The sequence below is a fragment of the Sporolactobacillus inulinus genome (assembly GCF_006539285.1).
Classification (GTDB): Bacteria; Bacillota; Bacilli; order Bacillales; family Sporolactobacillaceae; genus Sporolactobacillus; species Sporolactobacillus inulinus.
In genome coordinates this window covers 1-51,133 of sequence record NZ_BJMS01000011.1, presented here as the reverse complement: position 1 = coordinate 51,133, position 51,133 = coordinate 1, and the positions used below count along the sequence as shown (strand labels likewise).

Sequence of the window (51,133 nt, the reverse complement as noted above, 5' to 3'; positions counted from 1 at the left end):
GGAAGACTCAGCGATGGGTCCTTTTAATTTTCTAAGTGTTGCACTTAAAGTGTAAATTCAAGTCCTTAAAAAGTTTAAGGATAAATGTCCATAAATAGATAATGATGGTAGATTATGTTATTATTTATCTGTTTAAATATCATCAATATATTTTATAAGGGGAAATCTCTTTTGAAATTTGAAAATTTGAGTCATTCAAAAGAAGAACTATTGGGTTTATTCAGGTCAGAGTGCGAGGAGATTTTTAGAAATGCAGGTAGTGATAACTCTACAATAAAGAAAATAAATTCTAAAGTTAAACAGATTACTAAAAATTTAGTTCAGCCAGTTGTTAATAACACTGAACATACTAATTTGGAACGACTTGACAAGATTTTAATGATTCACTACTGTTCATATATTGTAATGATTGAGTTCAGAAATCGTATCAGACCCTATGAATATATGGATTTTACACGAAGAATTGGCGAATTATGGGAACCGTTTTGTAAACTCTGTTGGAAATATACTTCTGAGTCAGGAATTGCTGAAGTTATTCCACCGAGTTTTGAAGAGGCAAAATTACAATTATTATCCAAATTGAATGCATTTATTGAAACGACATCTTTGACAGCCGAGGAAAAAAAGGAATTAAATAGATACTTAGATTTAATGTGGGAACTAGTAGCTTCAGGTGAGATTCAATTAAAATGTGATTTGCACTTTGAAAAAGATGGTATCAAATACAATATTGATTATAAAAGCGGATTTAATTCAAACGAAAAAGGAAATACAAATAGATTGTTAATGGTAGGTAGTATTTTTAAAAAACTCAATCCAAATTATGTGAACATAATATTAGTTAGGGCTGAAGAAAATGAAAATAATCACTATCTTCAAACCCTAAAGAATTCTAATCTATGGGATGTTTATTGTGGCCATGAAACTTACGATAAAATTGAAGAATTAGCTGGTTATCCACTTAAAGATTGGATTGAACACAACATTGATTGGAAAAACGATTTAGATAATTACACTCTTGATTATTTGGCGGAAAATAATTTAACTCAATATCTCCGCTGGTGATTCAGCAGATTCATATAAGTTTTTAAAAATCTGATTGATTTCAGTTTGAATTTCTGTATTTATAGTATTAGTTTGTTTTATATTGTTAATCATCTGCTTAACTAAGTCAAGAACATGATTAAAGTCTTTTTCAGAATCAGGAAGTACAATAGGAATTTTTTTTAAGTAATTTGCAGAATTATTTGCCGTATGGTTAATTGTTTGAATTATTGTATTTACTTCATCCGAGTTCAACAAGGCAAGGAGATAGTATAAATACTTTTCTTCTTTTGGGAATATTCCAACTACAGATTGGTCAAAGACTTGATTGTTTATCAAATTTGCCTTGACTTTACTGGATTTAACCATTGGTACAGCAATACCTTTTTTAAAATAATACTTTGAATTTTGAAAACGTGCCTTTTTGTCTGTTTTATAATGATGAACTGCTTCTTCCCCCCAGTCAATATACCATTCGTTTTTTCTGGAGTACATGTCTGCATTTCCTTTGGTTACAGGAATAAAATGTTTTTCGCTTTTGATACCATTAAGCAGGTTGTTGTATTGAAGAAAGTCGTATTCGATTAGATTTTTATCTACAATATTGCATTTTGTTGGATTTCTAACCTCTGAATTTAATGCCTTAAAATAGGCCTTGTTATTTCCAGTGTAAATGCCTGTTACACAGTATGCTAAATCTTCTAATGTTAATTGAGGATTGTTAATAAGATTTCTAGTTTTGTTATCGGCACGAATTAAAAATGCCATATCAATGGATTCGTAGACCTCTTTTTGAGATATGTTAATTATTTTGTATTTTTCAAGCCTTTCATTATTGGTTATGTCTTCAATATCGGTGACCTTTTTTAATCCGCTAATTATCCTTATAACATTTGAGAGGTTTGATTCTTCGGTAACCTTTTCAACTGTTATGATTGTAAGATTAGAGTATCCAAAATTAACACCGGGAAAAAACTTTGAGGGTATCATTAGAATTTCATGAATTTTTGTATTTAGTAATAGATATTCTCTTAGATTGTTATGCATATGAAGGTTCATAAAAGTATCAGGAATGATAAAGGTCAACTTACCGTTTTCTTTTAGTAAGGAAATGCACCGTAACAAAAATAATGTATATGTTTCTTTTACGTAGAAGCCTGGGTAGAGATTCTTTAGATTTGCACGTTTTTCGTAATCTTGCCACGCACCATATGGAGGATTCCCAATAATCCTATCATAAAAGCCGCCCATAAATACCTTCATATCAAGGTCAGTATCAAGTAAGGTGTCCGATTCGATAACGTTAACATTTTCGAAACTGCGATACTTATCACTCATAACATTCACTGCTTTGGGATTTAGGTCATAAGCAGTAATATTAGTATTAGGATGCTTCCTAAGCAAAGCGTCGATAAAAACACCATCACCAGCGGATGGTTCGAGTACTAAATGGTTTTCAGTAAAGTCCAGCTTTTTAACCATATATTTAGTTATGTACTCAGATTTAGTGTAATAAGAACTATATAAATTTTTATTAGGCACTTAAATTCTCCCTTTCTTTACTTATGAATAGCTTATGTTCATCATAAGTTAAACATAAGCCTGTGTCAATGATAGTCTTTGGTTTGTTCACCCATTTATTTGAAGACAGTTGAGTAAGTAAATATCATTTTAATTGGAGTTTAATTATAACTATTTCTCTTCTCTCTAATCAGGGTACTTTTTGAAATTCCTGTCATATTCTCCACTTCTTTATAAGAACGGTTGTCTAACAACCCTAAAGCGTGTTCTATTTGTTTCTTAGAATACTTTTTTGGCCGCCCTTCTCTAAAGTCGCCCCGCTGTTTAGCAATGGCCTTACCTTCTTGTGTGCGTTCTACAATCATATCTCGTTCAAATTCTGCAAAGGAACTCATGATATTAAAGATAAGCCGTCCTGTCGAGGTATTCTCTATGATGCCCATGTTTAGCACATGAACTTTGACCCCTTTTTCAAATAGGGTTTTTATGGTCTTTATAGCATCCCCTGTAGAACGTGCAAAGCGGTCTAGTTTGGTTATTACTAAGGTGTCACCGTCTTTAAGCATAGAAAGCAGTTTTTTAAATTCGGGGCGGTCTGTCTTTGTGCCTGTGAACTTCTCAGAATAAATCTTTTCACATCCTTCTTTCTCTAATGTCTGTAATTGTGCCTTTAAATCTTGTTGAACTGTGCTTACCCTTGCATATCCATATTTCATTATGTATAGCCCCTTTTTGTATATTATTTATGACACTAAGTAATGACACCACCCGATACCCTGATATTACAAGACTTTTAAATCGGTGTCAATACTTTTAAGTTATGATTCTCGATAGTGTACACAATTGACAGCCAGCAATAGACAAAGGCGGGGCAGGGGTTCAGCCACTACCATAATTCACTGTCAAAAAGTGACGGGGTAAACAAGGCACACAGCCCACACTGCTACACAAGCATAGCACGGGTAAAGAGAAAGGAAGAGATTCCACAGGACAGCCACAGAGGGCGGCAGAGGGACAGGCAACGGGCATGGGCAAGGGAACGGAAGAGACAGCCGCAGGACAGCACAGAGGCCGTACAGGACAGGCCACAGAGAGACTACAGCAAAGAGGCAATAAAGCAATGACTGAATAAGAGATAAAGCAATGAAAGAGAGGACAGCGGCGGCAGAGAAGGACAGAGATAGCGGCGGGAAGGTGCCGGATTGAATGAGGCTGAAGGGTATATAGGGGGGACGGGGGGTGTCTATGGGGGCGGTCTGATGGTTGCAAAATATACACCGCAGTTTCTAAACTGTTTGGTAACGCTATCATTGCATATATCCTCTAGACTTATGCCCTCAGTTGCAATGAAATGTCTATCAGCGTAGTTCTAACCCGATTCAATGCAACACAGCGGCAATATAGGGGGGCAGGAACTGCGTCAACCAAGGGTGGTTAAGGATTTCGCCATTTTAATTTGTTTGAAGTCTAAGAAAAAATTTTTGCAAAATCTTGGAAACCTGCTTTGGCACAAAAACAGAGATTTGTTAATCACAAGTAAAGGCACTGCCAACTGTGATGAAATAAGAACTAATAACAATCACTTTAATAATAAAAAGATACTGTGACAGTAATCAATAATTCTAGTAAGGAAATTAAGTATAATTTTGATAAATCTTTTTTGTACAAAAAAATAAGGCTAAGGCTTTTCACCTTAACCCTTAATAAGCCCTAGCCGCTTACACTCTTTTATTTTGTCTGCCCTTGTCACGTCTGCCAGCTGTTCACATTTCTCATCTAGGTATAACTTTTTCCGTTCACCGATAATGTACCAGTGTACTGTATTAGGAATGGTTTTCTGCCAATACACAGAACCGTCTGCAAACATAACCTTGCAATTCTTAGCATTTTCTAAGGTGTGATAAAAGATTGCCACATTGTTATTTATATTGTAATTCATACTGTATCCCGCCTTTTAGAGAGTATAAAAATAGCCCGCCAGCAATAATGCCAGCGGGTAGAGTATAGGGGAAAATCACAACATTGAGTTATCTGTCATATCTAAGCCCAAGCCTTGCCCGTGTGGCTTGTTGTTTAGCAACCTTCAATAAGTGTTCTTCTCTAATTTTTTCCTTGAGTTCTTCTGCTTCACGTAATTTCTTATTACGTTCTGCTAATGCCTTTCCCACAGCTTCAGTGTCCATATAAGAACTTGGTTTTTGTTCATAGAGAGAAAAGCCGCCACCTGACATTGGTACTATATTTTCATCTCGCCGTAGTTGGTCAACCGCTGTTCCTAATGCCATTCTTACTGTTAACGGGTAGCTTTTAATCTGTTCTAATGCCTGTGCGTCCCCGTTTGCCAATGCCCTAATAAGTTCAGGATTAAATTCCGTCATGGTTTAATTACCTCGCTTTTATGTTTTTCAATTCTTGTCAATACAATCAGTTTAAGTAACAGTATCAGGCCTACAGTGGTCATGTCCTGTAATTCCGACTTTCTTTAACATCTATCAGTTTTCTAATACTTTGGATTTCCACGCCCGTTATACGTAGCCGTTTCATGGCCAGCCTCAACTTTTCTTCATAGTAGGGTGTAAACCGTAGCTGTCTGTTTTCTAGCTTACTAATAGTGGCAGGGTCAATTTCCATAAAACAACTAAACTCATCTAGACTTTTGTTGCGGGTATGCCGAATAGGACGGATAAACCTAGCGTCTACTTCTTGCTTGTAGGGAAGTCTTTCCAATATGTTCATCCTCTCATGGATAAGATTCAAAATTATTGAGGTCAAAGGCTAAATAAAAAGGCACGGCAGGAACGCCGTACCAGTAAGGCCAGTGCTGGAAGTGGTCAAACCAACAAAGGCCGTGATTCAATATTGTGCTTTAATTCCTATATATACATAGGCGTAAAACACCCGCTTTTTACAGGCAGCACCGCCTTATAAAAATGAAACAAGTTACATTAAAAAAAAAACAAATATGTAATGTCCTTTTTCTGTCCTTATCTGCAAGTGCCTGTGTGTAGGTTCTTAGACAAACTATCAACCTCATAAATTGCAATTAGGGCGGTGACATCATGATTAGACATAATGAACATGAAGAACATGAAGAACATGCAGAACCAAAGGAAACGGTTGATGATAAAACTGTTATTGTTGAAGGGGTTGGAAAAGCAACTTCTGTTGGAGAATTGGATATGGAAAAGTTTATTGAGATTGCTATGGGGTTACCGTCTTTTTGGCGGTGACTCCATTTTTTTTGCACTTTTTTTAGAATATAATAAGGAAGGGAATAGTATATTTATGTGTAGCAATTTAGAAACCGTTAGTTTGTAGACCATTGTGGCAATCATTTCCAAATGGGCAAATTCTTCTGTACCGATATCGTTTAATAAACCGATAACACGGCTTGGTATCGTGTACCGTTGATTCAGATAGCGTAGTGCAGCGGCCAATTCGCCGTCTGCTCCACCGTATTGCTCGATAAGAAATTTGGCAACGCTAGGGTTGCAGATGCCGACACGAACCGGATACTGCAATTTCTTCTCATAATACCACACAAATTCCGCCTCCTTAGGACATTTTCACACTTGCCATGGCCAGGGCGTGTCTTTCCATTTCCATGGATAAGCGGAGAGACTGTGTCCAAAATTCTGAAGCGGACCGTAACGCGCCTCAAAGCTTTCGCGAATTTCAGCGCTTTTCTTGACCGCCGAATTGAATTGTTTCAGTGCTTCCAAATCATTGGGGTGTGTGTCTAAATACAAATTAAGTTCCACGAGTGTGAAATCGATGGCTTGAAGTGCTTTAAGATCAGGATAATAGCTCTCCGGTACTGGTGTTGAATCAGCCACATCCTCAGCCCCTTTCCTTAGTTTCGTATGGATTGGTATACGGTGTATAGAGTCCTGGCCATAACGTGCCGTGCGCGAGCGCGTCAAAGGGAGAAAATTGTTCCATCCCTTTTGGTTGAAAGCCAAGATAGAGCTGCACCGGGGTTTCATAAGAGACGGGGGTTAAAGGAGGACAGGGATCAAGCGGGCTGATGTATGGTGCAAACCATTTTCGTGAGGATGCCACGTTATTACCTCCCTTCTAAACCTTGAATTTGTTTCGACATCTTTGTATATGCGTGAACGGCTCGTACATAGACCGGATTCCGTTTACTTTTTCATTCGCCCTGACACAGATCTGCTTTCTGATACGAATAAATGAAATACCGATTTGATCGATGAATCATAATCGTGCGAATGGAGTGAGCAATTCATGGTTCCTTTTTTAGCGGCTTTACTGATTGGATCTACCGTACTTTTATTCGCTTGGATGTTTCTTGAAGGGCACTTAAATCGAGTTGTAACACTCGATCTGGAATTTGCCGATTTGCCGGATCCTTTTATTGGCAAGCATGTGTTTTTTATCTCCGACATTCATCGACGCCATATCGCTGAGTCTTGGCTGAATTCATTAAAGGAATCAATGGACTATGTGGTAATCGGAGGCGACTTGACAGAAAAAGGAGTTCCGCTTAAACGAGTTGAAGCCAACCTTCGTCTGTTGACCGCTTGCGCACCGGTATTTTTTGTTTGGGGGAACCATGATCGTGAAGCGAAGGCACAACAAATAAAGGCGCTGCTGGATCAATACGCCGTCACCATAATAGAAAATACAGCATACGTCATTGATGAGCAGGGCTATTCGCTCAACTTTTGCGGGATTGACGACCTGCTTACCGGTCAACCTGATCTTGAACGGACGCTCAACAGCTGTCGAGCCAATGCACCAATCGTGTTGTTCAGTCATAATCCGGATATTAAGTATGAATTGAACAAGAAAATGAAGATTGATTATGTTATTTCAGGGCATACACACAGCGGGCAAATAAATCTTTTCGGGTTTACGTTAAAGGAGAAAGCAGGTGTAAAAAAACTGCCATTTGGGACACTAATCATTAGCAGCGGTTACGGGACGACTAAAATTCCGCTAAGACTTGGAGCGAAGCCCGATGTGTTACTGCTCACGCTGCAGCGCAAACGACTTTGAAGAGAAGAAATGCTTGTACATTTTCAGCTTGACGTTGTATACTACACTCAAGTCCATCGTGCAAACTTTCGGAGCGCAGCAGTTTGCGTCGTGTTCGGCCTGTATTTTAGACAGGAGACACCGAAATATGCTGAGATCATATACATACAGTAAAGGTCTACAGTGATGCGCATTTGAGATCAGGCTGGACGGCAAGGGGGACATTTGCGATGCGATTGGAACGTTTAAATGCAAACAGGATTAAGGTTTTCCTGACTTTTGACGATCTTAAAGAACGAGGCATTACAAAAGAAGATATGTGGCACGACTTGCCAAGCGTTGAGAAACTCTTTCGGGATATGATGCTTGAAGCAGGTGATGAGCTGGGCTTTGAAGCATCGGGATCGATCGATGTTGAAATATTTTCCCTACCGGCACAGGGAATGGTTGTGATTGTGTCTAAAGGGATGAAGAGCAGTAATGATCAATCAGATGATGATTTCAGTGATGATGACGACTTTATCCAAATGCAGGTCACGATGGATGAAAGCCAAGATGTTCTTTATCAGTTTGAGCAGTTGGATGATGTCATTGCGCTAGCGAAGACACTATATGAGTCAGGTATTCGTACAGGAAGCCTATTTCTATTTGAGCATAAATATTATCTGCATTTCGATGAACACCATTTAGGTGATTCGTTTGACGTTGATACGTTGGTTGCAATTCTTGCGGAGTACGGCAATACATCGACCATTACAATATTTCGACTTGAAGAGTACGGGAAATGCCTGATGAAGGATCGGGCGGTTGCCGATCTATACCGCTATTTTGTTAAGACTCCGCATGCGAAGTAATGCGGAGTTTTTCATGACTTTATTGCGTGCAAGCAATGGGCAAGAAACGAATAGTTCATTCGCTCCATCTGTTTGTGTAAGGTATAATGATTATAGTAAACTTTATGCGCAAGCAGGATGCTTCATGAGTGAATTTCACATGAATTAGCTTTATGCAGCCATTCATTGCTGCCGGCGCAGAAAGGAAGATTTTGGTGTCGGTATTTCAACAAGACTTCACAAAAAAACAGGCTTGTTTTCTTGCTTCAGTACACGAAATGATTCAAGAAGCCCTCGCCGAACTAGGCTATTCTGAAGAAGTTTTTGAGCTGCTCAAAGAGCCTCAAAGAACCCTTACCGTCAGAATTCCAGTTAAAATGGATAATGGACAAGTTCGTGTGTTCACCGGTTACCGCGTGCAGCACAGCTTTTCAGTCGGTCCTACAAAAGGCGGTGTTTTGTTTCATACGGAAGTTTCGGAACCTTTATTGCATGGACTTTCTTTAATGAATAGTTTGAAAAACGGTTTACTTAATCTACCATTTGGCGGAGCAAAAGGCGGCGTACTCTGTGAGCCAAGAGAGCTCTCAGCCCGAGAGCTTGAATTGGTGAGCCGCGGCTACATACAAGCAATTCGTTCTGTAATTGGTCCATATCTTGACATTCCTGCACCCGACATATTTACAAATTCTCAAGTGATGGCTTGGATGATGGATGAGTATAGTAAAATGTGTCCTGACCAGTCGGCCGGATTCATAACCGGCAAGCCGATTGTGCTTGGTGGTTTGAAAAGTCGGGAACATGCTTCCGGACGTGGTATCGTCTTATTTATTTCAGAAGCGGCACGTAAAAAGGGAATAAACCTCAGTCACGCTACAGCGATTATTCAAGGATTTGGAGAACTCGGAGGTTATGTCGCTCAATCACTCGCCGATTCAGGAGTCACGATTACCGGCTTATCGGACGCTTATGGTGCGGTATATGATTCTGATGGGCTTGATCTAACTCATTTGATTGCCTGCAGAGACAGTTTTGGAACAATCACGAAGCTGCATGAACACTCTCTGACGAGCCAGCAGCTTCTGGAAAAGCCCTGTGATATTATGGTTTTGGCAGCGGTAGCCAATCAAATTACAGGCAGGGCGTCACAAACGATTAACAGTTCGCTCGTCGTTGAAGCGGCCGAGGATGCGGTTTCTGATGATGCTGCGGAATGGATGACCCAAAATGATATTTTGTTTCTTCCGGAAATTTTAACCAGTTCGGGAGATATGACTGCTTCATACATTGAATGGGCACAGAACAGACAGGGACTTATTTGGAGTAAACAAGAAGGCGAAATGCGAGTTCGACAGATCTTGGCCGATGCTTTTGAACGCATTCATCATATTGCTAAGGAGCGCAGCATATCCATGCGTTCGGCTGCATATCTGGCCGGAGTATATAAAATTGCTGAATCTGCACGAACACGCGGCTGGTTATAGTCTATCTATGCCACACGTTTTTCGTACCATGCTTCATTCATAAGGGGTAAAAATAACCGTCGATAAACTGTATAAATGAAATGAAGAGGTTGTCTCAAAATCCTATAACGGTGAGACGATCTCTTTTTTTGTTTCATGACACGAACTATTTGATGAAGCCGGATGTGTCGCATGCAGGTGATTCGAGGCGCCAGTTTCTCTTTTTATGAAATACATAATTTGGCTCATAGTTGGAACCATAAATGTGATTTCTGAGTTGTTGGAGATCAGAAGAATATTCAAGGAGTGTTCGATACACTCGGGGAGGATCAAATCATTGAAAAAACGACTGATTCGAGTTTTTTATGCTGCGATGCTCGCATCTGTAATGCTGTTTATTCAAACAAATGAAGCAGCAGCATTTTCAGATCGTGTCATTATGCGGGGAGATACGGGTGATGATGTGATTGAACTGCAGGCACGTCTTCAATATATCAGTTTTTATAAGGGAAAGATTGATGGGGCTTTTGGATACGGAACCTATTGGGCGCTTCGAAATTTTCAGTCTCAATTTGGTCTAAAGATCGATGGAATGGGAGGCGCTCAGACAAAACAGAAACTGGTGAAAGCTTCCCAATACGATCGGAATTTTGTGAAAAGCAATCTCAATGCAGGCAATCCGTTTACCTACTATGGAGGTATTCCGCTCAGTCAGCAAGTTCAAAAGAAAGCCAAATCACCGAGCGGATCCGCAACTACAGGCAAACAAAACCAAGGAAAATATACGATTGATAATTTGCCACAAGGCTATTCAAAATCAGACATTAACTTGATGGCTAACGCTGTCTATGGGGAGGCAAGGGGAGAACCCTATATAGGTCAAGTGGCTGTCGGATCGGTCATCGTCAATCGTGTCGCAGATCCCCGTTTTCCAAATAATATCTCTGACGTAATTTTTCAGCCAGGTGCATTCACTGCCGTTGCCGATGGCCAAATATGGCTGACACCGAATGAATCGGCAAAGAAAGCAGTCATGGATGCAATTAACGGCTGGGATCCTTCAAACGGTGCGATCTATTACTTTAATCCGGATACGGCAACCTCGGCTTGGATTTGGTCAAGACCGCAAATTGGAAAAATCGGAAAACACATTTTTTGTAAATAGGAGGTAATTTTATTGAGACGCCGGTATTGGATTGTCATATTGTCAGCAGCATGCGTTATGCTCATTATCGGTTTAGCTGTTTGGGGCTTTCAGGAACGGCAAATGAAAAAGAACGTGATGATCCATGCAGAAAATCATTATCAACAAGCCTTTCATGAACTGAACTACTATGTAGATTCATTGGAAGAATCATTAGGAACAACGCTCGCGATGCAGACGCGCGATACGATGCGTCCGCAACTTGTTGAAACATGGCGCTTAAGTGCGCTTGCTCATGCGGCAGCGAATGAACTTCCGCTCACTTTGATGCCCTTTAACCGCACCAATGAATTTTTGTCGCATGTCGGTGAATTCACCTATAACACCGGTGTAAAATCGACCAATGATCGAAAGTTAAGCGACAAAGAATATAAGAATCTTCAACAACTCTATTCTGAGTCACGAACGATTCGTGACGGATTAAGGGATGTCCAGGCAAAAGTGATGAAAGATCATTTGCGTTGGATGGACGTTGAATATGTGCTTCAAGATAAAAACCAGAATCAGGATAATCAAGTCATTGACGGGATGAAACGGATCGATAACCAAGCTACTGAATATACAGACAGCTTCAGTCCTGAAAATCCTAAAAATGTGGTCTTACAGAAGAAGAACTTAAATCCGATAAAAGGAACAGAGGTCTCCGGTAGCCAGGCGGTTTCCCACTTAAAGAAATGGACCGGGCTTTCGAATGCTCAAGTTGTTAGAGTGGCTAAAGCGGGAAAAGGTTCGAATGTGCCGGCCTATGAGATCAACATGAAAGCAAAAAAACGTTCGCTCAGTGCATCGGTGACCAAAAAAGGCGGGCATGTGATCTGGTATCTTTTTGAGCGTCCGGTAAGAAAGGAAACGCTTTCGCTTTATGAAGCATCTCAGCGATCAGGGAACTATTTGAAACAGCACGCGTTTAAAAATATGGAGCTGACAAAAAGAAACAAATATAATCACGTTGCCGTACTCACCTATGTTCTGCGGAAAGACAACATTCGTGTGTACCCGGCCTCAATTCGCATCAAAGTGGCACTCGATAATGGTGAAATCCTTGCATTTGATCAAACGGATTATCTGTTTAATAAATGCGATAATGTACCGCTGAAACCGGGAATGTCTGAAGCGGAAGTGCAAAAACAATTGAACAAGAATTTGAAAGTGCAGGAAACTGATCTTGCAGTTTTCCAGAACGCAACGCTTAAGAATGTGCTGTGTTACGAGTTCTTTGCAACACGTGGCAATGACACATATCATGTATTGCTGAATGCGGCTAATGGCAATCAAGAAAAGGTCGAATTGCTTAAAGAATAATTGACCTGCATGAGGCGCCTAAGCGTATTGCTCAATGACTTGGCTGAACGAAGCCATCTAATGTATAATAGGTGCTAGATGTGAACCATTGGCATTACCTGGCAAACCAGGTATCTCGTGTTTGACTAAGCGTTGGGGGAAACAACGATGCAAATGAAGGTCGGCAGCACACTCATACTAGAACACCGAAATAATCAGAACGAAATCAATCGCTATCGATGCAAACTTGCAGAAATTCGGGATCATATGCTTCTTATCGATTATCCTATAGATGAGAAGACGGGTCGGACATCCTTGCTGTTAAACGGAACGAATTTCATGGCTGTTTATTTAATTGACGATCACGTGTTTCGTTTTCCAACGACTCTGCTGCACCGATCAGCGGGTAAAGTACCACTGCTGGCAATGAGCTTTAGCGGAGAGGATCAAATGCAAAGCATCCAGCGGAGAAATTATGTTCGCGTTGCTTGCAACGTAGATATAGCGATTCACTCGACGGAAGGTATGTTTCGCCCTTTTACATCATTGACAAGTGATCTTGGCGGTGGCGGCGCGCTGGTTCTGCTGCCGGATAAATGCGAAGGGGTTCATGAAGACATGATGATTCGCTCGTGGCTCTCTTTGCCAAGGGCGTCCGGAAGCTATTATTACCTTGTAATTCGTTCACAAGTGACACGTATTTTCACAGATAAAAGGACGAATGGACAAAGGGCGAGCATACAATTTCTCCCTGATTCTGAAAAAGAAAGGCAGCCGATCATTCGCTACTGTTTTGAAAAGCAGCTGGAGGCAAGGAAGAAACAGATTGATCTGGAAATGCGCAGATCGTAATATGGGGACAGGAATAGTCAAGAGACAAGACGGATGGGAGTAAGCGAGGGAACATGGAGAATTTATTTCAAGTGGCAATCGATGGACCTGCAGCGGCAGGAAAAAGCACCGTTGCAAAGATTGCTGCCAAAAAATTGGGGTTTGTTTATATCGATACAGGTGCGATGTATCGATCACTGACTTTTAAAGCGCTAAGCGAAAACGTGAATTTAAACGATAGTCATCAGTTAAAGCAATTGCTTGACCGAACGGAGATTCAACTCGTTCATGACGAGTTGGGGCAAAAAGTCTATGTCGATGGCGAAGATGTTACCGAACGCATTCGCTATCCTGATGTTACAAAACAGGTTTCACTTGTATCATCTTATGAAGAAGTACGGACGGAAATGGTTGCACGTCAGAGAAAACTTGCGGAATCCTGCAGCGTTGTCATGGATGGACGAGATATCGGTACACATGTGCTTCCAAATGCCCAGGTTAAGATTTTCTTAATTGCTTCTGTTGATGAGCGGGCCGTTCGCAGGTATCGTGAAGAGGAACTTAAAGGCAGACACCCATCGATGGAATCGTTGAGGGCGGCGATTGCACTGCGAGACAAAAAGGATATGGAACGAGAAGTTTCTCCGCTGGTTAAAGCAGAAGATGCGATCGCACTCGATACAACGTCACTGAGTATTGAAGAAGTTGTGTCACAGATTCTGCATTATGTGAAGGAGAAACAATTATCTTGAACCTTTATTCAATTGGGAAGCCATTAGTTGCGCTGTACTTACGTTTCGGATTTAAAATCCAGGTGATCGGACGGGAAAATGTTCCGGATCAAGGCGGTGCACTGATTTGTTGCAATCATCTTTCTAATTTTGATCCACCTTTAGTCGGCACAGTACTTTCACGGCCACTAAGCTTTGTTGCTAAAGAGGAACTGTTCAAAATACCTTTATTCGGAGCGGTGCTTCGCCGCTTGAATGCCTTCCCGATTCGAAGAGGGACAGGCGACCGCGGTGCGATCCGTTTAGCGATGAAGCTGCTTCGCGAAGGACATGCATTGTTGATCTTTCCTGAAGGACATCGCAATTTGAAACACACTAAGATGCAACATGCCTACTCAGGCGCAGGTTTTTTTGCCTTGAAAACGAATGCGGTTGTCGTTCCCTGCGCGATTATCGGGCGTTATAAATTTCGCGGGAAAATGAAAATTGTGTTTGGCAACCCGTTAAACATGGAAGAATTAAAAGATCGGAAACTGAAGTCTTCCGAAGTAACCGCAATTATTATGAAGCATATCGAACAATTGATTGCTACTCATACAAGTTCTACTGCTTGACAAAACCGGTTAATTGTAAGAAGTTAGAACTAGGATATTTTCTCGTTTGGTTAATTAAAGGAGGTCCCGGAGAATGGTTGAAGAAGTGAATCATGATATGGCACAATTCGATGCCTTGAATGTTGGAACAGTTGTAAACGGCAAAGTAACAAAAGTGGAAGAAAAACATGCACTAGTTGATGTTGGATATAAAGTGGACGGCATTCTTCCGATCAGCGAGCTTTCCAGTCTCCATGTTGAAAAAGTTGCTGATTTGCTCAAAGAAGGCGATGAAATCAGCGTCAAAGTGACAAAGCTTGAAGACGATGAACTCGTCTTATCGAAGCGTGAAGTAGATGCAGATTTAGCATGGGACGACCTTGAAGACAAATTCAATAACAAAACAACATTCTCAGTTGAAATTGCGGATGTTGTAAAAGGCGGTTTAGTTGTCGACTTGGGCGTACGCGGCTTTATTCCTGCGTCACTTGTTGAGCGGCATTTTGTTGAAGATTTCAGCGACTACAAGGGCAAACCGCTTGATGTGAAAATTGTTGAACTTGATCGTGAAAAGCGAAAGGTCATCCTTTCACATCGTGCCGTTCTTGACGAGGTAGCTGATAAAAAGAAAACAGAAACACTCGAATCAATTCAGGAAGGTTCTGTTCTTGAGGGAACCGTGCAACGTTTGACTGATTTTGGCGTATTCGTTGATATTGGCGGCGTTGACGGTCTTGTTCATATCTCTCAGCTCGCTCATTATCACGTCGAAACCCCTTCAGAAGTCGTCGCTGAAGGAGACCATGTGAAGGTTAAAGTGCTTGCTGTCGATCCGGAAAATGAACGAATTTCTCTGTCGATTAAAGCAACACAGCCTGGTCCATGGGAAACTGCAAAATCAAAAATTAACGTTGGTGACGTGCTTGAAGGCACGGTAAAGAGGCTCGTTCCATTTGGCGCATTTGTTGAATTGCTGCCGGGTGTTGAAGGTCTCGTTCACATTTCGGAGATTTCCCACGAACATATCGGGACTCCGGAAGAGGTACTCACCGAAAATCAGAAAATCAAGGTCAAGGTTCTTGATGTGAATTTTGATGAACAACGTGTATCGTTAAGCATTAAAGCGCTCGAAGAACCACAGGAAGAAAAACAAGGAGCGCAACCGGAAGCAAATCCTGAAATCGAAGAAGCATCAACAGGATTCTCTCTTGGCGACATGATTGGCGACCAATTAAAGAAGTTAAAATAAACAGCTCGATGATTGCGGCAAAAAAGCGGAAATTGTTGGGAGCATGTACCTGTTTCCTTCTTTTTTTCGCTTTTTCTGTATCTTAGGGGGTTGCGAGCAGAATTCAAGCGGTTTAAATGACCGATCAAAGGATATAGTATGACCAAGGAGTCTTTATGAAGAACCTCTCCTGCAAAAGGAAAGGTTCCTTTATTGTGATTAAAAGGATAAAAGAGTTTTCCGTTTAATTGTGTTAAAATCAAAAGTTGTTTCTGTGTTCATGAAGTAAGGAAACCTATCACAAAAGAGAACACGAATTAGGCTCAATGTTTCATAAACGTGAACCCAATCAGCCCGATAAGTGGGGGTTCACAGGATGAGTGATTCGCAACTGCTTTCTAGGAGGAAGATTATGTCTAAACCCACGATCGCCATCGTTGGACGTCCAAACGTTGGCAAATCGACTCTTTTTAATCGGATTGTCGGCGGGCGTCTGGCCATCGTCGAGGACAAACCCGGAGTGACTCGGGACCGGTTGTACGGCAATGGGACATGGCTGACGCACGAATTCCATGTGATCGACACCGGCGGGATTGAACTTAGCGATGAGCCCTTGCTGCAACAGATGCGTGCACAGGCGGAAATTGCTGTAGATGAATCCGATGTCATTTTATTTATTGTTGATGGAAAAACGGGACTAACCGATGCGGACGAAGCGGTTGCACAGCTACTGAGGCGCTCAAGTAAGCCTGTTGTTCTTGGCGTAAATAAACTGGATCATTACAAACAAAGAAATCAGATGTATGAGTTTTATTCATTGGGGCTTGGCGACCCTTACGCTATTTCTTGCGCTCACGGTCAAGGAATCGGCGATTTGCTTGATGCAGCAGTTTCTAAATTTCCTGCCGCGGAACATGAGTCAGATGATGACGGTGCGATTCGATTCGCACTGATTGGTCGCCCAAATGTTGGAAAGTCCTCTCTTGTAAACACCATTTTGGGCAAACAGCGGGTCATCGTCAGCGATCTTGCAGGGACAACCCGTGATGCGATTGACACACCGTTCACTAGAGACGGTCAAGGCTACGTGATCATTGATACAGCGGGAATTCGCCGCCGCGGACGAGTCTACGAAAAAACAGAGAAGTACAGTGTCCTTCGTGCACAGCGCTCCATTGAAGAAGCTGATGTTGTGTTTGTGTTAATTAATGGTGAGGAAGGAATTATTGAACAGGACAAGAAAATTGCCGGATATGCGCATGATGCCGGCCGAGCACTGATCATTGTTGTAAATAAATGGGATGCGGTTAAAAAAGATGGAAAAACGATGCATCAGTTTGAAAAGAAGATTCGTGAACAATTTCAATTTATTGATTATGCACCGATCGTTTTTCTTTCCGCGCTTACCGGAAGCCGAGTGGATCAAATTTTGCCGGTCATTCAACAGGTTGCAGAAAACCACAGCTTGCGTATTCAGACAAGCTTACTTAATGATTGCATTATGGATACCGTTGCGATGACACCGCCGCCTTCCGACAAGGGAAGACGACTCAAAATCTATTATGTAACGGAGGTTGCCGTTCGGCCGCCTACCTTTGTGCTGTTTGTCAACGATCCGGAACTGTTGCATTTCTCTTATTTACGACATATTGAAAACCGGTTTCGTGACACGTTCGGTTTTGTCGGCACACCAATCAAACTTTTGTCCCGCAAGAAAAATGAGAAGTAAGAGGGGATCATTAAATCATGTGGATTGCGTTATCAACAATTGTTTCATACCTGATTGGATCAATAAGCTTTAGTTATCTGATCACGAAAAAAATAAAAAAGATCGACATTCGAAAAACCGGAAGCGGGAATGCAGGAGCTACGAACACTTTGCGCGTTCTTGGCACTGGTCCTGCTATCGGTGTTTTGCTTCTGGATGTTTTGAAAGGTGTGGTCAGCATTTTGATTGCTCAAGCGCTTGGACTTCCAGAATGGGCGGTTGCACTTTCGGGATTGGCATCGATAATCGGCCATGATTTTCCAATCTATTATGGTTTTAAAGGTGGAAAAGGCGTTGCGACAACCCTTGGTGTATTCTTTATGATTATGCCGCTTTACGCACTGATTGCCGGAGTAATCACGCTCTTAATTATCTTTGCGACACGCTTTGTATCGCTTGGTTCCTTATTTTTTCTCTTGGCAGTCCCGGTCTTAGGCTGGATCTTTCATCATTATTCAGCAGGTGCTCTGGTTGTGACTTTTCTCATCACCATTCTTGCATTCTATCAGCATCGCGCAAATATTAATCGATTGATCCATGGTAAAGAAAATAAACTCGGACAAAAGAAAGTACAGGCATAACGATTTCTTGTTCAATCGAACTGCTGAAGCGAGGAGGAACGATGATGAATAAGAAAATAGCTGTAATTGGTGCAGGCAGCTGGGGTACAGCGCTGTCGATGGTTCTTAGCGATAATGGATATAATGTCTCACTATGGAGCCACAGGAAGCAGCAGGCGGAAGAAATTCAAAAACAGCATACAAACGAGAAGTATCTCCCGGGTGTTGTTCTATCCAACTCGATCAAGGGTACCGACCGTTTAGATGAAGCACTAAAAGACGCATCGGCATTGTTGCTTGTTGTTCCCGCAAAAGCGATGCGCGACGTTCTTAAACAAATTCGTGAGAAACTGAACCACCCGCTCTTATTTATTCATGGCGTTAAAGGAATTGAACCGGGCTCGTTCAAACGGATGTCCGAAGTGATCATGGAAGAGATTCCGGAATCCTTGCGCTCAGGTATTGTTGTACTTTCCGGACCCAGCCATGCCGAAGAGGTCTCACTTAGGCACCCGACAACCGTTGCCGTTGCTTCACCAAATGCCCAAGCAGCAAAAACAGCACAGGATTTATTTTTTAACCATTATTTCCGAGTGTACACGAACGAAGATATGATTGGTGTTGAGATTGGCGGCGCATTAAAAAATATTATTGCACTGGGCGCGGGTATGCTTGATGGTCTCGGCTATGGAGATAATGCCAAAGCAGCCTTAATTACGCGTGGTTTGGCGGAAATTTCCCGGTTAGGAACCAAACTGGGTGCCTATCCATTAACGTTTATTGGTTTAACCGGAATGGGTGATTTGATCGTCACGTGTACGAGTGTGCACAGTCGTAACTGGCGTGCAGGAAATATGCTCGGGAAAGGTCAAAAACTTGACGAGGTTCTCAGATCAATGGGGATGGTCGTTGAAGGTGTCCGGACCGCAGAAGCAGCACATGCATTGGCAGAAAGGCTGAATATCGAGATGCCGATCACAACAGCAATTTATCAAGTTCTTTTTGAGGGAAAACATCCAAAGAATGCGGTTGATGAACTAATGGATCGCGACAAAAAGGATGAAATTGCACCACTGACACACAGTTTAAACGAACGAATGGAACAAAAACATTAATGGCCAAGGAACACCTCCACTATTCCCCGCATACATTATAAAGAATGCAGGGTAAAGGAGGACGCTCATTGGATTCCAATAATCCTTTTTTTGATAACGTCGAGAAGAAAACGAACGTGAAGAAAGATGAAATTTTTAAGATCGCTGATTCTGTTTCTAACGCCGATTTCAGTGATCCACAGGTTGTTAAAGCTTTAATTGCCCGAATTGGTCAGACAGCAGGGGTGCCCGTTTCTAAGGAAAAGGAAGACGCAATCGTTAAGGCGATTACTTCAGGAAACATACCGGGAAATTTTTCGTCACTGTCTAAAATTTTCAGCCCAAAGCAAAAGTAATGGGCTGACGTCAGCGGCAAACAATGCGGGATTTGCATAAAATACAGGGGCGTCAACCATTTTGCAAGAGTTTAAGGGCGTGGAAGGACTTAGTCATGCGGAGAGAAGACTTTATGGTCTTCTCTCTAATTTTTTTTGCGCAAAGTAGTCATAAAAAAGAATAGAAACAATAGCTTAATAGGGATAGGCAGCACATAGTCCAGCTGCCGGTCCAACTTTGATCACACCTTCGGAAGATCCAAATATTATTGGAATATTTAATGGACAAAGTCATATGTTTAGAACGATCACCGAGGTAATTTATTGCAGAAGGAGGAGCGGGAGGGTGCCAACTTTGGAAAAACTTGAACGAGTGGATATTTTCAAAGACATTGCTGAACGAACCGGCGGAGACATTTACTTAGGCGTTGTCGGAGCTGTCCGTACCGGAAAATCAACATTTATTAAGAAGTTCATGGAACTGGTGGTTCTGCCAAATATTGAAGATGAGGCAGATCGTGTTCGCGCTAAGGACGAATTGCCGCAAAGTGCAGCAGGCAAACAGATTATGACAACCGAGCCTAAATTTATTCCTAATCACGCAGTTAAGGTTACGGTGGAAGAAGGTCTGGATGTCAATATTCGTGTCGTTGACTGTGTCGGTTATGCGGTAAAAGGTGCAAAAGGATTTGAGGACGAAAATGGTCCGCGTATGGTGCACACACCGTGGTATGACGAACCGATTCCTTTTCAGGAAGCGGCAGAAATTGGAACGCGCAAGGTTATTCAAGAACACTCAACGCTTGGCGTCGTCATTACGACTGATGGATCCATTGGTGAAATTGGCCGAGAGGATTATGTTGATGCTGAGGAACGCATTGTAGATGAATTAAAAGAAGTCGGTAAACCGTTTATTTTAATTATCAACTCAACGCATCCCTACCATCCGGAAACCGAGGCTTTGCGAAAAGAATTATCTGAGAAATACGATATCCCATGTCTCGCTCAGAGCGTCGAGAACATGACGGAGCATGATATTAACAACATTCTTCGCGAAGCACTTTTTGAATTTCCAGTGTTGGAAGTGAATGTGAACTTGCCAAGCTGGGTTATGGTGCTCAGCGACGAACACTGGCTGCGTAAGAGCTATGAAGATGCGGTCAAAGACACCGTTAAGGATATCAAGCGACTCCGCGATGTAGATCGGGTCGTCGGCACGTTTGGCGAATACGATTTCATTGAGAATGCGCAGCTGTCCGGAATCGAAATGGGTAAAGGAACGGCAGAAATAGATTTATACGCTCCGGATAATCTCTATGATCAAGTGCTCAAAGAAGTCGTTGGTGTTGAAATCCGTGGTAAAGATCACTTGCTGCAACTGATGCAGGAATTTGCCCATGCGAAACGTGAATATGATCAAGTGGCCGATGCATTGAAGATGGTGAAGCAGACCGGTTATGGAATTGCAGCACCATCAATCAATGACATGAGCCTCGATGAACCGGAGATCATTAAGCAAGGCTCTCGTTTTGGTGTGCGGCTGAAAGCTGTCGCACCGTCCATCCATATGATTAAGGTGGATGTCGAATCCGAATTCTCCCCAATCATTGGAACAGAAAAACAGAGTGAAGAGCTCGTGCGCTACTTGATGCAAGACTTTGAAGAAGATCCGCTATCCATTTGGAATTCCGATATTTTCGGTCGTTCCTTAAACTCGATTGTTCGAGAAGGCATTTCTGCAAAATTGGCGTTGATGCCGGAAAATGCCCGGTATAAACTAAAAGAAACCTTGGAACGAATTATCAACGAAGGCTCCGGGGGACTGATTGCGATCATCCTCTAACACGCGAACGAAATCACTTGAGATCCCACCAGGGGTCTTTTTTCGTTGTAAAAAAACAACTTGGATACATCGTCATCCAAATAGACCCTGTGTGATTCAACTTTTTTCGCCTTTTTCATAGGGAGAACGATTAAAAAGCCGGTAATAGGGCAATATTTTTATAAAAGCTGTTGAATTCTTCCATTACTTCGTATATGATAAGCGTTGTTGATGTTTCATCCAGCGCAAAAGGGGAGTTAATCCCTTTTAAGGAGGTGAAAGTGTTGAATAAGACTGAATTAATTACTGCGGTTGCGGAATCTGCAGAATTGTCTAAAAAAGATGCTACAAAAGCGGTTGATTCTGTCCTGTCAACGATTGCCGATGCATTGAAAGACGGTAACAAAGTTCAATTAATCGGATTTGGCAACTTTGAAGTTCGCGAACGCTCTGCACGTAAGGGGCGCAATCCTCAAACGGGCGAAGAAATCGAAATCAGCGCTAGCAAGGTGCCGGCATTTAAACCGGGTAAAGCATTAAAAGAAGCCGTCCAATGATCTGAAAGGTTACATAGGACGTAATTGGAAGGAGCCATCCATTTTGGATGGCTCCTTTTGCGAGTAAAAGAAAGGTTATGCTCCTGCAGGCAAATGAATGCAAATACGCAGGGAGGCGGCCATAGGTGGGTCCCTGCTGATGCGAGCGTCTGTGAAGGTATCGTTCTTAAAATAAGTACAGAGCGACAGCAAAGGCCTTAGCGGGATGCAGTCGGAAGACGCTCACAAGAAGCAGACACGTTTCATTTTTTTTATTGAAAGGATTCTTAATGATCGATCAACTTTTCTTTATTTTTGTATTGGGCTATGCTAGAATTTTCTATTAGAGCAAGTAATCGTACATAGTTTTGCATTATTGAGCTTGAATCAATAGAGCCCACCATTTACGATTTCGTTTTGCGGAACATGGAATTTGGGAGGATATGTTTAGTGAACGTGGATCATGAAAAAATAGAGAAAGCTGTTCGGATGATACTTGAGGCGATAGGGGAGCAGCCGGACAGGGAAGGGCTTATTGAGACACCGAAACGCGTGGCCCGCATGTACGAAGAGATCTTTCAAGGCATACGGCAGGATCCGAGAGAATATTTGTCGAAAACGTTTCATGAAGCGCATGAAGAATTGGTATTAGTAAAAGATATCCCCTTCTATTCAATGTGTGAACATCATCTTGTTCCCTTTTTCGGCAAGGCACATGTCGGGTATATTCCAAGAGGCGGACGGGTAACCGGTCTCAGTAAACTGGCACGTGCGGTTGAAGCTGTTGCCAAAAGACCGCAGCTTCAGGAGCGATTAACTTCAGAAGTTGCAAATAGTATCGTTGAAACTCTGCGCCCTTATGGGGTGATTGTGGTAATCGAAGCCGAGCACATGTGTATGACAATGCGTGGTGTAAAAAAACCAGGGGCAAAAACAATTACTTCTGCGGTGCGTGGAATTTTTCAAAGGGATTTGAATGCGCGTGCGGAAGCGATGTCGCTTATCAATCATTAAGCAACGAAGAAAGTGAGGGATCGATGGATGGAACTGAGAAATGAAGAAGTATTAGGTGATTACTTCGTGATCAAGGCAGAAGAAGACGGTGTGAATGTTATTGGTCTGACCCGCGGAGCGGAAACGCGTTTTTTTCACACGGAGAAGCTGGATAAAGGTGAAGTCATGATCGCACAATTCACCGAGCATACTTCAGCGATTAAGGTACATGGGCAGGCAATCATTCAGACAAAACATGGGGTAATCCAGGCTGAATCGAAAGAATGATACGTTCTGCCATTTGAAAATGTTTGGCATGGGAGGCAAAGTTTTGTCGCTATTTAAAGAATTAGACTTGGTCTGTCATCAGCTTTGTCTCGAATTAAAGCATGAGTATGTACAAACGGTTCTGCCGAAACCGGACATTGATCGAGATAAGATGACGATTTACTATATGCTTTTTCGAATGAATGAGCCGCAACAAGCCGCTGGTTCCTACACGAAAAGCGTGATGGTTGCCGAAATCGGATTGAACACTCATGAAACAATGACTTGCGAGAAGCGAACGGACAAAGAACTGCTCAAGCAAAGGCAGCTAACGGTGCTGTCCGGTGATTTCTATAGTGCGCTGTACTACTATACACTTGCACGGCAATCAAATATTGAGCTTGTTAAATGGGTCGCTCAAGCAATACAGAATTTTAATGAATATAAATGTGCCTTATTTTTCCCTCACGTCCATTTTGGCTGGCAGGAGTTAATCAATGAAATAAAGAAAATTGAGAGCGCTCTAGTAGGGAAGATCGCGCACCAGCTGGGCTTTACACATGTCGTTCCGTACATTAGTGATTTTTTCTTACTTAAACGGCTCATTGCGGAACGAGATCTTAGTAATGAGGAAAAACATACGGGATACTTTTCAAAACTGCGTCTTGATGATGATGACCAGTTGGTCGAAAAATTAGATTGGGAAATAAAAAGCCAAACCGCACAACTGTCACAAGCGTTGCAACAGTCTGAGAATCAGTCCGAGCTCTTTCTCAAATTAAGGGATTATATAAACCTGCAATTGCCGCAAATGGCATAAGGGTGATCAAGAGAGGACTGAACGAAATTATGGAGCAAGAAACAAAACGCGAGAAAGTGCACCACGTCTTTCAAAAAATTTATAAGCGATATGATGCGATGAATTCGTTGATCAGTTTTAATCAACATAAAACGTGGCGTCGAAAGGCTGATGAACTTGTTGCAGCACGACCGGGTGATCATATCATTGATGTTTGCTGCGGTACCGGCGATTGGACAATGTCTCTCGCTGAAAAGGTTGGCGCAGCGGGACGCGTTGTCGGCCTTGATTTCAGCGATAACATGCTAAAAATCGCAAAAATGAAACAAGCTGCGAATCAGTTTGAACACGTGCAGCTTGTAAATGGTGATGCCATGGATCTTCCATACGAAGACGCTTCGTTTGATCGTGCGACGATTGGTTTCGGTTTGAGGAATGTTCCGGATTATTTGACTGTTCTTAAAGAAATAAATCGTGTCCTTCGTCCAGGCGGTACATTGGTGTGCCTTGAAACGTCGCAAACGAAAATACCGGTTTATCGACAACTGTACTTCATTTATTTTCGATTTATGATGCCGATTCTTGGAAAGCTGTTTGCGGGAAGTTATAAAGAGTATGCTTGGCTAAATGAATCCGCTTCAAAATTTCCAGATCAAAAGACACTTTCCAAGTTGTTCGAGCAGGCCGGTTTTGCCGACATTTCGGTTCGTTCATTAATGGGTGGCATTGCCGCTATCCATAGAGGAATAAAGGCTTGAAACCAGATCGAAACGATTAACATTCGCAGCAGTTCCACGACTTAGTGAAAGGTGAAAGAGATGACCCTGTCCAGAATATATTTGGAAAAAAAAGGCAAGCTAAAAAGCGTTGAACGCGCATTGGAATCTGTACTTACTGTAGCCAATCCACTATTGAGCGAAGCATCGCTTGATTTGCTCAAGGCAGGAGGAAAGCGCATACGCCCCCTTCTGACTCTTCTTTGTGCCGAATATGGTGATCCGAAGCGAAAGGCAGTTACAGATTCAGCAGTGATGCTGGAGCTGATTCACATGGCGTCACTTGTTCACGACGATGTCGTTGATGATTCGGACTTGAGACGCGGAAAACCGACGGTCAAAGCACAATGGAATAATCGCGTTGCGATGTTCACTGGTGATTTTATCTTTGCAAAGGCAATCGAGCTTATCTCAGATGTGGACAATCTTGACGTGCACCGCAGTATTTCGCGTGTCATTCGCGATCTTAGTCTTGGCGAAATTGATCAAATCAAAGAGCTTTATCATTGGGATCAAAATTTACGAACCTACTTAAGACGAATTAAACGGAAAACAGCGTTGCTTATGGCTCTGAGCTGTCAGCTAGGAGCACTTTCATCCGGCTGTTCATCTGAAATTGGGTTAAAGCTCTATTACTTTGGCTATTATTTGGGTATGAGTTATCAGATTACTGATGATATTCTCGATTTTATCGGTAGCAAGAAACAGCTGGGCAAACCCGCTGGCGGTGATCTGCGTAACGGAAACATTACCTTGCCAACCTATTTTGCAATAAATCGATATGGCCTGCGCAACAGCATCCGCAAAGTACTCGAGAACAAGAATCCAAGTCATGAACAATGGGACTCTGTGATTCGTTCAATCCGCGCATCAGGTGCTATTCGGGATTCAGAACAATTGAGTAATGCTTATTTGCAAAAGGGGATCAAACTCTTAGAACAGTTGCCGCAGGGGAAGGTAACGCATGCATTAAGGGTTATTGCTGATTATATTGGTACAAGAGACTATTAATTCAGTCAAACGCATGAAAGGTACACGTGTAGAGTGGACCTGAGTATTCGATTTATCATTGAATTTTTGCTTAGGAGGCTAGTGAAGATGGAACGCACATTTTTAATGATCAAACCAGATGGCGTACGTCGCGGATTAATTGGCAGTATTATCGCTCGGTTTGAAGCAAAGGGTTTTAAAATGATTGCAGGGAAGCTGATGATCATCTCGGACGAGTTGGTTAAAAAGCATTACTATGAGCATGAAGGAAAACCTTATTATCATGATTTAACGACATTTATGACTTCCGGACCCGTTTTTGCAATGGTATGGGAAGGCGAAGACATTATCAAACTTGCTCGATTCATGATGGGCTCGACCGATCCAGAAAAGGCGACTCCAGGGACTATTCGCGGTGATTACGCAACACGAATGAATCGTAATGTGATCCATGGATCGGATTCACCGGAAAATGCGTCGCGTGAAATCAATCTGTTCTTTAATGAAGATGAATGCGTTCGTCTGTAACTTGCTAAGGAGTAGAAGAAATGTCCGAAATACGTAACGAGGACTATGAAACGTTTAAACGCTTGTTTTTTAATTTGACAGGAATCGATTTATGTTTCTATAAAGAAGAACAAATGAAACGCCGCCTTAATACATTGCGCATGCGGCACGGCTTTTCATCCTTCGAAGACTTTGCGCATCATTTACGTAAAGAACGTACGTTATTGGACGAAACGCTGAGCCGAATGACGATAAATGTGACTGAATTCTTTCGGAATCGGCAGAGATGGGCTGTTTTAGAAAAAAAGATTGCCGAATTGGCTTCGCATAAAGGCACAATCACTGCATGGAGCGCAGCGTGTTCAACCGGAGAAGAAGCGTATTCTTTGGCTATTTTGATGAGCAACTATTTGCCGCAAAACCAATTCTCGATCCTTGCAACAGATATTGATGAAAAGGTCTTGGAACAGGCAAAGAACGGTATTTATCCGGAGCTGGCGATTCATGGGCTAAATGCTGACGAGCGCAGTTTTTTTATCAATAAGGGATCACAATACGAAGTACACCCACAGCTGAAACAAAGTATTCATTTTTGGAAACATGATCTGCTGCTCGATCCTTCACCGAGATCGTTTGATTTAATTGTCTGCCGCAATGTACTGATTTATTTTACCGAGGAAGGCAAACAATCGATCTATCATAAATTAGGCCAAGCGCTTAAGCCGGGAGGCATTCTATTTGTTGGCAGTACGGAACAAATTTTTAATGCTGCACGCTATCAATTGAAGGCCTCGGAAACCTTTTTTTATGAGAAACGATGAGCAGAGTTGCGGTTATTTGCAATAAAGAAGCATCGTTTATCCGGCATGGAATGCACCGCATGGACAGACAAAAAATGGTTGACAGTCGTCTCCATGTTGACTAAGATAATGTATACATAATCTTTATATTATGTTGTCGATCGGATTGCGTCACAGGGCGCGATCGGTCAAAAGTTGAGAAGAGAAAAAGAATGAGCTGAGTTTGAGTAGAGCTGAGGGTTTGCCACGCTAAAATAGCCAAGATACCCGCAGGAGCTTCTGCGGATTTTTCTTTATGATCAGCATTTTTTTGAGTTGATCACCCTCCCTTTGTACTCCACAAACTGCTCATTCCTCAAAAAAGAGGAGTGAACCGGAATGTTTCAAGAGATTTTAAAAGAATTAGTTCTAGGCAAGACCTTATCGGAAAAAGAAGCCGAAGTTGTGATGAACGACATCATGGACGGCAAAGTCAATTCAAATCAGATTTCTGCTTATTTGGCACTTTTAAGCTTGCGCGGGGAAACAGCAGATGAGCTGACTGGATCGGTTCGAGGCATGCGGGCACATGCATTGCCGCTGAAGTATAAGCATCCATTGTTGGATATTGTTGGTACCGGCGGAGACGGCATGGCCACTTTTAATCTTTCCACTGCTGCAGCAGTTGTGCTCTCATCTCTTGGAGTGAATGTCGCAAAGCATGGCAATCGTTCGGTTTCGTCAACGAGTGGTGCTGCCGATGCATTAGAAGCACTAGGGATTTCAATTCAATCCACGCCAGCATCAGCAGCAGCGTTACTTGACCAAACGCATATGTGTTTCCTTTTTGCCCCGCTCTACCATGCATCGATGCGCTATGCAATCGAACCGAGGAAATCGCTCGGCTTTCGGACAATCTTCAATCAACTAGGCCCATTAACGAATCCTGCCGGTGCTGCCTATCAATTACTTGGCGTATACAGCCGTGAATTAGCGAAACGCTATGCCGAAGTACTGGTTAAATTGAACACAAAACGTGCTTTGGTTGTGACCGGTTCGGACGGGATGGATGAGCTGACGATCACAGGGAAAACGGATGCATACCTCATCGAAAACAATCAGATCCACTCGTTCGTCCTGACTCCTGAGGATGTTGGATTAACGAGAGGCACCATTGAGGAACTCCGCGTCCATAATCCTCAGGAAAGTGCAAAGATCATTGAAACGGTATTAACCGGGGTGTCACGTAACGCCTCGGCAGTCAATGCAGTGCTTTTGAATGCAGGTGCGGGGCTGTTTACCGCAGGAAGAACAAATTCGATCGCAGAAGGCGTTCGTGAAGCGCGTGAAGCGATTCAATCCGGTCGCGCGGCCAAACAGCTTGGACTATTGCGTGCAAAGACGAAGGTGATGCTGCATGTCTGAATCTATCCTCGACCAGATCTTAATAACGAAGAAGGAAGAACTGACCCACTTTTCGCTTCCTGATCCCATGCCCCAACCTAAACTGCATTATTCATTGAAAGACGCACTATTACGGCCCAATCATCGGTTGGGGCTAATTGCTGAAGTGAAACATGCTTCTCCGTCTAAGGGCATATTTCGCACGAAGATTAGTGCAAAAAAAACTGCGACTCTCTATGCGTCCGCATGTGCAGACGCAATCAGTGTTCTTACGGATCAAAACTATTTTCATGGTTCCATTAACGACTTAATAGAAGTAAGACAAAGCGTTCAACTTCCCATTCTGCGCAAAGATTTTATTATTGATGAACGTCAAATTGAAGAGAGCGCGCGTATTGGTGCAGATGCTGTTCTCTTGATTGCTGCAGCGCTTGAACCAAGCGCATTGCATGAATTGTACTTAGCGGCAAAAGAGCGCGGACTTGAGGCGTTGGTCGAGGTGCACGATGCACAAGAACTGACATCGCTCTTAAACTGTTTTACCCCTGAAATAATCGGTGTCAACAATCGTGACCTGAGGACTTTTCAAACGAATCTGCATGTAACGGCAACGCTTGCCCCAAATATACCAAGAAACGCAGTGCTCATCAGTGAATCGGGTGTGCATCGCGCGCAAGATGTTCAGTTCCTTTTGGAGCAAGGGGCACACGCTGCACTTGTCGGCGAAGCTTTAATTTGCGCAGCAGATAAGAGACAGAAAATTTGCGATTTGTTCGGTAAGGGCGTGAATGCTAATGCCGCCCGTCCTTAAATATTGCGGCAACCACTCACTGAACGATTTGAGTGCTGTCTATGCAAGCCATGCTGATTATATCGGCTTCGTCTTCACTCACAAAAGCAAGCGTACAGTCAGCGCCGAACAGGTATCACAATGGCTAAATCAGATCGGTCAATGCAAAAGTAAGCAATTAGTCGGCGTGTTTGCGGATGACTCGCTGGAGTTTATTCAATCAGTATGCGCGCGTGTTCCGCTTGATGTTGTGCAGCTGCACGGCGGAGAATCGCTGCATCACCTGAGTGCCGTTAAAAAAATAGTTGATCAATCCGTTTGGAAAGCACTCCATCACGACGAAACAACGTTGGATCAAATGCGCCATTTTCGTGGAGCTGCCGATGGGTTTATCATCGATACAAAACGAAAAGGAACACTTGGCGGGACCGGGATACGCTTTGATTGGCACAGTATTCCGAACTATTTATCTGAAGCAAAGCGTCAGCAAGTGCCTTGCTTCATTGCAGGTGGGATCACTCCGGAAAATATAGAGGAACTCATGATGTATCAGCCGACAGGCATTGATATCGCATCAGGAATTGAACACCATTTTGGTAAAGATCAAGCGCTTATTCGCAGTTTAGAGGAAAAGGTAGGGATCAATGATGGTCAGACAAGCACAAGCCGAAAATAAATACAGAACAGATGAAAAGGGTCGATTTGCGGATTTTGGCGGGCAATACGTTCCGGAAACGCTGATGCATGCAGTTCTGGAATTGGAAAAGGGATTTAAAGACGCTATAAGCGATTCATCTTTTTTGCGTGAATATCGCCGCATTCTCCATGACTATTCGGGTCGGCCAACACCGCTTAGTTATTGTGAGCGACTAAGCAAAACACTTGGCGGCGCGCAAATCTATCTGAAACGTGAAGATTTGAATCATACCGGCGCACATAAAATCAATAATGCTGTTGGCCAAGCCTTACTGGCACGTCGAATGGGCAAGAAACAGATCATAGCAGAAACCGGCGCCGGGCAGCATGGCGTGGCTTCTGCTACGGTTGCTGCTTATTTCGGATTGCCATGCAAGGTATTCATGGGTGCAGTTGATGTCAAGCGACAGGCATTGAATGTGTTTCGAATGAAGCTGCTAGGTGCGGAAGTGATACCGGTGCATTCAGGAAATGGAACCTTAAAGGATGCGGTCAATGAGGTGCTTCGCTATTGGGCTGCGCATAGCGATGACACGGCATACATTGACGGTTCGGTTGTTGGGCCGCATCCTTATCCAATGATTGTTCGTGACTTTCAACGGATTATCGGTGATGAAGCACGTGAACAATGCCTGAAACAAACGGGACGTTTGCCAGACGCGGCGATTGCATGTGTTGGTGGCGGCAGCAATGCGATCGGCCTGTTCACAGCATTTTTAGATGACTCTGTTTCGTTGTATGGTGCGGAAGCAGCAGGCAAAGGGGTGGCCACAGGCGAACATGCCGCAACCTTAACGAAAGGAACGATCGGAATTATCCATGGGATGAAAACCTATCTGCTACAAGATGCATATGGTCAAATTAAAGAGCCTTACTCTATATCCGCAGGTTTGGATTATCCGGGTGTCGGACCGGAACACGCTTACCTTTCTGAATCGGGACGAGTAGACTATAAGGCAATTACGGACGATGAAGCAGTCGCTGCGCTGCTTCAATTATCCGAACTGGAAGGTATTCTGCCAGCGTTAGAGAGTGCCCATGGGCTCGCACTTGCCTTCAAAGTAGCAAAAACGATGCGAAGAGAACAAAGGGTGGTTGTCTGTCTATCCGGTCGCGGCGATAAGGACGTTAAAACAATCATGCACGTTTTAGCGAATCATGAAAGAAGGGGGAAGCGTTTATGACTGTTCGTATGGAGAAACACGTGACGAATGCTAAGCGTATGCTGTTTATCCCATTTATAACCGCGGGCGACCCAACGGATGAAGCAACCGTTGCGTTGGCGTTAATGCTTCAATCCCTTGGTGCCGATGCACTCGAACTTGGCATTCCATATTCAGACCCTCTGGCAGATGGACCGGTGATCCAAGCAGCATCACAAAGAGCACTGCGTCATGGAGAAAATCTAAATCAGGCAATGCATCTTGTGAAAGAAATGCGTACACAGGGGTTTGATCTCCCGGTCATTATTTTTACCTATGCCAATGTTTTGCTTCAATTTGGCATAGACCGTTTCTTTGATGAGGCGCTAGGTCATGAAGTTGACGGGCTGCTTGTCCCTGATTTGCCTTATGAAGAAAGCAAGAGCCTTGCCGATCAATGTTTGGAACACAAAATAAGCTTGATTTCACTCGTTGCTCCAACGACATCCGATGAGCGTCTCAAAAGGATCTGTGATCACGCGCAAGGCTTTATCTATTGTGTTTCCTCCCTAGGTGTTACCGGGATGCGTAAGACGTTCCATCCTGATGTTTATCCATTCCTTGAGCGCGTCAAGCAGGCGGCACAGTTACCGGTTGCAGTTGGTTTCGGCATCTCATCGCGTGATCAAGTTGCAGAACTGGAGCGTTATGCGGATGGATTTATCGTTGGAAGTGCAATTGTTGCTGAGGTTGGGCAAAGAGCGGAACAATTGGCGGATTCATCGATGCGCGCTGCAGCCATACAAGAGATTAAGGCAACGCTTGATCAGAATCTTCTTGCAGAACGGGTAAATCGTAAACCCCTCGCTTCAAATGAACACGAGTAAACAGGAGCGGATCATCGCTTGAGAAAGAAAAGACCGGGCGCTTTTTGCCCGGTTTTTTTACAGTTCAAGAAAGTATAGAATTTGCCATGTATTATAACCAATAAACAGTGTCATGGCTGAGCATCAAAGCGGAGGTGCTCAGGCGCCTGCGGGAACAGCGTGCCAGCGAGACCCCGCAGATTTCTGTTTGTCCGAGGAGGCTTCCGGATCGCCCGCGACAAGCGAGCAACCGCAGCGGCGATTCAGCATCGAAAAGACACGAGTCCATCACACATGGTTGGAGATTAAGGACCGGGCGCTTTTTGCCCGGTTTTTCTAATGTAACAAATCAAAAAGAAACGAGAGGCCCCATTCTGGATAAGGAGCATTCCTTGCAGTTCCTAAAAAAGTTGCTTATGATTGCTTAGGAAGAAAAAACATGATCGGAATCTTATTGGGAGGAATCATGATGCGTACATTAGAGACAGCACGCGCGTTATTAGGAAGCGGACAAACTGAGGAAGGGCTCGACCTGCTGCACCAGTTAGCTAAAGAACATGACGACCGGATTCAGTTTGCTGCTGCAGATCTTTATCAACAATTCGGATTTATCGATGATGCCCAAGCGGTTTATGAACGTTTGCTGAAGCGCTATCCTAATGACAGTGATTTAATTATTCAGCTTTCAGAACTGCTGATTGATAAGAATGAAGAAACAGGTGCAATTGATTATTTACAACGGATTCATACATTGGACGCCAATTATTTAAGCGCGCAAGTCATGCTGGCCGATCTGTACCAAATGGAAGGCTTGGATGAGGTTGCCGAACATAAATTGCTTCATGCACTTAAGATTTCACCCCATCAGCCCGTACTGATTCTTGCTCTTGGAGAGCTTTATTTATCGATTGGCGAAGCAAGCAAAGCGGTTGACTGCCTGATGGAAGTTAAAGATAATCCAGAGCTTGCCGATCAAAACATCCACTTGAAGCTTGCCGAAGCACTCAGCCTCAGCGGTCAATTTGAAGCGTCGCTGCAAGAATACGAATTAGGTTTCAAAAAAGAAAAAACTCTGGATGGGCTCTTTGGTTATGCGGTTACCGCATTACGTATCCATAAACATCGAAAAGCAATTAAAGCTTTAGAGACATTAAGAGCAATGGATCCCGGGTACAGTACGCTTTATAATGTGCTTGCCGAAGCGTACGAGCACGAAGGAGAACTAAAAAAAGCCATGGAATCGATCAAATTGGGAATTGAACAGGATGAATATAATGAACGTCTTTTTGAACATGCGGGCATTTTATCAGCAAAATTGAATGAAGAGGAGCAGGCGGTAGAATACTTCAAAAAATGTCTCAAGCTGAATCCGGAGAATATGGATGCACGAACACATCTTGTTGAATTAAAAGCACAGGATGAGGATTACGAAGCAGTTATTGAGCTACTCGGATCGGTTGAAACGGGCGACCCATTGCTGCACTGGTTTCTTGCCACAGCTTATAATCAAACAGACGAACTTAAAAAGGCAGCGCAGCTCTATAAAATGAGTTTGTCCGCATTCTCAGCTAATCCAGAATTTCTCCAAGAATACGGAGAATTTTTGAGAGAAACAGGCCATTTAAAAGAGGGACTTGATCTTTTAATTACGGCATCGCGTCTGAGTCCAGAAAATCAAGATCTTGCAGCATTTGTCGAACGAATTAAGCAGGATGAAAGTCAGTAAAAGGCGAATATAGATAATATGACGCTTGATGAATGCGAATGGTCGCGAGGAGGGGACGTCAGGATGGAACAGATGGTATCAAATGTGCAGAAGAAAACATTCCTTCGGTGGATCTTAGACCGTCGTCTGCTGACCAACCGGGAAATTATTTGGCTGCTCCATTATTTAATGAGCAATGATCAACTCTTGTCTTTAATTCATATCGTTGATGATGTCACGCGTGTGAATCGATCGATTACAATTGGTAATTCGGAAAAAGGCATTCAATTCTTCCGTTATGTGAAAACAACGGTTGAAACCGATGACCCTGAAAAAGCGTTTCATGATTTACGAATGAATCAGATGGAGGAAGTTTATCTTCAGTTATCCATTGAAGCTGTCTACCGTTCGCCTATTTTTTATTCGGTTTTGGAAGAAAATCCGAATAGCCATGAGGATATTCATGAGAAGTATGGGCAAATGGCAGAACATGCTGCGATCGAGGCAGAGCGTACCTTCATGATCAACCGACTGACACATGCCATAAATAAGGCACTTGATGAGGGTGATCAGCAGCAGTTTTACGCGCTCACGAGACGATTAAATACAATCAATAAACAAACGAACGGATAAACAGAAAACCTTCTCTAAATGATAAACACTTGGCGGTCTACTCTTGTCCCTCAACTCATATAGTTCCGATAAGGCGTTTAAAGGGAGGACAAGCGATGAACGTAAAGCTGTTTATCATTTTTGTGTGCTTTACATTGTTTATAGGATTTCCAGAACGCGGATATGCCGAAAACAGTAGCGCAGCAATGAAAAATCAAACCGACAATTTAGTCAGTCTTTCTGATCAGGTCTTTCACTATTCAATTGCTAAACAAGATAAAGCAGCCGCAAGCCTTCTACATGAACTGAGTGAAAAATGGAATCATTCATTAGATCTGTATTCGGAAAAAGAACAGCAAGTGATCGGAACCTCAATCGTAAAGCTTAAGGTTTTGCTTAAGACGCAGGCGAATCAGCAGGAAATAGCTGATGCAGCTGCCTCCCTGCGACTTGGATTCGATGCACTGCAAAATGAAGGGGCTCCGATGTGGAAGGAAAAACGTTCGGATATCATGGAGCCTCTGAGCCGGATGAACACTGCATTGAAAAACAAGAAACAAGAACATTATCAATATGAACTTAATCAATTTCTTAATGAATATGCGATCATTTATCCGGCACTGATCATTGACGGTCGGCCGGATATGGTTACTTTGCTTGATCAGCGAATCACAACATTAACCAATCACCGTTTAGAAGATATCAAGGAATCAAAGCGAATAAGCCAAGTAAACAGAATAACCGATGACATGAATCGGCTATTTAAGCAATCACGAAACGGTAAAGATGAAAATACAATGGGACTTATGACCATAATTGGGGGAATTGTTGTAGCTGTACTGGCCTATGTATCTTGGGTGCGCTATACAGCAGAGCGGAAAAGAAGATCACGGATCCATTGAAAAAGTAAAAGTTTTGACAAAGAACGTTTGTTTGACTAAAATTGACTATAATAATACTGTTCCGATTGAAAACTGATGCTTGAATACACTTGACGATTGTACCGTTTTCAAGAGGCTTAAATCAATTAATTAGATCAATTTTGGAGGAATGAGCATGATTCAATACCTAATTTATCTGGGCATTCTGATGCTGATCCCCATGTGGGCACAAATGCGTGTTCGCTCAACGTACGCTCGTTATTCAGAGGTCAGTAATTCAACCGGAATGACCGGTGCGCAAACCGCGCGACGAATTCTGGACGATAACGGTTTGTACGATGTAACGATCAGGGAGGTTGCGGGATCCTTAACCGACCATTATGATCCGCGCGACAAATCGATTAATCTTTCCACAGATATTTATCATGGGGCTTCTATTGCGGGAACGGCCGTTGCCGCTCACGAAGTTGGGCACGCAATTCAGGATGCAAAAGATTATACGTTTATGCGTGTACGCAGCGCCCTCGTTCCAGTAGCGAATTTAGGATCAAATTTGTCGTACATCTTGATTCTTGCAGGAGTATTTCTCGGCATGTTTCAGCTTGCTGCGCTTGGCGTGGTCTTCTTTGCAGCGGCCGTGCTTTTTCAGATCGTGACCCTTCCTGTCGAATTTGACGCGTCAGGCCGTGCATTAAAACAGATTGTCAGCTTAGGCATTGTTCAAGAAAATGAACGGCCACAGGCAAAAAAAGTATTATCTGCTGCAGCAATGACCTATGTTGCCGCTGCACTGGTATCCGTAATGGAACTTGTTCGTTTTATTATGATGATTACGATGAGCAATCGAGAAGAGTAAGCGGATCTTTCAAATACTTGATGCATGCAATGAGATGCACTTGTCTGCTGCCATTTATGTGGCAGCTTTTTTATTGAAGAAGTTCCTTCAACAAGAGCTTGAGCCGTAACTGAACGATTGACTTCTGTATCGTGACCGGCAATAGCTGAAGTTCATGGCTTGACAACGACACAGTTTCGATTAAACTAAAGGAGTTTGAGCATGCTCACGTGGTTCGAAACCATCCCACGTTTATCAAAAAACTAAGGAGGGGTCTTAATTATGAAGACCGTAAAAATGCTGGCAATTAATGCATTGCTTGCCGCTATTTATATTGTGTTGACTTTTTTTCTTCAGCCGATCAGTTTTTCGGCAGTTCAATTTCGTATTTCAGAAATGTTGAACCACATGATTGTATTCAACAAGAAATACTTTTGGGGCATAATTTGCGGCGTATTTCTTGGCAATTTGTTTTTCTCGCCGATGCTCCCATATGATCTGATCTTTGGAACGGGACAATCCGTGCTCGTGCTTTTGACGACAATGCTTGTCTCTAAATTTATAACTAACATCTGGGCTCGCATGCTGGTAAACACAGGGGTATTTACTCTGACCATGTGTTTTATTGCTTGGGAACTTGCAATTGTTCTAAAGGTGCCGTTTCTGTGGACATGGCTCACGGTTGCCATTGGCGAATGTGTTGTGATGTTGATTGGCATGCCGATCATGTATGCGATCAATCGTCGTGCCAAACTCGATAAGTTAATTTAAGGGATAAAAAAAGAAGTGCTTCTTAAACGAAGCGCTTCTTTTTAATTTTTTGGTTGCAGCCCCCAAAGGTAATTGGCAATCGTTTTATCGACTTCCGGATTCTCGTGCAACATACTATGCTGGGCATTCGGACCGTAAATAATCTTCTCGGAATAGTGCTTCGGATTAAAGAAATATTTTCCGAAAAAGGCGCTCTTCAGTGTCACGACACCGTCGCCTTCTTGAGCATTTCTCATGATCCCGGCAATAGCTAAGACATCCAAATTATGAGGCAAACGATCACGATGTTGATACAGATCGCTTTGCTGTTTCAGAAATTTAATCGAAAGCTGTGTATCATTAAGCGGTCCGCTGATCCAATCAAATGGAGCAGCAATCGCGACATACTTGCGTATCTTTGGATAATCATCCGGAGTTTTGATCTTTTCTAAATAACAGGTAAACGCTTTTCCACCCATTGAGTGGGAGACAACATTAACTTGATCAATGGTGTAATTTTTCTTTAATATGCGAAAAATATTATTCAGCCAAGCGGCTTGCTGCTCCATGGGCTCATGATTACGCGAAAAGATAATTTGAATGATTGGGATCTTTTGGTTCGTTATACTTCCACTAACGTTGATGACTCCATTTGGTCGGACTGTAACAATCATTGCCCGTTCCGGACCATCGTAGTTCGCGTGCAATCGTTCCAACATCGTGCGGAAAGAACGTTTCGATCCTTTCCATCCATGAATAAAAACGGTTGGAATCTGCTGATGGGTTATTTTATTATCCGTTGCAGTCCGTTCAGCAGCAGTCTTGGTCGTATTGGTCACCGTATGTGTCGCTGTTAAGACTCTACTATGTTCAAAAATGAGGTAGAACACGAGTAGGGAAGCAACCGCTGCTGCAATAAGGATGAATCGCTTGGTTTTCACGTAGAACACTCCATTAAGATCGCTTATGAATTAGTATATAGCTTAACGCAAAGTGAAGCATTTTAAAACCGTACATCCCATCCTTTTTCGAGAACCATTCATGGTATAATGGGTTCAGTTAACAAGAAGAGAGGCGTTTTTTTGGTACAACAATCACGATTGTTGCTTGTGGACGGGATGGCGTTGTTGTTTCGCGCTTTTTATGCAACAGCGCCAACGGGTCAGTTTATGTTTAATACTCAAGGTATTCCAACGAATGGTGTTCAAGGATTTCTCCGTCATCTTTTATTAGCTATTGAGAATAGGAAGCCAACACATATTGCGGTTTGCTGGGATATGGGATCAAAAACATTTCGTCATCAGCTGTTTGACGCATATAAAGCAAACCGACCGGCGCCCCCGGCGGAGATGATTCCCCAATTTGACTTGGCAAAGGAAATGGTTGATGCTTTTGGGATCCCAAACGTCGGTTTAGTGGGCTACGAAGCGGATGATTGTATTGGTACGCTTGCCAAACGTCTGCATCACGATGTCCATGTATCGATTGTTACCGGCGATCGTGATTTGCTTCAGCTCCTTGATCGTGACATTCATGTGGACTTGCTGCAAAAAGGTTATGGGAACTATCGAAGCTATACCGAGTCAATCTTTTTTGAGCATTACGGCGTTACGCCTCGGCAATATGTAGATGTAAAGGCATTAATGGGTGACGCAAGCGATGGTTATCCAGGTGTTCATGGTATCGGTGAAAAAACAGCATTTAAGCTTATGAAACAATTTGGTTCCATCGATCGTTTGTTATCCCATCTGGAACTGCTTCCAAACGGGCAGCGAAAGAAGATCAGTACAGACCTGTCAATGCTACACTTATCGAAACGACTGGCAGAGATCAATTGCCAAGTCCCATTGACACTTTATCTATCCGATGCAGAGTTTTCAGGAATTGACGACGCTTTTATTGATAAAGTAGATCAACTCGGGTTGCGGCTTGTTAACTATGCATTGGTCCAAATGAATTGGCGAGAGCGCAGTCTTTCAAATCATAGCATAGGCTGAACGAAAAAAACGCTCTCGATAATGCTATGCAGTAGAATGAAACGATAGTACATGGCCTTCAAGATTTGAGACAGAGGAAAACGAAAGCGCATCAGAAACGTTAAACCAGGCATAGCCTGGTTTTTCTAGTACCTGATTTTCAGATGACGTGTAGAAAGGACAATGTTCGCCTGTTGATTTTAGAAAATTCTCTGTTTTAACAAAAAAAGATCATTTTTTTAAGAGGAGAAAGCTGCACTTCGTTGAATATTTAATTATAAATAAAAATGACTGTCCAATAATTCGACCCTCTTGGTACAGAACTAGGGTTTATATAAAGAAAAAAGATTGGGTTGATCCGTCAACTCAGATTTCGGAGGCGTTTTATGCTCAACAAAAACGATTGAACAAAATGAAACATTGTGAATTTTTCCAAGAATAACGATGTGATGATTGGAACATTAAAGCAGTGGCAGTAAAAGAAAGACAATTAAAAAATATAAAGGGACGTGTGTCGATGTTAACCGTTGATTATGAGTCGCAAATGTCTCCTAGCGAAGTCGATTTGTATTTATTTCATGAAGGCACGCTTTATGAAGGGTATAAAGTATTCGGCGCCCATTCAGAACAATATAATGGTAAAAAAGGATTTCGCTTTACTGTCTGGGCACCGCATGCGCGATCCGTTTCAGTTGTTGGTGATTTCAACGACTGGGATACAGATGCAAATCGATTGAGCTTAGTAGAAAATTCTGGTGTTTGGACGGGTTTTATTGCGGATCTTGGCAATGAAGAGCGTTATAAATATGCAATTGAAACACCGACTGGATCGATTGTTTTAAAGGCGGATCCATATGCTTTCTACGCAGAAAAGAGACCCAATACTGCATCGCTTACGTGCAGTTCACTTCATTCATACGCGTGGCATGACAAACGCTGGATGAGGCAAAGAGCGAAAAGGGATCAATATCATCGTCCGATGAACATTTATGAATGCCATTTGGGGTCCTGGCGAAAGACCGACACCAATCATTTGATGACTTACAGGCAACTTGCGGATGAACTGGTTGAGTATGTCGCGCAAAACGGGTTTACTCATATCGAACTCATGCCGATCATGGAACACCCGTATGACCGATCCTGGGGCTACCAGATTACCGGTTATTTTGCACCGACAAGCCGCTTTGGCAGTCCAGAAGATTTTATGTATTTTGTTGATACATGTCATCAAAACAGCATTGGCGTTATTCTCGACTGGACGCCGGCCCATTTCTGCCGGGATATGCACGGGTTAGGAAAATTTGATGGAACACCGTTATACGAACCGTGCGACCCCAAATTGGCAGATCGTCCGCAATGGGGAACCTACAACTTTGATTTTTCTAAAAACGAAGTGATCAGTTTCCTCATTTCCAACGCTCGTTTTTGGATGGACATTTATCATGTGGAGGGATTTAGAATTGATGCAGTCTCTTCAATGATTTACTTAAATCATAATGGCGACATGCCCTTTGAATTGAAGAATAAATACGGCGGTGATGAACACCTCGAAGCGATCGATTTCATCAAAAAACTGAATGAAGCGGTATTTCTGAAGTGCCCCGAGGCGCTGATGATTGCTGAAGAGGCAACCGACTACCCAATGGTTACAAAGCCAACGGATCAAGGAGGGCTTGGCTTTAATTATAAATGGAATATGGGCTGGGTTCACGATATACTGCGCTACATGTCCTATGAGCCATCCGAACGATGCGTTCACCATAATCTCATTACGTTCTCAATGCTCTACGCATATTCAGAGAACTTTGTCTTGGCGCTTTCTCATGATGAGCTTGTCTATGGCAAGCGTTCGCTTCTAAATAAAATGAAGGGGGATGAATGGCAGCGATTTGCGAATCTTCGTGTGCTTTTTGGCTTTTTTATGACGCATCCCGGAAAAAAATTGCTTTTTATGGGCAGCGAATTTGCGCAGTTCGATGAATGGAAGGATCTTGAACAACTCGATTGGAATCTGCTTGATTTTTCAAAGCATCGCTCGTTTCAGCAGTACGTCATGGCTTTCAATCATTTTTACCGCTCTGTTTCATGTTTATGGCGGCTTGATCATGAATTGGACGGATTTCAATGGATCGATGCGGACAATGCAGAACAGAGTATTATTAGTTTTATTAGAAAAGGAAAAAGGAAGGGGGATTATTGCATTGTCGTCTGCAATTTTACGCCTGCGGTGTATCATCAATTTAAGTTAGGTGTACCGGCAGTGGGCAGCTATATAGAAGTATTTAATAGTGATGCTGCGGCCTTTGGCGGTTCAGGACAGTGCAATCATCAACCGATCATCGTGGAGGAAGCCCCTTTTCACAATCAGCCTTACCATATTAAATTGACGATTCCACCGCTGGGAATCATTATCTTAATGAAAGAGACAAAGAAAAGAAAAATAATGACTGCTTACGAACAGGTATAAAACAAAAATAACAACGGTCTGTGTCCATGAAAAGGAGAGAGAGAGATGAATGTTCTGTTTGCTGCGTCTGAAAGTGCCCCCTTTATTAAAACCGGAGGATTAGGTGATGTCATTGGTGCACTGCCTAAAGCCTTGCAAAGGGACGGGGTGTCTGTCAGTGTCGTTCTGCCCAAATATATGGATCTTAATGCTAACTTTAATAACCGGATCACTTACCTGAAGTATATTTATGTTCCACTAGGATGGCGAAATCAATACTGTGGTGTTTTTTATTGTAAGGAAGCGGGCATTGATTATTACCTTCTAGACAATGAGTACTATTTTAAGCGTTCGGGTAGTTACGGCTACGCGGATGATGGAGAACGGTTTGCTTTTTTCGCTCGCGCAGTACTTGAGCTTTTGCCTCATTTAGCAAAAAAAACAGATCTGATTCATTGTCACGACTGGCAGACGGGATTAATCAGCGTGTTTCTTCGTGCGCATTATAGCAGCAACCCTTTCTATCAAAACATTCGTACCCTCTTTACCATCCATAATTTACGTTACCAAGGTGTTTTTCCTAAATCTGTACTCGGCGATCTTCTCGGTTTAGATCAAACCTATTTTCATAAAGATGGTTTAGAATTCTATGATCATGTCAGTTATATGAAGGCAGGATTAGCCTACTCAGATCTACTGACAACAGTCAGCCCAACCTATGCACAGGAAATTCAATATCCCTATTTTGGCGAAAAACTAGATGGTTTCTTGCGCTGGAATCATGATAAATTATCCGGGATTATTAATGGTATTGATCGAGAACTTTACAATCCTCTAACGGATCAAGCGCTTTATGAACCGTACAGTGATACTCAAGCAAAACAAGCAAATAAAAGGGCGTTGCAAAGTGACCTTGGCCTGCCTGTTCATGAAGCGACACCGATGATTGCCATGATTACCCGACTAACTGACCAAAAAGGCATTGACCTTGTTCTAAGGGTGTTTCATGAAATCATGAAGCTCGATGTCCAATTTGTGCTGCTGGGAACGGGGGAACGTAATTATGAGGATGCATTTAAATGGCTTGCCGATTGCTATCCGAATGCCGTTTCAGTGAATATCTATTTTGATGATTCCTTGGCAAGAAAAATTTATGCGGGATCTGACCTGTTTCTTATGCCTTCAAAATTTGAACCGTGTGGGATTGGTCAGTTATTGGCCATGCGTTACGGCAGCCTGCCAATTGTTCGCGAAACCGGTGGATTAAAAGATACGGTCGCTCCTTATAATGCGTTTACACATGAAGGAAATGGCTTCAGCTTTACCAATTATAATGCCCATGACATGCTGTATACCATTGAACGAGCGATTCATCTATTCCGCAACAATCGCCGTGTATTCGATGAACTGACAAATCGTGCAATGGGACTGGATTTTGGTTGGGATCAGTCAGCCAATGACTATATAAACCTGTATCGTCGTATTGTCCAGTGACAGAAAGAAAAGAGTCAGCGATGAAGAAACCATCGATCTGTTTTGACCCCATTATGGTTTTAATAATCCTAAGTCAAGGCTTTCTTTTTTTTACAATAGCTACGTTCTTCTTTTGCAGTGACTGATTTAACAAAGATTGAAAACGCATCCGTATAATTAATTTTTTTATAAGATCCTGCTCAATTTAAATATGATTTTCCAATGATTCTCATAAGATGAACTAACGTCACTTTTACAGGATGAAGGAGGTGTGCGGAAGAAGGTGGTTGCACCAATCTTTTTCCAAATGATATGAAAAACGAAATGATTGCAATGATTTTGGCGGGAGGTCAAGGATCGCGTTTGGGCAAGCTGACGCGAACGATTGCAAAACCAGCAGTACCTTTTGGCGGAAAATACCGAATTATCGATTTTTCTTTAAGTAACTGCTCCAATTCCGGTGTGCGTACAATCGGTGTAGTTACTCAATATCAGCCCCTTGAATTGAATAGCCATATTGGCAATGGTGCCCATTGGGGTCTTGATCATAAGGATGGTGGCGTCACCATCCTGCAGCCGCATTCAAGTCTTGATGGAGAAAAATGGTTTAAGGGCACCGCTCATGCGATCTATCAAAATATAAGTTATATCGACAGTCATCACCCGACCTATTTATTAATCTTGTCCGGGGATCACATATATAAAATGGACTATGAGCATATGCTGAATTTTCATAAATGCAAGAAAGCATCCGCGACCGTTGCGGTTATCCATGTGCCACTTGATGAGGCTTCGCGATTTGGCATTATGAATACCGATAACACGGATCGAATTATCGACTTTGAAGAGAAACCGGAGAAGCCTAAGAGCAATCTGGCTTCAATGGGAATCTATATTTTTTCATGGGATGTCCTGCGCCGCTACTTGACGGAAAGTCATGCAACGGGTCAGAACATGGATGATTTCGGAAAAAATGTGATTCCGACTTTTCTTGCAAATGGAGAAAATGTGTTTGCCTATTCATTTAACGGGTACTGGAAAGACGTTGGAACCATTGAGAGCCTGTGGGAAGCAAATATGGCGTTTATCAATCCCGACCATGAACTTAGTATTCGCGATAAGCATTGGCGTATCTATTCAAAGAATCCAGTAGCCCCGCCTCATTACCTTTCCAAAGACGCGAGGGTTCAAGAGTCATTGATCGTTGATGGCTGCTATATATCAGGAGAAATCGATCATTCGATTATTTCGCAAAATGTGAAAATCGGAACAGGCTCAGTGATTAAGGATTCAATCGTCATGGCCAATACGGTCATTGGCAAACATGTCGTTATTGATCACGCAATTGTCGGAGAACATGCGGTATTTGCGGATCATGCGCAAGTGGTTGGCGATTCATCGATTGCAGTTGTTGGGTACAACGAAATTGTGGGAGGGCTAAATGATGAGGCGGAATAAAATTTGCGGCATTTTAAATTTGACGGAATCTAAATCGGCGATCGATCCATTGACACGTCATCGCCCCATTGCCAGCCTGCCTTTTTGCAGCAGATATCGACTGATCGATTTTCCATTGACCAATCTGACTACGGCTGGTGTCGATACGATCGGTGTATTTACTCATGACAATCTGCGTTCGATTTATGATCATGTACGAAGCGGGAAGGAATGGGGTCTAGACAGTATTTATGGCGGACTATTTTTCTTCTCTGATCCACGCCTTGATCGAAGAGCGAACAGATACAGTGCTGAAGGGGATCTGCTTAATTACTATAACAATATCGAGTTCTTCGATAAGTCGGAATCCGAGTATACCGTTGTTATGGGTACCCGTATGTTGTGTGCGATTGATGTGCAGGCCATCCTGCGCCATCATATTGAACAAGGCGCGGAGGTTACGGTTGTGTATAAGTCAATGGAAAACATCGATAATGATGATCAAAATACAGCCTGTCTGACGATCGATGAAGACGGAAGGGTACGCGGGTTGAAGTCAAGTGTCCTGCATGACAAGACTGACCATGTGTACATGAATATGGAAATTTATCTCTTAAAGACAGAGCTGCTTACCAAATTAATTCGCAATGGAGTCGCTGAAAATGAACACTGCAATTTAAGCGACTTGCTTCATCAAGCGATCATCGCCCTTCCATCAAATGGCTTTGAATATACCGGATACATGAAGAATATCCACTCGGTTCGCTCATTTTATGAAGCAAACATGGATATGCTGCACGATTCAAATCTATTAGCCTTATTGAAGGGGAGTCAGCATATTCATACAAAAGTAAAGAACGAAGCCCCAACCTTTTATTCACGCTCTTCAGATGTCACCGACTCGCTGATTGCAAATGGCTGCATCATTCATGGAGAAGTTGCTCATTCAGTTATTTTTCGCAATGTTCTGATTGAGAAAAAAACGGTGCTCAATAGCTCCGTGGTGATGCAGGGAAGCTCGATTGGCAGCGGAGCCGAGCTGCATTACGTTATTCTTGATAAAAATGTACGCATTGAACCGAATACTAAATTAATCGGTACGCAAGCAAATCCGATTGTTATTGAGAAAAATTCAGTGATCAGTCGAATTGTGGAAGGAGATTTCACGCGTCTGACAAATATAGGTAAGTCGATTTCGGAAGTGGACAGCAAGCAGTCTTCTAAAGACTTTTTTCATCACTATTAATTAATTGTTCTTTTAAATTTAGCTCCTTTTGGTAAGAATAGGAATCATCGTTCGTGTAAATTTGACTGCAAACCCAAATGATCGATTTTTCATACAGCCGTCCGCAATGTCGGCATTGCAATGAAATCTTAGCAAGCGCCCCAAGCAGTTGGCTTTACCTAGTTTTCTTTATCGACTTATCGGTCTCTTTAGAACGATTATGATGAATTAAGGATGGTCAATTATGGATCTGTCGAAGCGTAAATTTAAAGAGGATTTCAAAAAAATGCTCACTGAAGTCTATTCAATGGGTTTGAAGGAATCAGAAGCAACAGAGCAGTTTTTTACGTTAGGGAACTTAATTCGTTCTTACGTTGCCAAAAATTGGAGCAGGACAAATCAAGCGTACATCGAGAAGGGAAAGAAACAAGTTTACTATTTTTCTATGGAATTTCTGCTTGGACGCATGCTGAAGAGCAACCTTTTGAATTTAGGAATTTTGGAAACGGTACGTGACGGATTGAGTGATTTAGGCATTGATCTCGAAGCGCTGGTCCAAATTGAACCGGATCCAGGATTAGGCAATGGGGGATTGGGGCGCTTAGCTGCTTGCTTTATAGACTCAATGGCGACAAGTGAAATACCGGCTCACGGCAACGGGATACGCTATAAATATGGCCTATTTAAGCAAAAGTTTGTTAATGGTTATCAGGTCGAACTTCCTGAAAACTGGTTGCAGAATGGTAATGTATGGGAAACAAGGAAGATGCATGCTGCGGTTACGGTACGCTTTTATGGTCATGTATGGCTGGAACATTCAGGTAAAGGATATCTCGTACCGCATTATGAAGATGCTCAAGAAGTGCTGGCTGTTCCTTATGACAGTGCGGTTATCGGATTTAATAATGAGATTGTCAATACGCTGAGATTATGGTCTGCGGAAGTGCCTCCTCAAGATGAGAGCACGGACTATTGGTCTTTTATCCATCAACGCAATGAAATAGAAAGTATATCAGAAGTGCTTTATCCAGATGATTCAAATTATGAAGGACGGCTGCTGCGCTTAAAACAAGAATACTTCTTCGTATCCGCAGGTGTGCAGAGCATCATCCGCCATTATAAAAAAATGCATCTTGGTATCGAGCATTTGGCGGAAAAAGTCGCCATTCACATTAATGATACTCATCCGGCTCTGTGTATTCCGGAACTCATGCGCATTCTACTTGATGAAGAGCATATGGATTGGGAACATGCATGGCATTTAACCATCAATACCATGAGCTATACCAACCATACGATTATGACCGAAGCCATGGAAAAATGGCCGATTGAAATGATCCAAACGCTTCTGCCGAGAATTGTACAGATTATTTGCGAAATTGATCGCCGTTATGTAATGGAAATGGGGCGGCTGTTCGATACGGATCTGATTCAGAGCACGCGAATCGTAGAAGGCGGGCATGTGAGGATGGCGCATATGGCTATTATTGGCAGTCACAGTATCAATGGCGTCGCTCAGCTTCATACAAACATTTTAAAAGAAAAGGTGCTTCATCCATTCTATCTGATCTATCCGTCGAAGTTTAATAATAAGACCAATGGCATCACCCAGCGGCGCTGGTTGATGCTGGCTAATGAACCGCTGCGTCATTTAATTGATCGAAAAATCGGCAATGAATGGGCGACCATGCCAACTGAATTAAAAATGCTGAAGGCGTTTCGTGAAGATAAAAGGACATTGCAAGAACTAGCGGAAGTGAAACGTCAAAATAAAGTTCGATTTGCTCGGTTTGTTGAAGAGAGCATGGGATTGGAAATCAATCCCGAAGCAATCTTCGATGTACAAATAAAGAGACTTCACGCCTATAAACGGCAATTACTGAATTTGCTCCACATACTCAGTTTGTATTTTAAGCTGAAAGAACACCCGGAAGCAGATCTTCATCCACGTGTCTTCATTTTTGGTGCCAAAGCAGCGCCCAGCTATACTTACGCAAAACAGATCATTAAGCTGATCAATTCAGTCGCTGAGCTGATTAACCATGATCCCGACATCCATGACAAATTGAAGCTCGTATTCGTTGAAAATTACGGTGTGTCGCTGGCAGAGAGGATCATTCCAGCGGCTGATGTTAGCGAACAGATTTCTCTTGCATCAAAAGAGGCATCCGGGACGAGCAATATGAAACTGATGCTGAACGGGGCTGTTACTCTAGCAACTTTGGACGGTGCTAATGTCGAAATTAGGGAGCATGTTGGTGAAGATAATATTGTACTCTTTGGATTGAGAACGGATGAAGTCTATCACTACTATAAGGACGGAACCTACCACGCGCACGACTACTATGAAAAAAATCAAGTGCTTCACCGCGTCTTGAATGCGTTGATTGACGGCACAATTCCCGGGGCAGAAGCAGAAGGGTATGCGATTTTCGATTCCCTCGTTCGCTATGGCGATGAGTACTTTGTTCTTCGGGACTTTGACGATTACGCTGCTGCTCAAGAACGAATCGACCGGCTCTATCGTGATTCGTTGATCTGGCAGAAAATGGCACTCATCAATATTGCGAGTGCGGGTATTTTTTCGTCCGATTATACGGTTCAGCAATATGCGAGTCAGATTTGGGACGTTTCATCAAAGGTTCATCGGATTTAACGTTGATCGAAGTTAAGAAAGAAGGAATGCTGTATGGGGGTTCCGCTGGTTTATTTCAATTCTTGGTCCGAGCAGTATCGCCGTCCATTTGGCGCAGTGCGAATCGGATCTGTGATTTATTTTTCAATCCTCGTTGAACCGGATGCCATTGGTGAAGTCAACTTAGTGATTCAGAAAGATGGGCACCCTTTTCACGAAGTGCAGATGAAACAGGCAGCGGATGCAAGCCGACGCTTCACCTGCAAATTCAGAACTGAGGGTACACCGGGTCTTTATTTCTATCATTTTCGAATCACTTTTCAGGAAGATGGGAATCGTCAAACCCTATATTATTGCAAGGCTGCCGACTTGTTTGGCGGTGAGGGACGTATCGTTTCAGAACTGAGTCAAGTTGAACAGTATCAAATCACCTGTTTTCAATACGCTGATCCTGCACCGGAATGGTATCTTAATGGCGTCATCTACCATATTTTTGTTGACCGTTTTTTTAACGGCAATCGCCATAATCGCGTGCTCCACCCGAAGAAAAATTCATTTCTCTATGCGACCGATGAGGATCGCCCTTACTATATTCGTGATAAAAATGATAAAATCGCCCGATGGGACTTCTTCGGTGGAAATTTGAGCGGGGTTATCGCCCAGCTGGTTGATTTAAAGCGTCTTGGTGTAACCATTATTTATCTCAGTCCCATTTTTGAAGCGCGAAGTAATCATAAATATGATACCGGGGATTTTCGAAAGATTGATCCGATGTTCGGTGATGAAAAAATCTTTAAAAAACTTGTATCTAAGGCAGGGCAACTTGGGATTCGCATCATTTTGGACGGTGTGTTCAATCATGTAGGCATTGACAGTGTCTACTTTAACCGCTTCGGAAATTACGGATCGGGGGGAGCCTATCAAGACGCTTTATCACCTTATCATGACTGGTTTACTTTTCACGGCGACCGTGATCATTACGACTGTTGGTGGAGCATAACGGATCTTCCTACAGTTAATAAAGCGAAGATCACCTACCAAAAATTCATCTATGATTCTGAAGAAAGCGTTATTGATACGTGGACAGAAATGGGAATCGGCGGATGGCGTCTTGATGTTGCCGATGAACTGAGCGATGGGTTCATTGCCGGCATTCGAAACGCATTGCATCGGCATGAAAAAAAGGGGGACCGAAAAGTACTGATTGGTGAGGTGTGGGAGGATGCAACCAATAAAATCGCTTATGGAAAAAGACGTCATTATCTTGAAGGCGGAATGCTTCATGGCGTGATGAACTATCCATTCCGAGATCTGATTATTAACCTGATCAATGGTAAAATTAACGCGCGACAGGCTGTACGAAGTTTTATGACGCTCAAATCAAATTACCCTCCTGAGGCATTGCTCGCTAATATGAACAATTTGGGCACGCATGATACAGAACGCATTCTGACCGTGTTTCATGAAAGTCAACGAAAACTGAAGCTAGCGGTTTGGCTTTTAATGGCTTTGCCTGGGGTTCCGTGTATCTATTATGGTGATGAAGCAGGGGTAGTTGGCGGAAAGGATCCGGATAACCGAAGTTTCTATCCGTGGGGCAAAGAAAACCAGCAGCTTAAAGCAGTGTTTCAGGAAGCAATTCATGCGAGGCGAAGCGATCCACACTTGCAGAATGGCGCATTCTTTCCTTTCTCTATCGGTCCTCTATTTGGCTGTCTTCGTTACGTAGCGATGAATCAATTTACTGTTTTTCTCGTAAACCCAACGAGCGATTCGGTTAATGTGAATCTAGAGCAATTGAAAGATGAGACCAATGGTTCTCTGATCCGCTCCTGTCTGCTGTCCCTAGACCTGAACGGGAACCGATCGGAACCGATGGACTATCATTATTATCCTTTTGACCGGTAATGAAAAGTCACTTAAAGGGTGTCTCAAAAGTTTGTTTTTACTTTGAGATGCCTTTTTGCTCGTGAAAACAATGAATAATAAAAATTAAGTGCGTGTTTGAATCTTGCGAGATTTCGAGAAAAAATTTCACTTTTAGAAAATATTTTGGAAGATTTATGTTATTATAGGTGTACACAAAAAAAGGCAGGACATTTGAACACTTTAGTTACCTGGGGCTACACGCCGAATTAAAGCAGTCTGAACGTTCTGTTACTATCAGAAACCAAGGAGGAGTTCGCGTTGACAGAGGCTTATGTTTATTATCAAGGCAAAATAGTAAAAGAGGACGATGTTAAGGTCAGCGTCCGCAGCAAGGCATTCAATTATGGCCTAGGTGTTTTTGAGGGCATCCGCGCTTATTGGGATGATGAAAAACAGCAGCTATACGCATTTAAACTTAAGGAACACTACAACAGGTTGAAAGAATCAGCAAAAACCGTGAATATGGATTTTGATTTTTCAATTGACGATCTGATCCAAGGTACAATCGATCTATTAAAAGCAAATAATTGTAGGACGACGACCTATCTTCGTCCAATCGTATATAACGATGCTCTAGACATCGGTCCTACCCTTGACGGAAAAGATGTAAAGGTTGTGATTTATACACAGCCGCTAAATAAGTATGCTGGAAAATCAGAATTGAGTGTCGGTGTAACATCATGGAGAAGGATTTCGAATAACCAGCTTCCGCCTCGTACGAAAGCGACGGCTGCTTATTTGAATTCTGCACTGGCTGCGCTTGAAACAAAACGCGCCGGCTTTGATGAAGCGATCTTCTTAACTGACGGCGACCATGTTTGTGAAGGCTCCGGTGAAAACATCTTCATCTTCCGTAAGGGCAAGCTTGTTACCCCTCCGCCGGCAGATAATATTCTTGAAGGAATTACACGTGATCTTGTTATGAAACTGGCAGAAGAAGAGTTAGGTATTGAGGTTGAAGAACGTAGCATTTCACGTTCTGAACTCTATGTTGCTGATGAGGTCTTCTTCAGCGGTACGGCCATGGAAGTTACACCGATTGTTGCCGTTGACCATCGTCAGATCGGAACCGGTCATGAAGGCGAAGTTTGTAAACAAATTAAAGAACTGTTCTTTAATTTAACGATCGGAAAAAATCCGAAATATGCTGAATCTTGCACACCGGTCTACGATAAATAAGATCATCTTGAATCGAATCAAACGGTTAAGCATAAAAAAAGAGAGGAGAACCTCTCTTTTTTTGTGCCTTCTTATAAAGGAAGAATAGGGGAAGAACGTTTAAATTTTTTGTCCGAGGATTAGCGGCATAAAAGTGGAACTTTCGCTATATAAATGAACTTTTGCTAAAGGCGTGTCCACAACGCGGAGGTGCTCT

49 protein-coding genes, 1 pseudogene and 1 riboswitch are annotated in these 51,133 nt (G+C 42.7%); of the genes and pseudogenes, 42 read left to right on the top strand and 8 right to left on the bottom strand.

Annotated features, from left to right (window positions below):
- Positions 1–171 precede the first annotated feature (171 nt).
- Positions 172–1,065: a hypothetical protein gene (locus SIN01_RS02590; RefSeq protein ID WP_010027198.1), complete on the top strand. Its 894-nt coding sequence runs from the start codon at positions 172–174 to the stop codon at positions 1,063–1,065.
- Here the strand turns inward: SIN01_RS02590 and SIN01_RS02585 are convergent.
- From SIN01_RS02585 to SIN01_RS02570, 4 genes are all read right to left on the bottom strand, one after another.
- Positions 1,042–2,586 carry an HsdM family class I SAM-dependent methyltransferase gene (locus tag SIN01_RS02585; RefSeq protein WP_010027196.1) on the bottom strand — a complete coding sequence of 515 codons (1,545 nt, stop codon included), beginning with the start codon at positions 2,584–2,586 and terminating at the stop codon, positions 1,042–1,044. The two genes, SIN01_RS02590 and SIN01_RS02585, sit on opposite strands and share 24 nt — an antisense overlap.
- 140 nt (positions 2,587–2,726) lie before the next feature.
- Positions 2,727–3,281 (bottom strand): recombinase family protein, encoded by a 555-nt coding sequence (locus SIN01_RS02580; RefSeq protein ID WP_010027195.1) that lies wholly within the window; start codon positions 3,279–3,281, stop codon positions 2,727–2,729.
- 977 nt (positions 3,282–4,258) lie between these two features.
- Entirely contained in the window at positions 4,259–4,504 is a 246-nt protein-coding gene (locus SIN01_RS02575) for a hypothetical protein (protein ID WP_010024463.1), read from the bottom strand.
- An 88-nt stretch (positions 4,505–4,592) separates the two neighbouring features.
- Positions 4,593–4,943: a hypothetical protein gene (locus tag SIN01_RS02570; RefSeq protein ID WP_010024465.1), complete on the bottom strand. Its 351-nt coding sequence runs from the start codon at positions 4,941–4,943 to the stop codon at positions 4,593–4,595.
- A gap of 681 nt (positions 4,944–5,624) precedes the next feature.
- Here SIN01_RS02570 and SIN01_RS14930 point away from each other — a divergent pair.
- Positions 5,625–5,795: a hypothetical protein gene (locus SIN01_RS14930; RefSeq protein ID WP_156994769.1), complete on the top strand. Its 171-nt coding sequence runs from the start codon at positions 5,625–5,627 to the stop codon at positions 5,793–5,795.
- 75 nt (positions 5,796–5,870) lie between these two features.
- Here the strand turns inward: SIN01_RS14930 and SIN01_RS02560 are convergent.
- The 3 genes and pseudogenes from SIN01_RS02560 to SIN01_RS02550 form a co-directional block, all read right to left on the bottom strand.
- A pseudogene (locus tag SIN01_RS02560) lies at positions 5,871–6,107 on the bottom strand (manganese catalase family protein); the annotation flags it as partial.
- Positions 6,108–6,131: 24 nt separating this feature from the next.
- Complete coding sequence (locus tag SIN01_RS02555) at positions 6,132–6,401, bottom strand: spore coat protein CotJB (protein WP_010024470.1); 270 nt, start codon at positions 6,399–6,401, stop codon at positions 6,132–6,134.
- A gap of 4 nt (positions 6,402–6,405) precedes the next feature.
- On the bottom strand, positions 6,406–6,627 hold the full coding sequence (locus SIN01_RS02550; protein WP_029548138.1) for a spore coat associated protein CotJA: 222 nt from the start codon (positions 6,625–6,627) through the stop codon (positions 6,406–6,408).
- A gap of 186 nt (positions 6,628–6,813) precedes the next feature.
- Between SIN01_RS02550 and SIN01_RS02545 the strand changes: the two genes are divergently transcribed.
- The 32 genes from SIN01_RS02545 (at position 6,814) to SIN01_RS02390 (ending at position 36,658) form a co-directional block, all read left to right on the top strand.
- The gene (locus SIN01_RS02545; RefSeq protein ID WP_010024471.1) at positions 6,814–7,587 is read left to right on the top strand and encodes a metallophosphoesterase; all 774 of its coding nucleotides are present in this window, start codon (positions 6,814–6,816) and stop codon (positions 7,585–7,587) included.
- Between the two features lie 209 nt (positions 7,588–7,796).
- Positions 7,797–8,420, top strand: a complete 624-nt coding sequence (locus SIN01_RS02540) for a genetic competence negative regulator (protein WP_010024472.1) — start codon at positions 7,797–7,799, stop codon at positions 8,418–8,420.
- Positions 8,421–8,572: 152 nt separating this feature from the next.
- The gene (locus SIN01_RS02535) at positions 8,573–9,883 is read left to right on the top strand and encodes a Glu/Leu/Phe/Val family dehydrogenase (protein ID WP_010024473.1); all 1,311 of its coding nucleotides are present in this window, start codon (positions 8,573–8,575) and stop codon (positions 9,881–9,883) included.
- A 352-nt stretch (positions 9,884–10,235) separates the two neighbouring features.
- Positions 10,236–11,027 (top strand): spore cortex-lytic enzyme, encoded by a 792-nt coding sequence (sleB, locus tag SIN01_RS02530; protein WP_047035436.1) that lies wholly within the window; start codon positions 10,236–10,238, stop codon positions 11,025–11,027.
- Between the two features lie 12 nt (positions 11,028–11,039).
- Positions 11,040–12,368, top strand: a complete 1,329-nt coding sequence (gene ypeB / locus SIN01_RS02525) for a germination protein YpeB (RefSeq protein WP_010024476.1) — start codon at positions 11,040–11,042, stop codon at positions 12,366–12,368.
- Between the two features lie 147 nt (positions 12,369–12,515).
- Entirely contained in the window at positions 12,516–13,199 is a 684-nt protein-coding gene (locus SIN01_RS02520) for a flagellar brake protein (protein WP_010024477.1), read from the top strand.
- A gap of 53 nt (positions 13,200–13,252) precedes the next feature.
- Positions 13,253–13,930, top strand: coding sequence for a (d)CMP kinase (gene cmk / locus SIN01_RS02515; RefSeq protein WP_010024479.1), 678 nt, complete (start codon positions 13,253–13,255; stop codon positions 13,928–13,930).
- A complete protein-coding gene (locus tag SIN01_RS02510; protein WP_010024481.1) occupies positions 13,927–14,523 on the top strand; it encodes a lysophospholipid acyltransferase family protein in 597 nt (198 codons plus the stop codon). Before cmk ends, SIN01_RS02510 begins: the two co-directional genes overlap by 4 nt.
- A gap of 73 nt (positions 14,524–14,596) precedes the next feature.
- On the top strand, positions 14,597–15,751 hold the full coding sequence (gene rpsA / locus SIN01_RS02505) for a 30S ribosomal protein S1 (RefSeq protein WP_010024482.1): 1,155 nt from the start codon (positions 14,597–14,599) through the stop codon (positions 15,749–15,751).
- Positions 15,752–16,142: 391 nt separating this feature from the next.
- Positions 16,143–17,459 (top strand): ribosome biogenesis GTPase Der, encoded by a 1,317-nt coding sequence (gene der, locus SIN01_RS02500; protein ID WP_047035430.1) that lies wholly within the window; start codon positions 16,143–16,145, stop codon positions 17,457–17,459.
- A gap of 17 nt (positions 17,460–17,476) precedes the next feature.
- Positions 17,477–18,079, top strand: a complete 603-nt coding sequence (gene plsY / locus SIN01_RS02495; protein WP_010026888.1) for a glycerol-3-phosphate 1-O-acyltransferase PlsY — start codon at positions 17,477–17,479, stop codon at positions 18,077–18,079.
- A gap of 41 nt (positions 18,080–18,120) precedes the next feature.
- Positions 18,121–19,173 carry an NAD(P)H-dependent glycerol-3-phosphate dehydrogenase gene (locus tag SIN01_RS02490; RefSeq protein WP_084688987.1) on the top strand — a complete coding sequence of 351 codons (1,053 nt, stop codon included), beginning with the start codon at positions 18,121–18,123 and terminating at the stop codon, positions 19,171–19,173.
- Positions 19,174–19,241: 68 nt separating this feature from the next.
- Complete coding sequence (locus tag SIN01_RS02485; RefSeq protein ID WP_010026886.1) at positions 19,242–19,508, top strand: stage VI sporulation protein F; 267 nt, start codon at positions 19,242–19,244, stop codon at positions 19,506–19,508.
- A 334-nt stretch (positions 19,509–19,842) separates the two neighbouring features.
- A complete protein-coding gene (gene spoIVA, locus SIN01_RS02480) occupies positions 19,843–21,330 on the top strand; it encodes a stage IV sporulation protein A (protein WP_039744542.1) in 1,488 nt (495 codons plus the stop codon).
- Between the two features lie 263 nt (positions 21,331–21,593).
- A complete protein-coding gene (gene hbs, locus SIN01_RS02475) occupies positions 21,594–21,866 on the top strand; it encodes a non-specific DNA-binding protein Hbs (protein WP_010023597.1) in 273 nt (90 codons plus the stop codon).
- Positions 21,867–22,295: 429 nt separating this feature from the next.
- Positions 22,296–22,859 carry a GTP cyclohydrolase I FolE gene (folE, locus tag SIN01_RS02470; protein ID WP_029548084.1) on the top strand — a complete coding sequence of 188 codons (564 nt, stop codon included), beginning with the start codon at positions 22,296–22,298 and terminating at the stop codon, positions 22,857–22,859.
- Between the two features lie 27 nt (positions 22,860–22,886).
- On the top strand, positions 22,887–23,126 hold the full coding sequence (mtrB, locus tag SIN01_RS02465) for a trp RNA-binding attenuation protein MtrB (protein ID WP_010023594.1): 240 nt from the start codon (positions 22,887–22,889) through the stop codon (positions 23,124–23,126).
- A 43-nt stretch (positions 23,127–23,169) separates the two neighbouring features.
- A complete protein-coding gene (locus tag SIN01_RS02460) occupies positions 23,170–23,925 on the top strand; it encodes a heptaprenyl diphosphate synthase component 1 (RefSeq protein WP_010023592.1) in 756 nt (251 codons plus the stop codon).
- A gap of 29 nt (positions 23,926–23,954) precedes the next feature.
- Positions 23,955–24,662, top strand: coding sequence for a demethylmenaquinone methyltransferase (locus tag SIN01_RS02455; RefSeq protein ID WP_010023591.1), 708 nt, complete (start codon positions 23,955–23,957; stop codon positions 24,660–24,662).
- A gap of 60 nt (positions 24,663–24,722) precedes the next feature.
- Positions 24,723–25,691 carry a polyprenyl synthetase family protein gene (locus tag SIN01_RS02450; RefSeq protein WP_010023590.1) on the top strand — a complete coding sequence of 323 codons (969 nt, stop codon included), beginning with the start codon at positions 24,723–24,725 and terminating at the stop codon, positions 25,689–25,691.
- Between the two features lie 87 nt (positions 25,692–25,778).
- The gene (gene ndk / locus SIN01_RS02445) at positions 25,779–26,198 is read left to right on the top strand and encodes a nucleoside-diphosphate kinase (protein WP_029548083.1); all 420 of its coding nucleotides are present in this window, start codon (positions 25,779–25,781) and stop codon (positions 26,196–26,198) included.
- 20 nt (positions 26,199–26,218) lie between these two features.
- Complete coding sequence (locus SIN01_RS02440; protein WP_010023587.1) at positions 26,219–26,998, top strand: CheR family methyltransferase; 780 nt, start codon at positions 26,219–26,221, stop codon at positions 26,996–26,998.
- Positions 26,999–27,355: 357 nt separating this feature from the next.
- On the top strand, positions 27,356–28,381 hold the full coding sequence (gene trpD / locus SIN01_RS02435; RefSeq protein WP_010023586.1) for an anthranilate phosphoribosyltransferase: 1,026 nt from the start codon (positions 27,356–27,358) through the stop codon (positions 28,379–28,381).
- On the top strand, positions 28,374–29,171 hold the full coding sequence (gene trpC, locus SIN01_RS02430; protein WP_010023584.1) for an indole-3-glycerol phosphate synthase TrpC: 798 nt from the start codon (positions 28,374–28,376) through the stop codon (positions 29,169–29,171). The genes trpD and trpC overlap by 8 nt, the downstream gene beginning before the upstream one ends.
- Entirely contained in the window at positions 29,155–29,826 is a 672-nt protein-coding gene (locus SIN01_RS02425) for a phosphoribosylanthranilate isomerase (protein ID WP_010023582.1), read from the top strand. Before trpC ends, SIN01_RS02425 begins: the two co-directional genes overlap by 17 nt.
- Positions 29,798–31,030 carry a tryptophan synthase subunit beta gene (gene trpB / locus SIN01_RS02420; RefSeq protein ID WP_047035441.1) on the top strand — a complete coding sequence of 411 codons (1,233 nt, stop codon included), beginning with the start codon at positions 29,798–29,800 and terminating at the stop codon, positions 31,028–31,030. The genes SIN01_RS02425 and trpB overlap by 29 nt, the downstream gene beginning before the upstream one ends.
- Positions 31,027–31,875 (top strand): tryptophan synthase subunit alpha, encoded by an 849-nt coding sequence (gene trpA / locus SIN01_RS02415; protein ID WP_010027805.1) that lies wholly within the window; start codon positions 31,027–31,029, stop codon positions 31,873–31,875. The genes trpB and trpA overlap by 4 nt, the downstream gene beginning before the upstream one ends.
- 445 nt (positions 31,876–32,320) lie before the next feature.
- A complete protein-coding gene (locus SIN01_RS02410; protein WP_244935247.1) occupies positions 32,321–33,580 on the top strand; it encodes a tetratricopeptide repeat protein in 1,260 nt (419 codons plus the stop codon).
- A 63-nt stretch (positions 33,581–33,643) separates the two neighbouring features.
- On the top strand, positions 33,644–34,192 hold the full coding sequence (locus tag SIN01_RS02405; RefSeq protein ID WP_010024596.1) for a YpiB family protein: 549 nt from the start codon (positions 33,644–33,646) through the stop codon (positions 34,190–34,192).
- Positions 34,193–34,287: 95 nt separating this feature from the next.
- Entirely contained in the window at positions 34,288–35,073 is a 786-nt protein-coding gene (locus tag SIN01_RS02400) for a sporulation protein YpjB (protein ID WP_010024597.1), read from the top strand.
- A 154-nt stretch (positions 35,074–35,227) separates the two neighbouring features.
- Positions 35,228–35,908, top strand: a complete 681-nt coding sequence (locus SIN01_RS02395) for a zinc metallopeptidase (protein WP_010024599.1) — start codon at positions 35,228–35,230, stop codon at positions 35,906–35,908.
- Between the two features lie 203 nt (positions 35,909–36,111).
- A riboswitch (PreQ1 riboswitch) is annotated at positions 36,112–36,160 on the top strand.
- A 9-nt stretch (positions 36,161–36,169) separates the two neighbouring features.
- Positions 36,170–36,658 (top strand): QueT transporter family protein, encoded by a 489-nt coding sequence (locus tag SIN01_RS02390; RefSeq protein ID WP_010024601.1) that lies wholly within the window; start codon positions 36,170–36,172, stop codon positions 36,656–36,658.
- A gap of 41 nt (positions 36,659–36,699) precedes the next feature.
- Here SIN01_RS02390 and SIN01_RS02385 read toward each other — a convergent pair whose 3' ends face one another.
- The gene (locus tag SIN01_RS02385) at positions 36,700–37,578 is read right to left on the bottom strand and encodes an alpha/beta hydrolase (RefSeq protein ID WP_010024603.1); all 879 of its coding nucleotides are present in this window, start codon (positions 37,576–37,578) and stop codon (positions 36,700–36,702) included.
- A gap of 108 nt (positions 37,579–37,686) precedes the next feature.
- On the opposite strand from SIN01_RS02385, the gene SIN01_RS02380 reads away from it, so the two are divergent.
- The 8 genes from SIN01_RS02380 (at position 37,687) to SIN01_RS02345 (ending at position 50,937) form a co-directional block, all read left to right on the top strand.
- Positions 37,687–38,634, top strand: a complete 948-nt coding sequence (locus SIN01_RS02380; RefSeq protein ID WP_047035432.1) for a 5'-3' exonuclease — start codon at positions 37,687–37,689, stop codon at positions 38,632–38,634.
- A gap of 496 nt (positions 38,635–39,130) precedes the next feature.
- Positions 39,131–41,080 (top strand): 1,4-alpha-glucan branching protein GlgB, encoded by a 1,950-nt coding sequence (gene glgB / locus SIN01_RS02375; RefSeq protein WP_010024605.1) that lies wholly within the window; start codon positions 39,131–39,133, stop codon positions 41,078–41,080.
- 45 nt (positions 41,081–41,125) lie between these two features.
- Positions 41,126–42,553, top strand: coding sequence for a glycogen synthase GlgA (glgA, locus tag SIN01_RS02370; RefSeq protein ID WP_010024606.1), 1,428 nt, complete (start codon positions 41,126–41,128; stop codon positions 42,551–42,553).
- A 291-nt stretch (positions 42,554–42,844) separates the two neighbouring features.
- A complete protein-coding gene (locus tag SIN01_RS02365) occupies positions 42,845–43,990 on the top strand; it encodes a glucose-1-phosphate adenylyltransferase (protein WP_010024607.1) in 1,146 nt (381 codons plus the stop codon).
- Complete coding sequence (glgD, locus tag SIN01_RS02360; protein ID WP_237760182.1) at positions 43,974–45,215, top strand: glucose-1-phosphate adenylyltransferase subunit GlgD; 1,242 nt, start codon at positions 43,974–43,976, stop codon at positions 45,213–45,215. Before SIN01_RS02365 ends, glgD begins: the two co-directional genes overlap by 17 nt.
- 223 nt (positions 45,216–45,438) lie before the next feature.
- Positions 45,439–47,850, top strand: coding sequence for a glycogen/starch/alpha-glucan phosphorylase (locus tag SIN01_RS02355; protein WP_010024609.1), 2,412 nt, complete (start codon positions 45,439–45,441; stop codon positions 47,848–47,850).
- Positions 47,851–47,883: 33 nt separating this feature from the next.
- Positions 47,884–49,737, top strand: coding sequence for a glycoside hydrolase family 13 protein (locus SIN01_RS02350; RefSeq protein ID WP_141305928.1), 1,854 nt, complete (start codon positions 47,884–47,886; stop codon positions 49,735–49,737).
- A gap of 279 nt (positions 49,738–50,016) precedes the next feature.
- Entirely contained in the window at positions 50,017–50,937 is a 921-nt protein-coding gene (locus SIN01_RS02345) for a branched-chain amino acid transaminase (RefSeq protein ID WP_010026893.1), read from the top strand.
- Positions 50,938–51,133 lie beyond the last annotated feature (196 nt).

Excerpts from the sequence above, each read along its gene's own strand:
- glgA (WP_010024606.1), top strand. The coding sequence starts at position 41,126 with ATGAATGTTCTGTTTGCTGCGTCTGAAAGTGCCCCCTTTATTAAAACC.
- SIN01_RS02400 (WP_010024597.1), top strand. The coding sequence starts at position 34,288 with ATGAACGTAAAGCTGTTTATCATTTTTGTGTGCTTTACATTGTTTATA.
- sleB (WP_047035436.1), top strand. The coding sequence starts at position 10,236 with ATGCTCGCATCTGTAATGCTGTTTATTCAAACAAATGAAGCAGCAGCA.
- SIN01_RS02455 (WP_010023591.1), top strand. The coding sequence starts at position 23,955 with ATGGAGCAAGAAACAAAACGCGAGAAAGTGCACCACGTCTTTCAAAAA.
- SIN01_RS02405 (WP_010024596.1), top strand. The coding sequence starts at position 33,644 with ATGGAACAGATGGTATCAAATGTGCAGAAGAAAACATTCCTTCGGTGG.
- SIN01_RS02390 (WP_010024601.1), top strand. The coding sequence starts at position 36,170 with ATGAAGACCGTAAAAATGCTGGCAATTAATGCATTGCTTGCCGCTATT.
- SIN01_RS02395 (WP_010024599.1), top strand. The coding sequence starts at position 35,228 with ATGATTCAATACCTAATTTATCTGGGCATTCTGATGCTGATCCCCATG.
- SIN01_RS02545 (WP_010024471.1), top strand. The coding sequence starts at position 6,814 with ATGGTTCCTTTTTTAGCGGCTTTACTGATTGGATCTACCGTACTTTTA.
- trpB (WP_047035441.1), top strand. The coding sequence starts at position 29,798 with ATGGTCAGACAAGCACAAGCCGAAAATAAATACAGAACAGATGAAAAG.
- cmk (WP_010024479.1), top strand. The coding sequence starts at position 13,253 with ATGGAGAATTTATTTCAAGTGGCAATCGATGGACCTGCAGCGGCAGGA.
- SIN01_RS02450 (WP_010023590.1), top strand. The coding sequence starts at position 24,723 with ATGACCCTGTCCAGAATATATTTGGAAAAAAAAGGCAAGCTAAAAAGC.
- trpC (WP_010023584.1), top strand. The coding sequence starts at position 28,374 with ATGTCTGAATCTATCCTCGACCAGATCTTAATAACGAAGAAGGAAGAA.
- trpA (WP_010027805.1), top strand. The coding sequence starts at position 31,027 with ATGACTGTTCGTATGGAGAAACACGTGACGAATGCTAAGCGTATGCTG.
- SIN01_RS02410 (WP_244935247.1), top strand. The coding sequence starts at position 32,321 with ATGATGCGTACATTAGAGACAGCACGCGCGTTATTAGGAAGCGGACAA.
- SIN01_RS02425 (WP_010023582.1), top strand. The coding sequence starts at position 29,155 with ATGCCGCCCGTCCTTAAATATTGCGGCAACCACTCACTGAACGATTTG.
- glgD (WP_237760182.1), top strand. The coding sequence starts at position 43,974 with ATGATGAGGCGGAATAAAATTTGCGGCATTTTAAATTTGACGGAATCT.
- glgB (WP_010024605.1), top strand. The coding sequence starts at position 39,131 with ATGTTAACCGTTGATTATGAGTCGCAAATGTCTCCTAGCGAAGTCGAT.
- SIN01_RS02535 (WP_010024473.1), top strand. The coding sequence starts at position 8,573 with ATGCAGCCATTCATTGCTGCCGGCGCAGAAAGGAAGATTTTGGTGTCG.
- SIN01_RS02490 (WP_084688987.1), top strand. The coding sequence starts at position 18,121 with ATGATGAATAAGAAAATAGCTGTAATTGGTGCAGGCAGCTGGGGTACA.
- mtrB (WP_010023594.1), top strand. The coding sequence starts at position 22,887 with ATGGAACTGAGAAATGAAGAAGTATTAGGTGATTACTTCGTGATCAAG.
- plsY (WP_010026888.1), top strand. The coding sequence starts at position 17,477 with ATGTGGATTGCGTTATCAACAATTGTTTCATACCTGATTGGATCAATA.
- der (WP_047035430.1), top strand. The coding sequence starts at position 16,143 with ATGTCTAAACCCACGATCGCCATCGTTGGACGTCCAAACGTTGGCAAA.
- SIN01_RS02350 (WP_141305928.1), top strand. The coding sequence starts at position 47,884 with ATGGGGGTTCCGCTGGTTTATTTCAATTCTTGGTCCGAGCAGTATCGC.
- SIN01_RS14930 (WP_156994769.1), top strand. The coding sequence starts at position 5,625 with ATGATTAGACATAATGAACATGAAGAACATGAAGAACATGCAGAACCA.
- SIN01_RS02570 (WP_010024465.1), bottom strand. The coding sequence starts at position 4,943 with ATGACGGAATTTAATCCTGAACTTATTAGGGCATTGGCAAACGGGGAC.
- SIN01_RS02355 (WP_010024609.1), top strand. The coding sequence starts at position 45,439 with ATGGATCTGTCGAAGCGTAAATTTAAAGAGGATTTCAAAAAAATGCTC.
- ndk (WP_029548083.1), top strand. The coding sequence starts at position 25,779 with ATGGAACGCACATTTTTAATGATCAAACCAGATGGCGTACGTCGCGGA.
- SIN01_RS02380 (WP_047035432.1), top strand. The coding sequence starts at position 37,687 with ATGGGTTCAGTTAACAAGAAGAGAGGCGTTTTTTTGGTACAACAATCA.
- SIN01_RS02440 (WP_010023587.1), top strand. The coding sequence starts at position 26,219 with ATGTCCGAAATACGTAACGAGGACTATGAAACGTTTAAACGCTTGTTT.
- SIN01_RS02575 (WP_010024463.1), bottom strand. The coding sequence starts at position 4,504 with ATGAATTACAATATAAATAACAATGTGGCAATCTTTTATCACACCTTA.
- rpsA (WP_010024482.1), top strand. The coding sequence starts at position 14,597 with ATGGTTGAAGAAGTGAATCATGATATGGCACAATTCGATGCCTTGAAT.
- SIN01_RS02365 (WP_010024607.1), top strand. The coding sequence starts at position 42,845 with ATGAAAAACGAAATGATTGCAATGATTTTGGCGGGAGGTCAAGGATCG.
- trpD (WP_010023586.1), top strand. The coding sequence starts at position 27,356 with ATGTTTCAAGAGATTTTAAAAGAATTAGTTCTAGGCAAGACCTTATCG.
- SIN01_RS02540 (WP_010024472.1), top strand. The coding sequence starts at position 7,797 with ATGCGATTGGAACGTTTAAATGCAAACAGGATTAAGGTTTTCCTGACT.
- SIN01_RS02580 (WP_010027195.1), bottom strand. The coding sequence starts at position 3,281 with ATGAAATATGGATATGCAAGGGTAAGCACAGTTCAACAAGATTTAAAG.
- SIN01_RS02520 (WP_010024477.1), top strand. The coding sequence starts at position 12,516 with ATGCAAATGAAGGTCGGCAGCACACTCATACTAGAACACCGAAATAAT.